Consider the following 57671-nt stretch of genomic DNA (forward strand, 5'->3'; position numbering starts at 1 on the left):
AGAAGCCGCTTCCCCCTTTTGCCCGGTACGAAAAGAAGGAGTATGTAGCTCCCGAAGCAGAGTTAAACGCTTTAGCCGAAGCGCTGCTGAACGGCTCCGAGCTTATGAATCGTTATGAATCTTACAGGTTTCATTCGGAAAATGTCAGGGATTTGTTTGTCTGTACCCATGGAAGTCATGATGTGTGCTGCGGCAGGTTCGGTTACCCCATGTATAAAATGCTTGAAGATCATTATGCGGTGAAATCGTCCGGAAAGCTCAGAGTCTGGCGTGCCAGTCATTTTGGCGGTCACCGCTTTGCTCCTACGATTGCCGATTTGCCCGAAGGACGCTATTGGGCCCAAGTGGAGCCGGAAGATCTTGACACGCTCGTTCTTCGTCAAGGGCCGTTTTCCGATATCTCCCGAAAATACCGGGGATGGGGAGGTGTCGGAAAATATGAACAAATGGTCGAGCGTGAAATCTTCCTTCGTGAAGGATGGGGTTGGCTTGACTACAACAAGAAAGGCACGGTGTTGAGGGAAGAAGGACATTCCGCGGTGGTGAGAATAGATTATTCTTCCGCGGATGGAACGGTTTCAGGAGCATATGAAGGAACCGTTGTTTCCGCAGGTACGATCAAAATGGGCGGTTGCGGAAGCGCATTGAAAGATGTTCAGCAATATCAAGTCTCCCGGCTGACCAAGCTTTAATCCGGTTTAAAACATCATGACATAAGGCAGGAATTTCATAAAATGAAGAACAGCTCTGTAGTTTTCAAATGTTTAATTGTTATTTTGTTGGGTTTTATCGCTGCCTGCGGGGTCAAGCAAGACCAGGCAGCGGAGAATCAGGGAGTGGCGGCTCCGGATCAAGTGAAGGCGGCACAGGAAGAAAGAACGATAAAGCACAAGATGGGGGAAACGAAAGTACCTGCCGATCCCAAGAACATTGGCGCCCTTCAGCCGTTTATCATGGATCATTTGTTGGCGCTGGGAGTCAAGCCCGGTTCCGGCGTGATGTTCGACCAGAAGTGGCCTGCGTTTCTTGCAGATGATTTAAAGGAAACGAAAGTAATCGGCAATGATGCGAACCCGAATCTGGAAGCGATTCTGGCCGCCGGTCCGGATTTAATCATAGGGCAGCCCTTTCAGGAGAAAGCCTATGACGGGTTATCGAAAATCGCTCCTACCATCATTTTGGACACGAATGCAAAGGATTGGCGCAGTACCTTTCTAGAGGTAGGCGAAATCACGGGTAAAACCAAAGAGGCCCGGTCCGTGCTGGAAGCTTTCGATAAAAAAGCCTCCGAAGCCAGGAAGACGCTTCAAGAGTCCATTGGTAATGAAACGGTCATGTTTCTGCGGGTCACCGATAAAGAGCTTCGTTATTACGGAATCAAAAATTATAAAATTTTGTACCAGGATTTGGGGCTTCAGCCTCCGAAGGAATTTGTGACGGACGAATCCAAAACATTCCAGGCGATTTCGATGGAAAAGCTGCCGGAGATTAATCCGGATCATATCCTGCTGCTCGTACAAAGTGAAGAAAAGCTGAATGAATTAAAGGGAAGCTCCCTGTGGCAAAACATGACTGCCGTGAAGAAAAACCAGGTGCACTCTGTCGATTATGATCTTTGGCTGCAGGGCTGGGGGCCCATCGCTTATAGCAAGCTGATTGATGAGACGCTTCAGTTTTTGGCGCGCAAATAACAGAGGCCTCCATGAAGATGCCTATGAAAAAGAAGAGGGGCAGACCATGAAGCAAACCTTATACTCGGAACATTTGAATATTGCTTATGCGGATCGGATGATTGTTGAGGATTTAAACTTGCACTTTCCAGAAGGGAAAATCACCGCGCTCGTAGGTGCCAACGGTTCGGGAAAGTCAACCATTCTGAAGGCGATGGCAAGAATTATGAAGCCTGAAGGGGGACAGGTATATCTCGACGGCAAATCGATCTACAGGCAGTCGACCAAAGAAGTCGCCAAACAGGTGGCCATTCTTCCGCAAAATCCAGCCGCTCCTGATGGATTGACGGTCAGCGAGCTTGTCTCTTACGGCCGGTTTCCGCATCAAAAAGGCTTTGGCACGCTGACGAAGGAAGACAAAGAAATCATTCAGTGGGCGATTCAGGTAACAGGGATGACGGAATTTTATGATCGCCCGGTAGATCAGCTTTCCGGCGGTCAGCGGCAGCGGGCGTGGATTGCCATGGCTCTGGCCCAAGGAACTCAAATTCTTTTTCTCGATGAGCCTACGACATTTCTGGATATGGCCCATCAGTTGGAAGTACATCAGCTGTTAATGAAGCTCAATCAGGAAGAACAGCGAACGATTATTATGGTAGTCCATGATTTGAATCATGCCTCCCGATATGCCCACCATGTGGTGGCCATTAAACAGGGGAAAGTGGTCAGTGAAGGAAGTCCGGACAAGGTCATGACCAGAGAAGTGCTCAAAGAGGTTTTTGGGATCGAAGCGGACATTATATCTGATCCGAGAAGCGGGGTTCCTCTATGCCTGCCCTTTGCGCTGGCTTAGGAAGGGACCTGCCGTGCGTCGCCCGTATTCGTATTGAAGTTATGAATTTATAGTGAGGATGTTTTAACGTGTCAATAACAGAAGCAACAGAGCCTATTGCGGATTCTTCAACACCAAAGCTTCGTTCGCGTCCCGCAGCCGCCGCCATCGTTTTGATCGGAGGTCTTGCCGCTCTTGTTCTCGGCATCGCGGCATCCATTTCATTCGGTGCGGCGGATATCGGATTGATGACCGTATGGGAAGCTGTATTCCGGTTTAATCCGGATCTTACGGCTCATCAAATCATCCAGGAACTGCGATTGCCGCGGGTGCTTGGAGGTGCCGTAGTCGGGGCCAGCTTTGCCGTCGCCGGAGCTTTGATGCAGGGCATGACCCGCAATCCGCTGGCCGATTCCGGTTTGCTGGGACTGAATGCCGGAGCCGGCTTCGTCATGGCGTTGTGCTATGCCTTATTTCCCGGCCTTCCTTTTATTTATCTAATGCTGTGTTCGTTTCTGGGTGCCGGACTCGGGGCAGGGCTCGTGTATGGCATCGGCTCTTCCGCGACAGCCGGGCTTACACCGGTTCGCCTTGTCCTTGCCGGAGCGGCGGTCACCGCCTTGTTGTCGGCGCTTAGCGAAGGGATTGCGATCCATTTTAATGTTGCCCAGAATCTGGCTATCTGGTATGCGGGGGGGCTGGAAGGCACCCGATGGATTCAATTGCAAATCATTTTTCCGTGGATTCTTGGCGCATTGCTCGCCGCCATGCTGCTGTCTCGTTCCATCACGCTGTTAAGCCTGGGCGAAGAGATTGCGGCGGGACTTGGCCAGCGCACGGAAGTAATCAAGCTTGCGGGACTGGTCATCGTCCTTATACTCGCCGGTGCGGCGGTTTCGGTCGCCGGTACGATCGGTTTCGTCGGTTTGATGATTCCCCATGTAACCCGGTTTCTGGTTGGCGTCGATTACCGTTGGATCATTCCCTGCTCGGCTGTTCTCGGAAGTCTTCTGATGGTTTTTGCCGATCTGGCGGCGAGAATGGTTAACCCTCCGTTCGAGACGCCGTTAGGGGCGCTCATCGCTTTGCTGGGGGTTCCTTTCTTTCTCTATCTGGCGCGTAAAGAAAGGAGGGGGCTGTAATGGGAGCAATGCCGGAATCCGTTTTGGAAAACAGAAGAAAAAAAGGCGGGTTTACCGTCATGGCCGTTCTCGGCATACTGATTATCGCTGCTTTCATCATCAGCATGAACACCGGATATATACGTTTGTCGCCGCTTGATGTGATAAAGACGTTGTTTGGATGGGGGACCGGCAAGCAGGAATTGATTCTGTTTGAATTCCGCTTGCCGCGCATTGTCATTTCCGTTCTTGTTGGTGCCGGCTTAGCCGTGTCCGGCTGTATTCTGCAGGGCATCACCCACAATGCGCTGGCTGATCCCGGCATTCTTGGCATTAACGCAGGCGCCGGTTTAACAGTCATGCTGTTTATTTTTTTATTTCCGACATCGGCAGCCGCCCCGGTACTTTGGCTTCCGGTAACGGCATTGGTTGGTGCGGGGCTAACCGCCGCATTGATCTGCATACTCGCCTACAAACGGCATAAGGGATTTGTGCCGACAAGGCTGCTGCTTACCGGGATTGCAGTGGCCACAGGCATCAAAGCGGCAATGATCGTACTGACGCTGCGGTTTGATCCGGATCAGTATCAGTTTGTGGCCACCTGGCTCGCAGGCAGTATATGGGGCTCGAGCTGGAAGTTTGTGCTCGCGCTTTTACCATGGATTGTGGTGCTTCTTCCGTTTGTATTTTTCAAAGCCCGCGTGTTGAACGTGCTGAATCTTGGGGATCAGACAGCTGTTGGGCTTGGCACGCCGATTGGGAAGGAAAGGCTTATGCTGCTGGGTGCAGCGGTAGGTTTGGCCGGATCGTGTGTAGCGGTAAGCGGAGGCATCGGTTTCATCGGGCTGATCGCTCCGCATTTGGCGCGAAGGCTTGTCGGGCCGAAGCATCAAATGCTTTTGCCGACATCGGCTTTGGCCGGGGCTTTGCTCCTTATCGTGGCGGATACCTTGGGCCGTTGGATTGTGCAGCCGTCAGAGGTTCCGGCCGGTCTCGTCGTTGCTGTGATCGGAGCGCCATATTTTCTTTATCTGCTGGCGCATGCGAAATCTTGAATCAGTTTGAATGTTGGAGGGAAATCTGTGTTTTTAATAAAAAATAGATTGTTGTATGTAACCTTGATGATCTGGCTAGTCATTGCTCTTGCTGCCTACGGAGGCCAAGCGGGATCCGGGGCGTCGAATGCTCCGGCGGAGCAGACCGGCGATTCTTCCCCTGTGACCGACAAAAGCACGAAGATATTTAAAGCGGCGAATGGGGACGTTGAAATTCCGGTTCATCCGCAGCGCATCGTTGCGATCACGTTCTTGGGAGATCTGCTCGCGCTCGGGGTCAAACCGGTCGGCGCCGGTTCGATCGCGTTGAACAATTCCGTTCTTTTGGAAAAGGAGCTTGAAGGTGTAGCCGATGTCGGGGATGTCTCCGTGGAAAAGGTACTGGAGCTTAATCCGGATTTAATTATTGTACCGACGTATCTTCCGTCTGAAACGGTCGAGCAGCTGAAGAAAATTGCTCCTACCGTAGCGATTCCTTCCGTTGGCCTGGAGGGCGGAGATCCGCTGGAAGAATTGAAGACCTTCGGCGTGATGCTCGGTAAAGAAAAGGAAGCGGAAGCCTTCATTGCCCGGTATAAGCAAAAGGCTGAGGAAGCAAAGGCAAAATTAAACGGCATCATCGGTCCGGACGAAACGGTGGGAAGCTATTCCATTTGGGCGAAAAATCTTTGGGTATGGCCTAAAACGCGTGATGCGGGCTACAATCTGTTCGAGATGTTACAATACAAACCGCAAGACAAAATAGCCAAGGAAATTTTCCCGGATGGCAAAGGGAAGGACATTTCCTTGGAGGTGCTGCCCGAATTTGCCGCCGACCATATGTTTATTACGGTATACGAACCGGACGGAGGGGCCGAACGGGCGAAGGAAGTAGCGAATGGCGCCATTTGGCAAGGCCTGCCCGCCGTGAAAAATAACCATGTTTACTATTTGGATTATAAAAAATTCTGGATGATCGACGGGCTTAATTTGGAGAAGCAATTAGACATTCTGGTCGATCTCATCGTGAAGCAAAATCAAAAATAACCGGTCCCCCGGATATTCAAGTCTTGATGAAAAACCCGTCCTCACCGGACGGGTTTCGTTCGTTACATATCCATATCAGGCGTGCCACCGCTGCCTTTCTTTTTCTGTTCCGGTTTATCGCTAACGACACATTCCGTTGTCAGGAACATGGCGGCAACGGAAGCTGCATTTTGCAAGGCGGAGCGGGTTACTTTAGCAGGGTCCACAATTCCCTTCTCAATCATATGTACCCACTCGCCGTTGGCCGCGTTATAACCTATGCCCGCAGGCTCCCGTTGAATCCTTTCCACCACGACGGAACCGTCGATCCCGGCATTGGAAGCGATCGTTCGAATCGGGGCCTCCAGCGCATGACGCACGATGTTGATGCCCGTCGCTTCGTCGCCGCCGTTGGTTTTTATGTTTTCCACAGCCGAAATCACATTGATCAGTGCGACGCCCCCGCCTGCGACGATTCCTTCCTCGACTGCGGCACGTGTGGAGTTCAATGCGTCTTCGATACGTAATTTTTTCTCCTTCATTTCGGTTTCTGTCGCTGCGCCTACTTTAATCACAGCAACACCGCCGGCCAATTTGGCCAGCCGCTCCTGCAGCTTCTCGCGGTCGAATTCGGAGGTCGTTTCTTCGATTTGTTTTTTAATTTGTTGTACGCGCGAATCGATATCCTGCTTTTGTCCATAACCGTCGACAATCGTCGTGTTCTCTTTGGTTACTTGCACTTGACGAGCGCGTCCGAAATGTTCGAGCCCCGCATTCTTCAGGTCAAGACCAAGTTCTTCTGTAATGACTTGTCCACCCGTTAGCACTGCAATATCCTGCAGCATCGCCTTCCTGCGGTCGCCAAAACCAGGCGCCTTCACCGCTACGCAAGTAAACTTGCCGCGCAATTTATTAATGACAAGCGTGGCCAACGCTTCCCCTTCCACATCTTCGGCAATGATCAGGAGAGGCTTGCCCTGCTGAACCACTTTTTCAAGCGCGGGCAGCAAATCTTTGACATTGGATACCTTTTTGTCCGTAATCAAGATATAGGGCTCATCCAATACCGCTTCCATTTTATCCGTATTTGTAATCATGTAAGGGGAGATATAGCCGCGATCGAACTGCATCCCGTCAACCGTTTCCAGTTCGGTCGTAAAGCCTTTTGATTCTTCAACGGTGATGACCCCGTCTTTGCCGACTTTCTCCATCGCTTCCGCGATCAGTTGTCCGATTTCTTCATCCGCGGCGGAGATGGCAGCCACCTGTGCGATTTCATTTTTGTGATCCACCGGTTTTGCGATTTTCTTAATCTCATCAACCGCAACGCGAACGGCTTTCTCTATCCCTTTTCGGATGAGCATCGGGTTTGCGCCGGAGGTCACATTCTTAAGACCTTCACGAATCATTGCTTGGGCGAGTACAGTAGCGGTGGTAGTACCGTCGCCGGCTACGTCATTGGTCTTGGTTGCCACTTCCTTCACCAATTTGGCGCCCATATTTTCAAACGGATCTTCCAGTTCGATTTCTTTTGCAATGGTTACTCCATCATTGGTAATCAGTGGAGAGCCGAATGACTTTTGCAAGACCACATTGCGTCCCTTAGGACCAAGAGTCACTTTCACGGCATTAGCCAGCGTGTCCACACCACGAAGCATAGCGCGGCGAGAATCTTCGTTGAACAGGATTTGTTTAGCCATGGGTTACCAGCTCCTTTTGACCTGAAGGTTCCAAAATCGCCAAAATATCCGACTCTCTAAGGACTAAATAGTTTTTTTGCTCAACTTTTATCTCGGTGCCCGCATATTTGCTGTAAAGAACGAGGTCACCTTCATGCACATCCAAGGGTATGACGTTACCCTTTTCTATTCGTCCTCGACCCACCGCAACAATTTTGCCTTGCACCGGTTTTTCCTTCGCCTTTTCGGGAAGTACGATGCCGCCGGCTGTCACTTCTTCCTGCTTCTGTGGTTCGATCACCACTCGGTCACCTAACGGTTTCAACATCGAGTACCAACCTCCCAACTGAATGTATTAGCACTCGTAAAGTAGGAGTGCTAATGCTGATAATTAATATACATCATTTGTATCGTCGATCAAAGGCGGTTTTCCCGTATGAAAGCTTATAAAAATGAATTCAGTTCGTGATTTTTTATCATTTCTCTTGATTTTGAAGGAATACTTGTATTTTTTACCGTGGACGCACAGAAAAAAAGAGAAAAATTAAGCAAAGAAAAGAAAGAAAAAGAAAAGCCGGGATTTTTTTGTTCAGGTTGCCCAAAATTAGCAAAATGTACCTTTGAAAAAAAGCAAAAAGAAAAAATATACTCAAATTAGCACTCGTCTCATTAGACCGCTAACAAAAAATGATATGAAGAAGACAATCATATTTGAAGCTTTTTATTGATCGTGGGAACATGACGGTAAAGAATTTCACCTATGATCATGTCTTCTTTTTTTGTGGGGTGAACCGGTATGAAAACATGATGAAGTGCGACTCTCATTGCCAGACAGGGGGTTGACATACAGGGCCTGTTATTGATTCATTTGATAGGAGGTATTTGCCGTATGAATGCATTACTGCTTGCCGGAGGTCTCGGAACCAGGTTGAAGCCGCTCACGGAAACATTGCCCAAACCGATGGCTTTAATCGCCAATCGTCCGTGGCTGGAGCATGTGATTGTTCATTTGAAAAAACAGGGTATTCAAAATTTCGTTATCGCGGTCAAGCATCATCCGGAGAAAATACAGAATCATTTTGGCAATGGAGAGAAATGGGGGATCACGATCCAATATGCGATGGAAGATTCCCTCAAAGGCACTGCCGGAGCCATCAAAAACGCGGAGCGTTATCTTGACGATCGGTTTATCGTGGTCAACGCGGATATCGTTCATGAAATCGACCTTAATCCCTTATTGGAATTTCACCGGAAGCACGGGGGAAATGTCACTATCGGCTTGACGGAGGTGGACGATCCCACCCAATATGGCGTCGTGCAGCAGGACGGGGCTGGACGCATCCTTCGGTTTGTCGAAAAGCCCCGTTTGGAAGAAGCGCCGTCACGTCGGATCAATGCGGGAATTTATGTGATGGAAAAAAAGGTGCTGAGCTTCATTCCCCCGGATCGGGAAGTTTCCATCGAGCGTGAAACCTTCCCTCTGCTGATTACCAGGAATGCAGGTGTTTACGGAAAAGTGATTTCGGGATACTGGATGGATATGGGAACCAAAGACAGGTACCGCCGAATTCATTGGGATGTGTTAAATCGCGTGAACAACCTTCCGATCCCCGGCAAAGAAAGCGGAAAAGGAATCTGGCTGGGCAAAAACTGCGATATTGGCCCCGGTGTACTGCTCATTCCGCCGGTTCTTATCGGAGATAACGTGGTTATCGGGGAACGCTCCATTATCGGGCCGTTCAGCGTAATCGGAAACGATTGTGTGATCGGCCGTAACGTGCGCTGTTCCGAAACCATTATGTGGGACCGCTGCAAAATAAACGACGCAACCCATTTAAGCAACTGCATTTTCGGTTACGATCTTGAGATGGGCTCGAAGCATATTTTGCATGAAGCGGTCATGAATCGAATGGGGGTGCTGCAAGCATGACTCGAGTGGCTTATGTCAGTACGTACGTGCCTCAAAAATGCGGGCTGGCCACCTATACGTTTCATTTAAGGCAGGCGGTCAATAACGCCAAGGGTTGGAAAGGGAAGGACCCCGTCGTTGTGCTCACGGAAAACCCGGCCGACCGGTCCGGTGATCCCGTTTTGTGGCCGCTTCAGCGCAATCAAGTTGAAGATTACGCCAAAATGGTGAGGAAAATAAATGGCTCCGATATCGACGTTGTTTCCCTGCAGCATGAATTCGGGATCTTTGGCGGTGAAGCGGGAGCTCACATCTTAACCTTTATCCAAAATCTAAAAAAACCTCTCATCACAACCTTTCATACGGTTTTCAAGAAACCCGAGCCACCCTACGCCTCGATCCAGAGGGAAATCGCGGAAAAAAGCGCAAAGATCATCGTGATGAACCGGAAGGCAATTGCCTATTTGCAAGAAGCGTACGGAATCCCGAAAGAAAAAATTTGCTTTATCCCCCACGGTACACCAGAGCCGAGTTCGGAAAAAAGGCAGCATGTCCGGGAGCAGCTTGGCTGGCAGAACCGAAAAGTGCTCATGACGTTCGGGCTGCTGAGCCGTGGCAAAGGCATCGAACTGATCCTGAAGGCATTGCCGGAAATCGCACGCAGGATTCCCAATGTTTTATATGTGATTGCCGGACAAACGCATCCGGAAATCAGGAAGCGGGAAGGAGAGTCCTATCGGAACGAGCTGCAGGAACAAATTCGAACCAGCGGTATGCAGCAGCATGTTGCAATGATTGACAAGTACATGGACGAGGACGAACTGATCAAGCATATTTCAGCATGCGATATCTATGTGACCCCTTACCCGGGGATGCAACAGATTACAAGCGGCACATTGGCATACGCTGTCGGGTTGGGGCGGCCGGTATTATCCACGCCCTACGCTTATGCGCAGGATTTGCTTTCCGACTATCCGGAACTGCTTTTGCCTTATGAAAATGAACAGGCATGGATCGATAAAACGGTCTCGCTGTTGACCAACGATCCTTTATTGAAGAGCTGGAACAAACGAATGGAGCGTATCGGGGAAACAATGCATTGGCCGGTAATCGGAAGGCAGCACGCAAGCTTGTTCGCCGAGGTGAGGGAACGTGAATCCGTCATCAGTTAGTTTTCGGCATATGTTTCGGCTGACTGATGATACCGGAATCGTAGAGCACGCTCTTGGCCGCATTCCCCGCCGCCAGGAGGGCTACAGCACGGACGACCAGGCCCGGGCGCTCTGGGCGTGCCTGGAGTGGCTTGATTATGTTCCCGAGAAGGAAGCTGACGGTTTACATTCGCTCATCGATACGTATCTCTCCTTTTTGCTTTGGACACAAAACGAAAACGGACATTTTCACAACAACATCGCTTTTGATCGGACGAGAGAAGCCGAAACGCCCTCGGATGATTGCCTGGGACGCTGTTTGTGGGCCAGTGCGCTCGCTTTTATAAAGCTGCAGGATCGGGAACGCGCGCTTGCGGCAAAAGAAATCCTTGAAAAGGCGATGAACCAGGTGGCCAATTTGCAATACCTGCGGGGATCTGCTTACGCGATGGCGGCGATAAGTCTCTTGATTCGCCATAACTATCCGCGCGACTTGGATGCTGTATTGGCGGCACTGGCGGCGAAATTGCTTCATGCTTACCGGACCCATGCCAGGCCGCAATGGTTATGGTACGAACCGGCATTATCCTACAGCAACGGGATTATCCCCTGGGGATTGTTTTGCGCGTATGAGGCTATGAAAAACAATGAGCTTCTTGACGTTGCTGTAGAAAGCCTGGATTTTCTAATCCGGTTATCGCTGAATGAGAAGGGGCATATTCGTCCGGTAGGGAATAGGGGATGGTGTACGCCAGAGTACAGAGCACTGTGGGATCAACAGCCGATCGATGTCATGAAGCTCGCTTTGGCCGCTTCCAAAGCCTACGAAATGACAGGAAAAGCCCGTTATGCAGAGATCGTAGGTAAATGCAGGGGCTGGTTTTACGGCGAGAACGATGCGGGGGTTCCGATGTGCAACGCGCTGGAAGGGAGCGGATACGATGGATTGGGGGAAAAGGGTCCGAATCTGAACCAGGGAGCGGAATCTACACTATCTTATTTATTGACAGAGGCTGTTTATCTGAAACTTAACGCGAACAAAAGAGGTGCAGAGAACTATGCGGCTTATCGATGCTAAACGTAACCTGCTGCCAACCCAGGTTTTTCGGGAATATGATATTCGCGGAAAAGCCTACGCGGAAATCGATCTTTCTTTCTGCTACTTGCTTGGCAAAGCGTTTGGGGAAAAGGTTAGGGCTACGGGAACCGACAAGGTGATTGTCGGCCGTGACAACCGTAAATCGTCTCCGGAATTTCATCGTGCGCTAATTTCCGGTTTGCACCAAGCGTCCTGTCACGTCGTGGATATAGGGGAAGTCACGACACCGATGTTTTACTATGCGCTTGAATTTCTAAAAACGCCCTGCGGTGTAATGATTACTGCAAGCCATAATCCCGGTGACGAGAACGGATTTAAGATTGCGATGGACTATTCGACCATTTATGGAAACGCGATTCTAGAGCTGCGGCAAGGGATGCGCCGGCTTTCGGAAGAGGAGGACATACCGCAAAAATACAGATGGAACATGCGTCTGCTGAAGCGCGAAGACGTGGAAGAGCCGTACTTGACCATGCTGGCCGAAAAAATAAAACTTGGCCCGAGAAAATTAAAAGTAGTGGTGGACTGCGGCAATGGCACGCCGTCTCCTTTTGTTCCGAAAGCGTTGAAAAACTGGGGCTGCGAAGTAATAGAGCTTTATTGCAAGTCCGACCCGGATTTCCCGAACCATCACCCGGATCCTGTGGATCCGGACAATTTGAAAGATCTGATCGACAAGGTGAGAGCGTCGAAGGCTGATATTGGTATTGCCTTCGACGGAGACGGCGACAGGCTCGGCGTCGTGGATGAGCAGGGGAACGTGTTATGGGGCGATCAATTAATGATTCTGTTCTGGCGCGAAATTCTTCCCCGATATCCCGGCTGTGACGCTTTAATTGAGGTGAAATGCTCAAAGGCGCTGGTGGAAGAAGTCGAGAGACTCGGCGGCAAGCCGGTGTATCACCGCACCGGGCATTCGCATATCAAAGCTACGATGCGCAGGCTGAATACGCCGTTCAGCGGCGAAATGTCTGGTCATCTATTTTTCCGTGACGAATACTACGGATTTGACGACGCCCTGTATGCGGCCGGTCGGCTCCTACGGATATTGACCCATACGGATAAGCGTCTTTCGGATTGTTTTAAGGATGTACCCCGTTATTATGCAACACCTGAAACGAGAGTTCCGTGCAGCGACGACGCCAAGCTTCGCATTTTGAACAAAGTGAAGCATTACTTTCATGGAAGTCATGAGATGATCGAGGTGGACGGAATTCGTGTTTTGTTCCCTGGAGGATGGGGGCTTGTCCGCTGCTCCAACACGCAGCCGATTTTAGTATTGCGTGCGGAAGCGGAAACGGAGGAAGGGTTGAATGAAATCAAGTCGGAACTGGAAAAGGCCTTGAAAACTGCATCCGGAAGCCTGCAAGTCAACTGGTAATTGGCAGCGCCCGGTTAAGGAGTGGAACATGGATTTGGACTGCTTGGAAGGGGGTTACATGCAATGAAAGTATCCCGATATATCGGCAACCCGATCATTGAGCCCAAAGATATTCGTCCATACCTTAAAGATTATGAAGTCATAGGCGTTTTTAATGCCGGTGTCATGCGTTACGGAGATGAGATCCTGCTGCTTCTGCGCGTAGCGGAAAGGCCGGTACACCGCGATCCGAACGTTGGATTGAGTCCGTACTACGACGTCGCCAACGGCAGAATGGGGATCAATCAACTGGAAAAGGGAGTCCCGGGATATGATTTTTCAGATGCTAGGGGCATCGCTACACCGGAAGGCTCATTGCTCACGTCCCTTTCCTATTTGAGAATAGCGAGGAGCAAGGACGGCGTTCATTTTGAGATTGATGACCGTCCCGCTTTATTTCCGGAAAACCAATATGAGATTTACGGAATTGAGGATTGTCGGATCACTCAGATTAACGATACGTATTTTATCAATTATTCGGCCGTGTCCAACCTGGGAATTACAACCTGCCTGGCTTCCACGAAAGATTTTGCATATATTCAACGCGAGGGCGTGATTTTCCAACCGGACAGCAAAAATATCGTCATCTTTCCGCAAAAAATTAACGGCAAATATTATGCCCTTCATCGGCCTTCCAGCTCCAGCTTTGGCAAACCAAGCATGTGGTTGGCGGAATCTCCCGACCTGCTTTGCTGGGGGAATCATCGTTTCTTGATGGGCTGCCGGCCGGGCCTGTGGGATGAAGCACGAATAGGGGGAAGCTGCGTTCCTATTAAACTCGAACAGGGGTGGCTGGAAATTTATCATGGCGCCGATCGCAATAATAGATATTGCCTGGGGGCCGTGCTGCTGGATTCGGAACAGCCCTGGCGCGTCATCGCCCGCAGTACGCAGCCTTTTTTGGAGCCGGAAACGGACTATGAAAAAGAAGGTTTTTTTGGCAATGTCGTTTTCAGCTGCGGGGCGCTTTATGAAGACGGCAAGGTAAAAATTTATTATGGCGCAGCGGATACCTCTATGTGTTATGCTGAGGTAGAAATGAGTGAAATTCTGGAGCAATTGGAACAGGTTTGACCGGCAACCCGGCGATGAAGGAGCGAATGGAGACTGTTTCACAAGAAAGACATCAACTTTTGGGACAGTCTCTTTAGCATCTTTCTAAACGTATTCAGTCCGAACAGGTCACACGTCGTTTGAGGATGACTCTTTTTTCAGCGGGCTGTTACCTTTATGATGATGTGGTTATAATAGTTATATATCTTGAATACGTTTTAAAATGAAGCGGCGGTTTTATAATGGGGAGTGAGTGTTATGAATAAGAAGAATGTGAAATTAAGAGTAGCCTGGATCATCCCCAATATATGCTTATATTTGCTTTGTATTGCGGTCGGCGTCTTTGTGATGGCGAATGCCAGTGGATTAAGTGAGATCGATAGATTAGGTACTTGGGTGGTTTTGTTGCTTGCGCTTTTATCGGTCGCCCTCATTGGCACGCTCAGAATCGTATTTTGGATTAAAAAAGGTAAGATGTGATCCTGTGGGAATATTTGTAATATATTAGCATAAATAGTAGTAAAAGCGTTTCTTTGATTGACGAATGTTTAACTATTAGGTATTATTATAGTACGCTTAATTTCCGAGTCATCGGAAAGCGGGGGAACCAATTTTCTGGGGCGAATCATGATGTAGGGAACCATCTTTCCCGAGCCCGGCAGCTAACCTCGTCAGCAGTTAGATGGGTCAAATTCATTTTTTATTCGAATGATGGTTTACATTGACCCGTATTGCGGGTCTTTTTGTTTTGTTAGACCCGCCATATAGCTGCTGATCGTCAAAGGCATCTGCGGTCATGCTGCTTATTGCGGGTTTTTTGATGCGGCGAATTTTAAAGGAGGAGTGGAGCAGGAGAGGACTCTTCTTTAAAAGGAGATGCTGTAAAGCTATGATTATGAAAACAAGAGATGGGAAAGTCGTTGAAATTTTATATAAGGATGAACAGGGATTTTGTTATTGTGATGATGGGATGACCCGGCCTAAAAGCGAATTAACCGTACCTACCAAAGAAGAGGTTTTGGATAAACGTAAAAGCAATAAACTAAAGACAGAGGAAAGGAACATGCCATGATTCAGAGAATTACTGCCGCTCATTTACAGCAGCTATCCAAAGAACAGCAAGAAAAACTGCGCGAACAATGGCATCCGGAAGAAGGGGAATATATCTTTTACAGCGGACAAGAAGAGATGATCTACTACATGGGCGGTTTTCATAAAGAGAAAGCGCTCCCGTTATTGACGATTGGTCAAATGCTGGCGTATTTGCATCAATATGACAGCTATATTCGCATTGATAAGATTTACGAAGAATGGCTGATCAAGACTTCAAGCCTTGAAGTGAAGGGTCGCGAGCTGTGCGATGCGCTGTGGAATGCCATGATATTGATCTTATAATGAACCAAGATCCCCCATTTCCAGGGGGATATTTTTATTAACTCCATTGACACTCTCTATGTCAGCAGGTCATAATCAATTTTGAACCGGTACAAATATGTATTGGATGGATGAAGTGAATACAATAAAGAAAGAGGTGTTTACGATCGAAACAAACCCGCGTGAAATATATGGCAGCCTGGTTTCAACGGGGGAATATGTATGCGTCAGCATTGTCGGCGAACGCATCTTTTCCGTCACGCCCACAGAGAAACAAAAGCGTGCCGATAACGAAAGGGAAGTCTGGATTTGTCCCGGTTTGATCGATCTGCAAATTAACGGTTTTGCTGGCTATGATCTGAATAGGGCTGATGCGGACCTGGAGGAACGTGTGGAAGCGATTCGGCAAATGACACGGGAAGTGCTGCGAACGGGTACGACTTCTTTTTGTCCGACGATTATTACGGCCGGATTCGAACAGATTCATTCCAGTTTAACGGCGATTCGTCTGGCCTGCAGCCGGGATCCGATCGTAGACAGCTGCGTGCTGGGCGTCCATTTGGAAGGACCTTACTTGTCTGATCAGGACGGTCCGCGAGGCGCTCACCCCCGCGAACATATTAAGGATCCCGACTGGGAAGAGTTTACCGCTTGGCAGGAAGCCTCGGGCGGGCGCATCCGTATGGTGACATTGGCGCCGGAACGCACGGGAGCTGTCGAGATGATTCGCAGGCTTGTTCAAGAAGGCATCCTCGTATGCATAGGCCATACGGCCGCGTCTCACGATGAAATTATTGCGGCTGCCGATGCCGGTGCGAGAATGTCCACTCATCTGGGGAACGGAGCGCATGCACAGCTTCCCCGGCATCCGAACTATATTTGGTCACAGCTTTCCGACGACCGTTTGACTCCGGGCATCATTTCCGACGGACATCATCTGCATCCTTCTGTCATGAAGGTGATGGCGCGGGCAAAGAATAATCAAATAGTTCTTGTCAGCGATGCGGTGCATTTGGCCCATATGAAGCCGGGCATTTACAAGACGCACGTTGGCGGGGAAGTGGAGCTGCTTCCTTCCGGGCGGCTGCAGATGGTTGCCGATCCGCTGCTCTTGGCCGGAGCGGCCGTATCCCTTGCAGACTGTGTGCAAACCTATATGCGGCTTACTTCAGCGAGTCTCCATGAAGCCATAAGGTTGGCTACGATCATGCCTGCCCGCTTAATCGGAGAGCCGCTGCTTGGACAGGTGCGGCCGAATGGAATGGCGGATTTGTTGACCTTTACTCTGAATCCAGAGGACGGCAGGATCGATATGCTTGCCGTTACAAAACGTGGACAAACGGTATATTCAGCTGCGCAGGAAAATTTGTGAATAAAGAAATCTACCATTGACGATAAAAAATGAAAGCGCTATAATTTGATTTGAAACGGTTCAAAAATTTCGTCCCAAAATGGTCGAAAATGATGTTAAATGGTTGCAGTTGCAAGCCATTTAACAAATTTAAATCCATTTGCAAGCGCTTGCATAATTGTAGAAGGTGATTGGTTTTATGGCAATCGTCTAATATCCCACTAGAAACGCAAAGGTCACAACATTAACACGACAAATTATGTTATATATATGTTATTAATTTTATGTTAATCAAATTTATATTGATTAATTCCGTTTTTTGATGTTAATATAAATAACATAAATTGCTTGAGAGCAGCGTATTATTTTTTTTAGTCCTTATTTGAACCGGTTCAAAAAATGAGCCGAATCAATAGTATTCACTATCAGAAGGGGGAAGTGATCATCCGCTGCACCCACGTCAGGAAGTGTAGGTAGTCGCAAGTTAGAAAGCGTGAGGTAAACTTCTGCTGGTTTTCGGTTTTGGCATGACATGTTCGATGGCGAAACGTAAATAACTTAGGGGAGTGATTGCAAAATGGCATCTAAAAAAGCAGTCTCAAGCGGTCTTGCAGGTGTGTTGGTATTATCGGCAATGTTGTCTGGCTGTTCGGGCGGCGGCGAACCGGCCCCCGCAGGCGGAAATGCACAGGGCGGTGGGGGCCAGCCGGCAGATCAAGCGGTGAGTCTTTCCATCTGGACAGGATGGCCGGAGCTTGATCCGTATTTCAAAAAAATGGCTGAGGAATACAAAAAAACAAAGCCGAACGTATCCATTGAGGTCTCTTCTTTCCCGCTGCGCGATTACGAAAAGAAGGTGGCTGCGGCGCTTCCGTCCAAAAGCGCAGCGGATATCCTCCCCTTAAATCCAAACCTGGCGCTCCGCTACATTGAGGGAGGCTTGATTCAAACCACCCCCGAGGATCTCGTGAAGTACGTGAATTCCGGGATTCACGAGAAGTTGATCGTCGATACGACCAGCGTGAACGGTAAACCATACGGTGTGCCTTCTTTCATGGGGGCCGGAGCGATTTATTACAACAAAGACATGCTGAAGGAGGCCGGGCTGACAGAGCCGCCTAACGTCGATAATCTGCTGGAATATGCCCAAAAACTGGCCAAACGCGATGCTTCCGGCAATCTGGAGCGGGCGGGAATGAGCTTGCGGTTAAGCGGCGGCGGCAGCGGCGTCGGGGAGAAATTCTGGAACCTTCTGGCCCAGCGCGGCGGCAGTATCGTCAAGGAAGTGTCACCGGGAAAATATACGGCGAATTATAACACCGAAGAGGGTTACCAAACGTTGAAGCTGTATGTGGACATGGTGCACAAGTTCAAAACGGACGATCCGAAGCTCAAGCACGACACGGAAGCGTTCCAGACGAACCTGGCTGCATTCTATATTCGTGAATCCAATGTCATTATGGACACGAAGAAAAAAGCTCCCGATCTAAATTATGATGCCGCTCCGCTCAAAGCCAACGTCATCAGTCTGATCAACTATTATGTCTCTAGTACGGATAAAGCGAAAGCCGAGGCGGCATGGGATTTCATCCGTTTCCTGACCAAGCCGGAGAATCACAAGCAAATCATCACGATGAGCGGCTGGCTGCCGGCCCGCAATGATCTGGATCTCAATGACGTGTATAAGGAATATCCGCAGTATAAAGCGTTCTTTGTGAAGCAGGACCTGCAAATGTATCCGCCACTGCCCGAATTCGATGAAATTCTGACGAAATTCGCCGACCGTCTGGCAACCAAAGGGTTTACGGATCCATCCTTTGTTGATAATCCGGATAAAATGAAAGCTTTCCTGAATGATGCGGCAAAGGAAACGAACGATATTTTGAAAAAAGCAGGCCGATTGGCGGAATAAAAGGAAGTTTATGATCGAAATCATTAACAACCTACAATTTTAGCAGTACTAACTAAACCGCAGCCGGGTCCGATGGTCACGGTCGGGCCCGGTTTGCCAGTTGGGGTGGGAGTATGCCGGACAAAATCAGATTCGCTATCGTGGGTGCCGGTGTGATTGCAAAGTATCACGCAGAATCCATCCGTCAGCATCCGGATGCAGAGTTGGCGGCGGTCGCCGACAACAGCACCGAGAAGGCAGGACGGTTGACGGAAGGACTTACGGACGCTCGCTTGTTTAAGGATTATCGGGAAATGCTGAAGATGGAGGACATTGATGTGGTCTGTGTTTGCACGCCGAGCGGTTCTCACAGCGATGTGACGATAGCCGCCGCCCAAGCGGGAAAGCACGTGCTTTGTGAAAAGCCTCTGGATATCAACGGCGACCGGATGACCGCGATGATCGATGCTTGCCGCAAAGCGGGAGTGAAGCTCGGATGCGTATTTCAAAGACGCTTGATGCCGGCCATGCTACATGCCCGTCAGGCGCTGCAGGACGGCAAAATCGGCAGGCCCGTTCTCGGCAATGCTTATCTCAAGTACTACCGCAGTCCGGAGTATTACAAGAGCGGCGGCTGGCGCGGAACCTGGAGGCTCGACGGCGGCGGGGCTCTTATGAATCAGGGGGTTCACGGCGTAGATTTGATTCAGTATATCATGGGTGAGGTCGAGTCGGTATTCGCTTACACGGCCACGCTGGCTAGGGAGATTGAAGTGGAAGATACGGCCGTTGCGGCATTGAAATATAAGAGCGGAGCGTTCGGCATCATTCAGGCCGCGACCTCCGTCTATCCGGGTCAGGAGACCCGGTTTGAGATTCACGGAGATCAAGGGACGATCGAATTCGGTGATGAAGGCATCAAGCAATGGACGTTCATGGGGCATGACGAACCGGCCCCGGTGTTGGAAGATACGCTCGGCCTGGCCTCAAGCAGCAATCCGCAGCAGATTTCCAGTGCCGGTCACTACTTTTACGTGGACGATATGATTCAGGCGATCCGCGGCAATCGTGAGCCTCACGTGAACGGCGAGGAGGCCAGAAAGTCGGTTGATCTGATTCTGGCCATATACGAATCGGCAAGGTCGGGTAAAGAAGTCAAGGTGTAGACGCCAAGGAGGAGACGGATGTGGTAAAATTGGCAATAGATGGGGGAAGTCCGGTGAGAACGAAGCCATTCCCGGAATGGCCGATTTATGACCAGTTGGAAGAAAAGCTGCTGCTTGAGGTTCTGCATTCGGGAAAGTGGGGTGGAGCAACCCGCAGCAAGCTTCCCGAAGCGGAGAGGCTGTTTGCCGAGCTTCATGATGCGAAGTATGCGGTGACGGTCGTGAATGGGACGGTGGCCATCGCTATAGCCCTTCAAGCGGCCGGAGTAAGAGCCGGTGACGAGGTCATTGTACCTCCTTACACGTTCTTTGCTACCGCAGCGGCTCCGCTCCTGTTCGGAGCGATTCCGGTATTCGCCGATGTGGAGGAACAAACGCTTTTGATCGATCCGGATCAAGTGGAGGCGCTGATTACCCCGAGGACAAAGGCGATTGTACCGGTGCATATCGGGGGAGCGCCGGCGAACATGACCAGGCTGAAGGCGATTGCCGAGAAGCACGGCTTGCGCATCATCGAGGACTCGGCGCAAGCGGCAGGGGCCCGCTGGAACGGAACGGGTGTAGGCGCTATCGGCGATTTGGGCACATTCAGCTTCCAGTCGTCCAAAAATATCAATTCCGGCGAAGGCGGCATGATTCTGACCAACAACGAAGCCTTGGCGGATCAAGCCTGGTCGCTGGTCAACGCGGGCCGCATCCGTGACGGTGCTTGGTACCAGCATGAAGTGATCGGTTGGAATTTACGCATGACCGAATTTCAGGCGGCCCTGCTTATCGGTCAGCTCAGCAGACTGGAACAGCAAATGGCCGTCCGTGAGAAGAATGCCCGCCTCCTGAATGAACTGCTTCAAGATGTGGATGGCGTAAGTCCGTTGGCAACGGACCCGCAGGTTACCCGGCACGCTTATCATCTGTATATTTTCAAATTGCATAAGGATCTGGCCGACAAGCTGAATAAAAGCGATGTATGCCGTATGCTGAACGCGGAAGGCATTCCCGTTCATGAAGGCTATGTGGCTTTAAACCAAAACCGCGCGATTTCGGAAGAGATTCGCAAGAGGACAGGGCAAGCCCGCAGGGATTCTTGTCCGGTAGCCGAACGCGCATGTGAAAAAGAAGCCCTGTGGCTTCCGCAAAATGTTTTATTAGGGGACGAACAAGACATGCACGATATTGCTCAAGCCATTCGCAAGGTCGTGCAATCGGTTTAGTTCCTGCAGGAAGGAGAGTACCCTACCCAATGATATGGGATCGTGTGGGCGTGTTAACCGACGAAGTATCCCCGCATGTGGAGGAAGCTCTGGATTGGATTGTGGAGCATCAGCTAAAGCATGTGGAAATTCGCATGGTTAACAGAAGGAATGTCATGAATTTATCCGACGAAGAGTTGGCAAACCTGCGCCGGGAAGTAGAGAAGCGGGGATTGTTTGTCTCCGCCATAGCCTCACCTGTATTTAAATGCGCTTTAGACCCGGCGCGTCCGGTTTCAGCCGGAGACACGTTTGGTCAGCCGGAGGAAGCGGTCGAAGCGCATTACCATAAATTGCACAGGGCAATTCAAATTGCCAAACAACTCGGGACGAGAAGAATCCGCATTTTTTCGTTCTGGCGGGAACAGGATCCGATGAAGTATGAAGCCGACATCGTCGCGCATCTCAAGGCGGCGGCAGCGATCGCGGAGCGGGAGGATGTCACCTTGCTATTGGAAAACGAGCCTTCCTGCAACGGAGGATACGCGGAGGAAGTAGGGCGTTTCGTCCGCGGCGTGGCATCCGAAGCCGTCAAAGTGCTTTGGGATCCTGGGAATGAGGCCTATGGGGGAAAGCCTGCATTCCCTGACGGATATGAACAGATTAGAGATGTGCTGGGTCATGTACACTTGAAAGACGCCCGGGTAGAGCCCGACGGAACGCCGCGCTGCGTGCCGATCGGAGACGGCCGTGTTCCGTTTGCGGCTCACATTTCCGCTTTGGAGAGAGATGGTTACCGGGGGCTGTACACCATTGAGACGCATTACATTCCCGAGGGCGGGACGGCTGCGGAAGGAACCCGGTTGACACTGTCAGGCTTGCGCAGGGCGCTCTCACAAGGGGAGGTGCAGCTATGAACGTGACGATCGCCGATATTGCCAAAGCTACGGGCCTCGCGAAAAGCACGATTTCCGGAGTGTTGAACCAAAAAAGCGGTTTTTCCGAGAAGACCCGCCAGAAGGTGCTGAAGGCAGCGGAACAGCTTGGGTATGTGCCTAACGAAATCGCCAGAGGCTTATCTTCAAGATCGACCGGTTCCATTGGATTGATCATCAAGGATATCACAAACCCTTTTTACAACCACATTACCAAAGGGGTACAGGAAATTGCCGGTGAGCATGGGTACACCGTATTTCTATGCAGCAGCGGCGAGGATCATCAAGCCGAGATTGATCACATTCAGGCCATGGTCCGCAAAAGGGTAGACGGTTTGATCATTGCTCCGCTCCTGGAGGAAGTCACATTCGACCATTTTTTTGAATTGAAAAAAACGAACGTCCCGTTTGTGCTGCTCGGCAAAATTCCCGGCTTGTCCTGCGATACGTATGAATTCGACGATTATGACGGCGGACGCCAAGTGACGGAGCACCTGTTGTCCATGGGGCATACCCGCATTGGTTTTGTACGCGGCCCCAAAACCTCCAAAGCGGCCAAAATGCGCTATGCCGCATTTGTGGATACGATGAAGGGGCAGGGCATTGAGGTGGATGAAAGGTTTGTGTTTCATGATGCGAACGGAATAACGGACGGAATGGACATAGGCCATCGGATCGCCGAAATGACGGATCGGCCTTCCGCGATCATCTGTTTTGATGACGTGATTGCCATCGGTGCCGTTAAAGCGCTGCTGGAGGCCGGACTCCAGGTGCCGGAGGATGTCTCCGTCGTCGGGTTTGACGACATCGAACTGACTACGTTTCCGCTGACAACCGTGTCGATTCCGACTTATGAAGCGGGGAAAGCATTGGCCTGGACGCTGTTCGACCGTATTTTCGGGCGGCGCGTTTCAGGGTTTCAGCATATCATGTTCGAGCAAAAGCTCATCGTTCGATCATCGGTCAGACGGTTACATCATCTTAAAGAAACGGAAGGTTGATCTATGGAGTCCACAACAATTCATCAACTGACAGTATTGCGTCATACGACGCGCGAAGCGATGGGTAAGGCTGTAGCGCTCGATGTTGCGGGCAAAATGAAAGAACTTCTTGGGCAAAAAGAGGTCATTTCCATGGTGTTTGCTTCGGCTCCGTCCCAAAATGAATTTCTTGATGCACTTCGAGACGAGGAGGGCATCTTCTGGGACCGGGTCATCTGCTTCCATCTGGATGAATACGTCGGGTTACCAGCCGATGCGCCGCAAAGCTTCTCCTTATATCTCAGGGAGAGGCTGTTCAATCATCGCCATCCCAAGCAATTTCATGCCATTAACGGCTTGAACGATCCGCAGGAAGAATGTAAAAGATATTCGGAATTGCTGGCTTCCCATTCCATCGATATTGCCTGCATTGGAATCGGAGAGAATGGCCATATCGCATTCAATGATCCCCATGTAGCGGATTTTCAGGACCCCTTGAAAGTGAAAGCCGTCCAGCTGGATGAATCCAGCAGGCAGCAGCAGGTAAACGATGGATGCTTTGACGCATTGGACCATGTTCCTGTTCAAGCCATTACGTTAACCATTCCGACGATTTTATCGGCGTCCGCTATCTTTTGTACCGTGCCGGGCGACAGGAAGAGCAGGGCCGTGCATGAGACGTTGTATGGTCCAATCGATGTGCAGTGTCCCGCTTCGGTGCTGCGCAGGGCCGAATCCTGCCGCATTTATTTGGACGAAGACAGCGCTTCGTTATTGTAGGCCGAATCGATGGTGAACGGAAAGGGAAGGAGGGGCTAGGGAAATGGAAGCATCTGTGAAAAAAAGGTTTCGGCTGAAGCCGGGTCACTGGTTTTGTATTCTGGCATTGGCGCCGATCATCGCCCTGTATACGTATCTTAGATTCATACCGATCGCCAAAACGATGTACATCAGCTTGTTTGAATGGGACCTGATATCGGTCAAAAAGCCTTTTGTTGGTTTGGAGAACTTTATCACGCTGTTTCAAAGTGAACCTTTTATTATTGCTATCCAAAATACGTCGATCATTGCCTTTGGCATTCTCATCTTTAGCGTGCCTACCGCGCTAATCATCGCCTCTATGCTTCATAAAGGCATCCGCTTTAAAGCATGGTACGAGGCGCTTTATTTTCTGCCTGTCATTACGCCGATGGTACCGGTGGCCGTAACCTGGAAGTGGATCCTTGATTCGCAGCACGGTTTGTTCAATTATTTTTTATCCTTTTTTGGGGTGGCGCCGAAGGCTTGGCTGTTTGACCCGGTACTCGCGATCGTATCGGTGATTATGCTGACCGTATGGAAAACGGTGGGATATAATATGATCATTTTTCTTGTGGGTATGACGGGGATATCGAAGGAATTTTACGAAGCCGCTGCCATTGACGGGGCGACGGGAGCCAAAGCATTCCGGTACATTACTCTTCCGATGCTCAAACCGATCACGGTATTCGTGTCGATCATCACGCTGATTCACGGCTACAATGTGTTCAGCCAAATCTATATTCTGGCTTCCGACATTCAGGGTTCCCCGGGATATGTTGTGCGTGTGCTTGTGTATGACATGATCGAAAACGGATTCCGTTATTACAAGATGGGGTACGCCTCGGCCGAAGCCGTTGTGCTTTTCCTGATCGTGCTTGCGCTGACGATGGTACAGCTTTGGTTGGCTAAGGATAATACCACGTCTGGAAAGGGGTTGAACCGATGAAACGGAGAAATCAGATCATGACGGCCTTGCGGATGCTCCTATTGACTCTGGGAGCGATCCTGATGGTCATCCCTTTCCTGTGGATGGTATCGACGGCGTTTAAAACGCCTCCGGAGCTGAATATCTATCCTCCGTCATTTATTCCGCAGCAGTTTAATTTCGACAACTTTGTTGCGGTGTTTGAAACGGCGCCCTTTCACCTTTACTTTTTTAACAGCCTTAGAATGGCGGTATTCTCGGCGCTTGCCATTGTGTTCACCTCTGTGATTGCCGGGTACATTTTCGCCAAATTCCGGTATTATGGTCTGGCTTTTATTTTTTCATTATTGCTTGCAACAGCGATCGTCCCTTTTGAAATCTACATGATTCCGCTTTACTTGCAGATGCAAAGTCTGGATTTGCTGAATAAATTCAGCGGATTGGTCCTGCCGTATTTGGTCATGAGCTTCGGTATCTTCTTTATGCGTCAGAACGTCATTCAGCAAATTCCGGATGAAATTCTGGAGTCGGCCCGGGTGGACGGAGCGTCGGAGTGGCGCATCTTTTTTCAATTGGTCGTCCCACTGCTGGTGGCGCCGATGAGCGCCTTGGGGATTTTCGCGTTTATCGAGGCGTGGAACGCTTTTGTTTGGCCGCTTCTTGTCGTCGGCGACAAGTCTTTGTTTACGATGGAGCTGGGTCTGGCGATGTTCCAGTCGTCCTTCTCGATCGATATGACGGTAATGTCCGCCGGATCGGTGATTTCGGTGATTCCGATATTGATTGTGTTTATCTTCCTCCGTCGTCACATTATTCAAAGCATCAGTATGACAGGCAGCAAGTAAATACTGCAGCATATTCCAGAGTTGATCGGGGTGGGCCATGAATCATTTATTGTCGTTTTACCGGGAGCATGCGGAGAAGGTTCTATTGCCCTTTTGGTTTCGGGCTATCGACCTTGAGCGCGGCGGAATTTACACTTGCTTCAATAATGAAGGTACGGAGCTTGTCAGTACCGACAAGTATACGTGGTCCCAGGGGCGGATGATTTGGATTCTTGCCCATATGGCGTCCATGATCCAAAAAAATCTCCTCTCGGGAGATGCGGACTTTTGCTTGCGGAACGCCCGCAAAACGATGGATTTTCTGCGCGATCATGTATTCCTGGATAATGGGAACTGTGCTTATGTGCTGACGGCAGACGGCGGGAAAAAGGAAGCGATTCCGGGGTTGGGGTACGATATCAGCTTTTATGCGGATTGCTTTGTCGTACTCGGCTTCGCCAAATTTGCCCAAGCGGCCGGAGATTCGGCGGCGCTTCAGGACAGCTTGCGTTTGTACCGGCGGATCATGGAGCGGGTAGCGGAGGGGGATTTGCGAAGCGAGCCGTACCCGGTGCCCGAAGGGTATGAAGCCCATTCCGTTCCGATGATTCTGCTCAATGTCTCCCAGGAGCTTGCCGATGCGCTAGATGCGTTCTCGCATCCGGAGGTACAGGCCGTGCGGAACGAGGCGATTTCCTTCGTGGATACGATCATGGACCGGTTTTATGATCTCGACGGCGGCATCATCCGTGAAATGCTTCCGGCCGATCGGAACGAAGCGGATACGCTGCTCAGCAGGCATGTGACGCCGGGACATTCGCTGGAGTGCATGTGGTTTGTGATGACGGAAGCGGTGAAGGCCGGCAGCAGGCAGCGGGTGGAGCAAGCGGCTGCAGTGGTCGAACGGGCGTTCGATTTGGGCTGGGATCCGCAACACGGAGGACTGTTTCGTTACGTCGACCGCGAGGGAGGGGAGGTACGCGGCCGCAGAAGCGGCGGGCGCTATGAGGCATTGGTAAGCGACACGTGGGACATGAAAATATGGTGGCCCCACTCCGAGGCGCTGTATGCTTTGCTTCTCGGCTATCGACTGACGGGCAGAATCGATCTATATGCGAAGTATGAGCAGATGCACGATTATGTGTTTCGTACGTTCCCCCATCCGGATCAAGCGGTCGGCGAATGGATTCAAATCCGGGATCGGAGCGGTCAGCCGGTACAGAAGACCGTGGCCCTTCCGGTCAAAGATCCCTATCATATTTTGCGAAACGTATTGTTGATCATTGAGCTGCTTGCTTCGGAATAAAGGGTTTGCAGTTGAGGGGGAAGAGACCATGACAAACCATAACGCGGTTTTCTCCGAGAAACCGGACGGGTTGGCGCCATCTTATGATCTTCAGCTTGGCTGCTCCAAGGTCGACATCACCCCGCAAAGCCCGCTGCCGCTTGCGGGCTTTGCGCATAGACAAGGAGATTTTGAACGCGTCGAACGTCCTTTGTATGCAAGAATCTTGTTTTTTCAACAAGGCGGGACTGGAAGCGCGCTGGTGATATCAGCCGATTTGCTGTGGTGGGGGGCGGAACGCGTAGACAGCCTGAGGAACAAGCTGAATGAACGCTTTGGACTGAGTGAAGCGCAGATCGTGCTGCATGCCACGCATAATCATTCAGGTCCGCAAACCAGCGGCTTGTTCACGCCTTCGCTTGGCCGCCCGGACCCAGAATATATCGCTTTTTTGGAAGAACGTATCTTGGACGGCGCAGAACAAGCGGCACGGGCTTTCGAGCCTGTGACGGCGGAGCGGGGAATCGGGAGCTGCCGTCTTGGCATTTACCGCCGGAAAAGGGTAGACGGGAGTATACGGATGGCGCCGAACCCGGAAGGGCCTGCAGATCCTGAAGTAACCGTTATTCGTTATGCGTTATCCAACGGCAAAACCAAGGCCCTTCTGGTTCATTATGCCTGTCATCCTACCACATCGGGTGACAATACGGTATCGTCCGAATTTCCGGGGCTGGCCATGGGGCTGATTGAAGAGCAGCTCGGTTGTGGAGCGGTCTCGGCGTATGTGCAGGGCTGCTGCGCCGACGTTCGGCCGGCCCTTGTACGGGACGGCGAATTTTATCGCGGCGGCGATGAGGATGTGCGCAGCATCGGGCAGGCACTGGCTAGCGAGGTGTTGGCCGTTTTGACAAGGCCGATGAAGCCGCTTGCGCCGCGGATGCTGCATTCACGAACGGTGCGCGTTCAGCTCCCCTTGCAAGAACCACCTTCTCCGGATGAGCTCAGGAAGTGGGCCCGCCTGGAACCGTCACAGAAGGAACTGGAGCTTGGCGGGGGAAAAGCCGGCGAAAAAGCCGGGGACGCGGTTGGAACAGATCGTCCTGATGCCCATGCGAATCCCATCAAGCAGCTCGCGCCGGACGAAGATATTCTGGAGCAGTGGAGCAGACTGCTGCTTTCCAATCATCACTACCGGCAGCGCACCGTCGAGTTAGAGCTTTCGTATCTCGAATTGGCTGAGGGGTTCGCGCTGCTTGCGACCAATGCGGAAATGGCTGGAGACTACGGCCGCTTCGTCAAGATCGGCTTCGGAGGCAGGGTGCTCCCCGTGTGCTACTCCAACGGCATGATCGGGTATATCCCTACAGCCGGCCAGCTGGCCGAGGGGGGGTATGAAGCGGTCGATTATATTTATTATTTTGGCCTGCCCGCTCCGCTTGCTCCGGAAGCGGAGGAAATCATACGCAGCGGAATCCGAACCTTGGTTACCGCTTAGGAGGGCTTTGGACGAGACGCTCACGCTGACCGGGCCCGCATAGCCAGACCCAAACAAGCGCCTTCCGGCATCGTCATGTACGATCGGAAGGCGCTTCGCTTGTCGCGATGCTTATTCAATCCACTGCACAATATCCTCCAGGTTTTGTCTCGTTTTTGGACGATGCGGGTCTTGGGCCCGGTATCCGAATGCTACCATGACCTAAATGTCCAGATTCCCGTTTTCCAACAGTCCCTCCTCGTCAAGAATCTTGTGTACCTCGTCAAAATCGAATCCTTCGATGGGGCAGGAATCAATTCCGATCGGAGCCGCAGCGGTCATCATATTGCCAAGGGCGATATCCGTTTGCTTGCAGGCCCAATCGAACAAGGTACGCTCATTGTCCAGCAAATGTAGATCGGATTCCTGGAATTTTCGATATACGGTAGGGATGCGTTCCAATCCTTCCGGGGGCATCTGTTTTACATTTTTGTACAGGTTGAGCACATAGTCGGAATCGTATCTTACGTTTCTCCGGGCCAGAATAATCACAAAATGACTGGCTGTCGGAAGCTGTCCTTGTGTTCCCCAGGATACCTTTTTCAGCTTTTCTCTCAATCCATCGTTCTGGACGATCAGGAACTTCCAGGGCTCAAAGCCGACGGAGCTTGGAGACAATCTTCGGGTTTCGAGAATAAACCGTTTCGAGAATAAACCGGAAATCCTCGTCGGAAATTTTTTTCGTCGGGTCGAACTGTTTGGTAGCATGTCTGAAATAGAAGGCGTCCAGTATTTCCTGTTTTTTGATCGCTGTCTGGTTCAAGGGTCATACTCCCTTTCCCGTATTTTTCCATGATCTCTTCATCATACCACATATCACTTATTTTAAGTAATCGCCCGAAGCTGCCGGTGCGGTTTCGAGGGGAGAGCGGCATATTATCCACAATCTTATCCACATCATCAACAATCATTTTGCTTATATGACGCATGTATTCCTGCAGCAGTGTCAACATATCCACAGTTCAAGTTATCCACATATGACGGCGCCGCAAGAACAACCATGTTTATAAAATCCACCGGGGGTTAATTAAAAGGTTGCGGAGGATTCATTTTTTCCAACGGATTTTTTTAGCTGTGAAAAATAGTATTGACAAAAGAAAAATTAACTTGCTAATATGTATTTCAGAAATCATTTTCTGATAGCGGTTACAAAATGACATCTATAATTTATGGCTGAGTATATTTTTTTAACCATTTCAGAAATCGTTTTCTGAAACCGTTTACTGATGATTGTTTCATCAAAATGGGAGGTGCTTGCTTACCAGTTTTGGTTTACAAACGAGGCCTGAAGATTTGAGACTTCAAGTTCAGTCAGAGGAAGCCAATAAGGTTTACAAATACTGAGGGGAGTTAGGAATATGTTAAAAAAATCCAAACCATTCATGATGTGCATGGCTTTGACTGCGGCCGTTTCGCTGCTCGCTGCAGGCTGCTCTTCTTCGTCTTCTTCTTCCAACGGTTCCACCGCGCCTTCGGGAGAGGCCAAGCCGGTAAATTTGCGTCTCGGTCATGTTTTTGCCGCCAACAGCGTCACGGATCAAGCCTCCCAAAAATTTGCCGAATTGGTGGGCCAAAAAACAAACGGCGCCGTGAAAATCAGCATTTTCCCGGCAAGCCAAATCGGGGGGGATGAAGCACTTGGGCAGAATCTGTCCCGTGGTACCCTGGATATGGCCTTTTTGAATCAAGGATCGCTGGCAGGGATGGATCCGCTGCTTGACTTCAGCTACTTGCCTTACATTGCGGAGAACAACGAACAGGCGGATCAGCTCTTCTATGGCAGCGGCATTATCCCGGCGACGATTAAAGAAACGCTGAAAAAACACAATATTCATGCTCTGGGCTTTTACGAGCTGGAGTTTAGAGGATTGACGAACTCGAAGCATACAGTCAAAACACCTGCGGAAATGAAGGGACTTAAGCTGAGAGTTCCGGGTTCCCGCGCGATCAAAGGATTCTTCGAAGCGGTCGAATCCCAAGCCGTATCCATTCCTATGCCGGAGTTGTACACCTCACTGCAGCAAGGCGTTGTTGACGGGCAGGATAACGGCCTAATTATTACGTATGACAATAAGCTTCACGAGACGAACAAATACGTCACCCGTCTGAATCATGTTTATGCGTCCGGTACGATCAGCATCAGCCAAAAAATGTGGGACAGCCTGACACCGGAACAGCAGAAGGCATTTGAAGAAGCCGCTAAGGAAACGCAGCAGTGGCAAATTACGGAGAACCGCAAGCTGATCGATTCCTACGTACAAAAAATGAAGAATGAAAACATCGAGGTCGTCGATTTGTCGCCGGAGGAAATCGCGGCTTTTAAAGAAATCGGCCGTTCCTTATGGGATAAATTTGCCGACGTCTATGGCGCTGATCGGATATCGAAGCTGAGAGAAGAAATTGCAGCATTGAAATAAAACATCCGGGTCAGCGAATCTATGTGCCCGGATGCAGATACATTTTATGATACGGCGGTGGTTAACTGTGTTGGAGCGTATTGAAAATACAATGGCACGGATCGAAAAAGCGGTCGTCATCATTGCCTTTGTCGTCATGCTGATTTCAATCTTTCTGCAGGTATGCTTTCGAGCCTTCGGCTGGCCTTTGTTGGGAACGGTCGACATCGGTTTACTCAGTATTTGTGTATTGACCTTTATCGGATTCGGATTGGCCGTTTATACGAAAGACCATATAACGATCGAAGTGACCGATTTGCTGCGAAGTCCGAGACTACGCAAGGTGATTCATTTTTTATCCGAGATTCTCATGCTGACCTTCAGTGTTGCGCTCATTTCGATTGTGTATCCGTTCTTTACCTATATCGCCGAGTCCGGTGAGAAAACCATCGAGCTGGGGATTCCGATTATGCTGCCGATTGGTGCACTGGTGATCGGTGCAGGCCTTGCCATCTTCCATGGGGTGATCCAATTGCTTTTGATGATCCGTGAGATGCGTCCTACAGCAGAAATGAGGTGACTACTTCATGACCCTGGTTATCGTTAGTGTCTTCATTTTATTGATTCTTGCCGTACCGATCGGTGCAGCCTTTGCATTATCGGCTTTTCTCGGAGCGAAGATGAACGGGCTGCCACTCGATACCTTTGCATCGCTGCCGTACCAGACGATCAACTCCTTTCTTCTTCTGTCCATACCGTTCTTTATCTTGACCGGACAAATCATGAATCAAGGCAAGCTGATCGGCCGGCTGATAGAGATTGCCGAAATGTTCCTGTTCTGGCTGAAGGGCATGCTCGGATATGTGACGATTCTGGCCAGTGCATTTATTGGCGCGATCACGGGTTCTTCGGTAGCTACCGTGGCTGCCATCAGCAGCATCATCGGCAATCGGATGGTCGATAAAGGATACAAACGTGGCTATGTAGCGGCTCTGATGGGATCCTGCGGGCTGCTTGGCGTTTTGATTCCGCCTTCTATTCCTTTGATCGTGTACGGTGCGGCCGTGGGCGCTTCGATTTCCGATTTGTTCCTTGCGACACTGCTTCCGGGCATCCTGATGGTCTTTGCCTTTTCCATCGTGCATTTTCTGCTTCTTAAGAGGGTGCTGAACCATCCGGAAGGGGAGCAGGGGAGCGGAGAAACTCCGGTCTTCAAGCAGAGCAAGAGGATCGCCTTTGTCCAGTCGATTCCCGTACTGCTGATGCCCGTGATCGTGCTCGGCGGAATATACGGAGGGATCTTTACGCCGACAGAAGCGGCTGCGGTGGCTTGTGTGTACGGCCTGGTGTTGGCGCTGGCGGGCAAAACGATGAAAATGCGCGAGCTGTCCGGAGTGTTTTATAAAGCGGCACTGACGTCCATCTCCATCTTATGCATCATTGCCTTTACGTCTGTGTTTAACAATTTCATGATTCTGGAGCAGGTTCCTCAGATGCTTACGGGTGCGATTCAGAACATCACGGACAACAAGATCATGTTTTTGATCATAGTCAATTTGATTTTGTTTTTGGTCGGCATGTTCATGGAAACGAACGCTGCCGTGCTGCTGATGGCCCCGCTTCTTTATCCGGCGGCTATGCAGTTCGGTATGGATCCGATCCACTTCGGTATCATGCTGGTGACCAACATCGAGCTTGGACTGATTACCCCTCCTATGGCGGCTAACTTGTTCGTGGCGGCAAAAACAAACAACAGCTCGCTGGTGGAGATGATGCCTTACGTCGCTTGTTTTTTTGCAGCGGCAGTCATCATCCTCGGGATGATCACCTTTATGCCGGGATTAAGCCTTTGGTCCAAATAACTCATCCAAGACCATCGACAATGAAAGGAGTTTATGAACAGATATGCAGCTACCCAAAACGTCTCAATCGGCGGTCGTACGCGAATTCGGCAAGGAAATCGGAATTGAGGAGGTTCCGGTGCCGCAGCAGCTGGAACCCCGGTCGCTGCTCGTGCAAATCGACTGTTGCTCGATCTGCGGTACGGACGTGCATCTGTGGGAAGGCACGCTTTCCCTGAAAGTGGATTTGCCTGTTATTCTTGGCCACGAAATGGTGGGCAGGATCGTGGCAATGGGCCCGAACGCCGACCAGGATTCCGTCGGGCAGTCCCTCCAGATTGGAGACCGGATCATCTGGTCTCATACCAGTTGCGGTTCGTGTTACTACTGCACCGTAGAAAGACAGCCGACGCTTTGTCATCATCGCCGTGCTTATATGTACGAAACAATGGAAAAGCCTCCTTATCTGATGGGAGGGTTCTCACAATACGGATATGTCGTACCGGAATCGGGACGGATAAAAGTGCCGGATTCTGTCGAGGACAAATTGGCAAGTCTGAGCAGCTGCGCTTTCCGCTCGGTTATTAACGCGTTCGATCAGGTCGGCACGATCCGTCCGACGGACACGGTGCTCGTACAAGGTACGGGACCGTTAGGCTTATTGGCCATCGGGGTGGCCAAAGTATCGGGCGCCAAAAAAATTATAGCCATCGGCGCCCCGGACAGCCGTTTGAAGCTGGCCGAGGAGTTCGGCGCCGACTGCGTGATCTCCGTAGATCAGCATGATCCCGCAGCACGAAAGGCTATTGTCATGGAGGAAACGGGAGGCCGCGGGCCTGCAAAGGCATTCGAATTTTCCGGTCATCCCGGCGCTTTCGCGGAAGGGCTGGAGATGGTGGCCAAGGGTGCGCGCTATATGGTCGTCGGCCAGCTCGGCGAAGGGAAGGTGACGATCCAGCCGTCGATGATTACAAAGAAAAACTTGAAGGTGTTCGGTTCGTTTTCCGGGGATATCAGCCATTATTGGAAGGCGCTGCAGTTCATCGCCAAACATCAGCGGGATCTGCCGTTCAGCAAGCTGATTTCCAACGAATATTCGCTCAAAGACGTTAACGTCGCATTGAAACGAATGCAGTCGTTCCAGGAGATCAAGCCCGTGCTTTATCCCTGGAAATAATTTATACGAAAAGACGAGGTGACGAGGATGGACGATCAGAAACGAGGCGAGCTGCCTCTTGCAGGATTACGGGTGGTCGATGCCTCGACGATATTGGCGGGGCCTATGCTGGCCACCTACCTAGGAGATTTTGGAGCGGAGGTCATCAAGGTTGAGCATCCGTCGGGTGATCCGCTGCGAAACGCCGGCCGGCAGAAGGAAGGCAAGTCGCTAGAATGGAAGCTCGTTTCACGCAACAAAAAGCCGATCACCTTGAACTTGGGTAAACCCGAAGGTCAGGAATTGTTTATGAAGCTGGCGGAAACGGCGGATATTGTCATTACCAATTTTCGGCCGCAAACCTTGAAAAAATGGGGGATCACCTACGAGACGCTGAGTGCCCGCAATCCCGGCCTGATACTTGTACAGGTATCCGGCTTCGGTGTGGAGGGTCCTTACAGCGACAGACCGGGATTCGGCACCCTGGCTGAAGCGCTCAGCGGATTTGCCGAAATCAACGGATATCCCGACCGCGGTCCGCTGCTGCCCAACCTGGCTCTCGCCGATCAGGCGACGGCACTGCTTGGAGCGTATGCCACGATGGTGGCGGTATACGAGCGCGATCATTCCGGGAATGGCAAAGGGCAGTTTATCGATCTGCCGATTTATGAGGCGCTTATGGGCATGCTTGGCAATCAGGTGATGGAATACGACCAGCTCGGTATTCTCCAGAAGCGAATGGGCAACCGTACCCAATGGACGGTCCCGCGGAATTTGTACCAGACCTCCGACGGCAAATGGGTGGCCATTTCGGGCAGCTCTCAGCCTATTGTCGAACGCATCCTGAAAGCGGTGGAGAGAGAAGATCTGATTACCGATCCGCGATTCAAAGACAATCAAGCCCGGCTGCAGCATGCGGAAGAAATCGATGGTGTCATCGCGGAATGGATGTCACGCCACACGCAATCGGAAGTGCTGGCGCGTTTCCACGAGTGCGATGCAACCATCGCGCCGACCTATACGATCGAAGACATTTTCAAGGATCCGCATTTCCGGGCGAGGGGCAACATTGTTGAGGTGCCCGACGGAGATTTCGGAAAGGTCAAAATGCTGAATACAGCACCGAAATTTTCCCGTACCCCGGGGCGAATCCGGCACAGCGGGCTGGAAAAAGGGGCCTGCAATGACGAAGTGTTCGGCAAGCTCGGGTTAAGCAAAGCTGCGCTGGATGAACTAAAGAAAAACGAAATCATATAACTTACCAACCGGGAGGATGACTATGGAACAGTATCAGCTTTATATTGGCGGGCAGTGGGTGGAGGCACAATCGGGAGAGCGCTCCGAATCCATCAATCCTTATACGAACGAAGCCTGGGCGAGCGTCCCCGTCGGTGCGGAAGCGGATATCGATCTGGCCGTACAGGCGGCGCGCAGGGCGTTTGACGAAGGTCCATGGTCGAAAATGTCGAACAGTGAAAGAGGACGTCTTCTCATCCGTCTGGCGCATTTGATCGAAAACAACATCGAACGTTTGGCGCAAATCGAAACCCGGGACAACGGCAAGCTGATCCGGGAGACTACAGCGCATCTGAAATCGCTGGTCGATTATTACATCTATTTCGGCGGCATGGCCGATAAAATTCACGGGGATGTCATTCCGCTCAACAAAACATCGGTGCTGAACTATACACTGCGTGAACCGATCGGCGTCGTCGGGGCGATTACGCCGTGGAATTCGCCGCTCCTGCTCACAACATGGAAAGCGGCGCCTGCATTGGCTGCCGGGAACGTCATGGTGATCAAGCCTTCCTCCACGACACCGTGCTCGATTCTGGAATTCGCCAAGCTGGTCGAGGAAGCGGGGTTTCCGCCAGGCGTATTCAACGTCGTTACCGGACCGGGTAGCCGCATCGGCAATTACCTCGTACAGCATCCGGGTGTGGACAAAATTTCGTTTACCGGCGGAACCGATACCGGACGTTCGCTGGCTTCGCTCGCGGGCAAGCACATTAAACGGATCACACTCGAGCTGGGCGGCAAATCGCCGAACATTGTGTTTGAGGACGCGAACCTTGATAATGCGGTCATGGGCGTCATGGCGGGAATATACGCCGCCTGCGGCCAAACGTGCAGCGCCGGGTCCAGACTGCTGCTTCAGCGTTCGATCTACGATGAGTTTCTGAACAAGCTGGCGGAACGCTCACGTCAAATCAAGCTCGGCGATCCGAGTGATTGGCATACGGAGGTCGGTCCGCTGGCCAACCGTTCGCAGTTGGAAAAAGTGGCTTACTATGTGGACATTGCCAAGCAGGAGGGGGCCGAGGTGCTGCTGGGCGGTAAACGTCCGGAAGCGGCGGAGCTGCAGCAGGGGCTGTTCTATGAACCGACAATTCTTACGAATGTCACCAACGACATGCGTGTGGCGCGTGAAGAGATTTTCGGGCCGGTCTTGTCGGTCATTCCGTTCGAAACCGAGGACGAAGCGATTCGCATCGCTAACGATTCCGATTTCGGTCTGGTCGCCGGCGTATGGACGAACCACATCTCCCGCGGACACCGGATGGCGCACGCGATCCGCAGCGGTACGGTATGGGTCAACACCTTCCGCAATGCCAACTATGCTTCTCCTTTCGGCGGTTACAAGGCGAGCGGCTACGGACGCGAGAACGGTCTTGAGGTGTTGAAGGACTACACGCAGGTCAAAAGCGTATGGGTGGAAACGGAAGAGAAAATGAGAGATCCGTTCGTCGTTGGTTAGAATATGAAGGATAGGGGTGGATACCTTTGTTATATAGAACGATGATGTTTACGCCGGGTAACCGGCCCGACAGGCTGATCAAATCGTTGGATAGCCCGGCGGATGCCCTGATTTGGGACGTCGAGGATGCGGTCCACCCGAATGAGAAGGAGGCGGCCCGTACGGTGATCCGGGATGTGCTGGACTCTATGGACGATGCTCCCTCCAAGCCGATTTTCATCCGGGTCAATCAAGCAGGTACCCCGTGGTTTGAAGACGATGCCCGTCTGGCGGGACATCCGCTGGTTCGCGGCTTGCTCCTGCCCAAGACGGAGAGCGCCGCACAAGTGGAGCAGGCCTGGAAGCTGATGGGCCGCAAGGGCGAGCTCATCGTCCTGATCGAAACAGCTGTTGGCGTTCGCGACCTGGAGAACATTCTGGAGTCGCCGCTGATCACCGGTGTCGCTTTAGGCGCCGTCGATTTGGCTGTCGATCTGAATTTGACACTGACGGATTCCGGGTTGGAGCTGCTCTACTTCAAGTCCCGTATCGTAACGCTGGCCAGAGCTGCAGGTATTCAAGGCATTTATGATTCGGTATTTCCCGATTTTAACAACTTGGACAGCCTCCGCATACGAGCCGCGCTGACGAAAACAACCGGATTTACCGGACAAATGTGCATCCATCCCGTGCAGATCCCGATCATTACTGAAGTCTATACCCCCTCAGCGCAGGAAATCGATTGGGCTAAGCGGGTCATCCATGCGCTGAAGAATGAAGCGAAGGGACTGGGCGTCTTTACGATTGACGGCAAAATGGTGGATCGCCCGGTGATCGAAAGGGCAAAACAAGTCCATGAGGCGGCCGTTCGCTGGAAATTGGCCTGAAAGCACCCGGTTTATTGACATGCGGTTAGTTTCATTCTATACAATAGAGGTATAACTTTTTTCGTGAATGGGAGCAATGTGGATGAAGGTAACCATCGATGATGTAGCGCAGAAGGCGGGGGTATCCAAAGCGACGGTTTCGCGCGTACTGAACAAAAACTATCAATACATTTCGGATGATACGAAAGAACGCGTGCTGAGAGCGGTCGAACAGCTGGATTACCGGCCGAACGCGCTGGCCAAAGGCTTGAAGTCGTTAAAGACGAACGTAATAGGTCTCGTGCTCTCCAATCTGCGAAATCCGTTCTGGTCACAGGTATTGGAAGGTATCGAGGACGTGTGCAAACATTACGGATATAACCTGATGATCGCCAATTCCCGCGACAGCCTGGAATCGGAGGAGGATCACATCAGGGGCTTCGGCTTACGTCAGGTAGACGGCATCATTGTGAACCCTGCAACAGGTATGAATCCATTATTCGAGACCCTGTCCGAAAAACAATTCCCTCTGGTATTTCTCAACCGTAAAGTGGAAGGCGTAGCGGCCGATACCGTCGTGGTAGACAACATCAAAGGCTCCAGGATGGCCGTAGAGCATCTGCTGCGGCTCGGGAAGCGGAAAATTGCCATTTTCCTGTATCCGCCCAACGGAATCAGTCCTCGTCTCGAACGGATTGAGGGGTATCGATTAGCGATGGAAGAAAACGGTTTGCCGGTCCATCCGGACTGGATCAAAATCGTGCGGAACAAGCAGGAGTGTCAAGTCGAAATCGGCAAGCTATTGGAAACGGGGCTGCCGGATGCGATCTTTTCCACCAACAGCATTCTTACCCTGGAGATTATGGATGCGCTGAAGGAGTTGGGGCTTTCGGTACCCAAAGACATCGCCGTATTGGGCTACGACGAGACAGCCTGGGCCAAGCATCTCGATCCGCCCTTGACGACCATCGAGCAGCCCGCTTACGAAATGGGGAGGGTGTCCGCCGAGCGGCTGATCCGGAGAATGGATAACAAAACGGATGCAGCTTTGGAAACGATTCTGTTGGAGCCGGCGCTCATTGTCCGCCGTTCCTGCGGGGAAACCTAAAGGACCAGCGATCCGCATAGGAAAAAATAATTCAACCGTCCGCCCGCGGCATGCTTGAGAGAGCAGCCGCGGGTGGACGGTTTTTGGACTGCCGGACAGCTGGACTGGACCGGCAGCCTTCAAAGAGCGGGAAGACGGACGGAGAACGTGCAGCCTTTACCGGGTCTGCTATCGACGCTGATCGTGCCGTCATGGGCTTCCACAATCGATTTGGAGATCGAGAGTCCAAGTCCCGCACCCCCATGCTTGCGCGTTCGGGACGCATCGCTGCGGTAGAATCGCTCAAAGATATGGGGAATATGCTCTTCGGCAATGCCGATACCGTTATCGCGGATCATCAGGTCCGCTTGATTCCTGCGGGACGACAAGCTTACCTTAATCACTCCGTGTTCCGGGTCGGTATGCTGAACGGCGTTATGGAACAGGTTGAGGATGACCTGTTTGATTTTATCCGAATCGTAAATCCCCCGGATGCCTGCCGTCAGGTCGAAATCAACGGTCCGGCTTCCCGCCAGCATCCGCAGGTGCGGCTCCATTTCCCGGATGAGTTCGTCCAGCCTTGTTTCCTTCAATTGAAGCTCCGGGGAACGGTCGAGCTTGGCCAGCATCAGCAAATCCTCTACGAGCTTCTTGATGCGTTTGGATTCGCCATGCATGCTTTTCAAGGCGGGATACAGCTGTTCCGGCCTGTCGGCCGCCCCGCGAAGCAGCACCTCCAAAAAGCCGTGAATCGACGTCAAAGGCGTTCGCAGTTCATGGGAGGCGTCGGCAATGAACCGCCGCATCTGTTCTTTGGCTTCCCGTTCGGCCTCAAAGGAGGTCTCAAGCCGTTCCAGCATGCCGTTAAAAGAGTCAGCCAGACGGTCGATCTCCAGCTGCCCTTGCGGACCGGGGAACCTTTCGGCTAAATTTCCGGCATCCGTCCGTTCGACCGCCTTTACCATCATATCGAGTGGATTCAGCGTACGGCGAAGCACAGGCAGATAGAACGCCAAGCCACCCGCCAATGCTAGAACGGACAGCGCCACGAACGTCAGCAGCTGGCGCATGACCACATCCTGCAGAGGCGCTGTGGCTGTCCCCATTTGAAACATGCCGCCGATCTGCAAGCCGACCGGCCGGAACACGATGAGCTGTTCTTTCCCTTCCTCGTCCCGGACAACGCGATAGTGGACCCGTCCCCGATGATCGGACGGCTGAATGGAGCGGTACTCCTCGTCCGACAGACGCGGCGAAACGGAACCATTATCCCTGGTCAGATCGATGAAGGTTCCGTCGTGCCCGATATAGGCGACAGACATATCCGGGAGGAACAGAACCGGGCCCCGAGGCCGGCCTGTATCGGACTGCGAGCCGGGCGCACGGTCGCCGGAAGACCGTTCCGGAAGCGGATTCGGCCGGGTCAATATATCTCTTGGCAGCGTCCTTAGCTGCGTTACCATCGTTTCCGCCTGATTCCGGTATAGAAAATCCTTCATTAATACATATTGCAGCGCGCCGATCAGCAGGAGAAGGGCGGCCAAAATGAACAGCGACCGTGTCAGAAGCTGAAAACGGAGCGAACGGGGAGCCATCACCCGTTTAACCGGATCAAGAACTTTCCTTATCATGGCAAATCCATCCGGTACCCGGCGCCCCTGAGCGTCCGGATCAACCGATGCTCCTTGTCGGCCAATTTGTCCCGCAAAGAACGGATGTAAACCTCGACAATATTTTCTTCCCCTCCGAAGTCATATCCCCAGACCTTATCCAAAATTTTCGTCTTGCTTAGCACGATGCCATGATTGATGACCAAAAATTTAAGCAGCTCGTATTCCGTCGGGGAGAGCCCCAGCGCCTGCTCCTGATAGACGATTTCTTTTCTGCGGTCGTCAATGCGGAAAGGGCCGATCGTTACCTCGCCGAACAGATTCGGAAACTGATTGCGAATCCGGGCGCCGATGCGGGCAAGCAGCTCTTCGAAGCTGAACGGCTTGACCACGTAGTCGTCCGCTCCGAGTGTCAGTCCCTTTACCCGGTCATCGACTTCGTCTTTGGCAGTTAACATGATCACGGCAATATTGTTCCCGTTCTTCTTGAGCAGCCGACACACCTCAAATCCGTCCATGCCCGGCATCATCACGTCCAGCACGACGACATGCGGCTCGAATTCTTGTGCCAGATTGACGGCGCTCATGCCGTCAGGCGCGGTTTTGACTTCGAAGCCTTCGTTTGTCAGTCCCAGCTCCAGAAATTGCAGTATGTGGGGTTCGTCATCGACCAGCATAATTTTAATGCCTTTTAAGCTTTTCATCCCTATGCCTCCCACGTCAGTCCATGGTATAAATTATCCGCCACGAAGCTGAATGTACGCTGAATGCGGCCTGAACCGCGGCTGAATCATTGCAGGAGGCTTGAAAGCATGCCGAGAAGCGATGCCGTACTCGCATTAAAGGAGGGCCTTGCCATGACAAAACCAACGGTTCTGTACGAAGCGGACTTGGATCAAAGAAGCTCTCCTTCTATGGTAACGTTTTGGCTGTATGAAGTAAATTCAACCGGATAAACAAACGATTAAAAGCAGGCTTTCGAGTGATTATCGGAAGCCTGCTTTGGTTTCATCCATATTCGTCGAGGGGTCATTTATAAGCCGAGGTAGGCTGCTTTGACATGCTCGTTTTCCTGCAATTGTTTGCCTGTTCCGCTGATGGCCACCTTGCCATGCTCGATGACGTATCCCTTGTCGGCAATCGACAAGGCGTGATGAACATGCTGCTCTACGAGGACAATGGTGATGTTCTTTTTCATTTTTTGGATCGTTTCGAATATTTCATCCACGAGAATCGGTGCGATTCCAAGTGACGGCTCATCCAGCAGCAGCAAGGAGGGCTTGGATGCGAGGCCCCGGCCGATGGCCAGCATCTGCTGTTCTCCGCCGGACAGGTTCCCGGCCATATTGCCTGCTCTTTCTTTTAAGCGGGGGAAGGTATCAAGGATATGGGCGATGGATTCCTCGCGAAATTTCGCCGCCCGCTTGTTATAGCTGCCCATTCGCAGGTTCTCCAGGACGGTCATTTGCGGGAATACCTTACGGCCCTCCGGGACATAGGCGATTCCGAGCTCGGCCATTTTGTGAGCGGGAAGATGGCCTATTTCCTGATCTTTGAAACGGACCGATCCTGTGTGAGCGGTCAAACCTACAATCGACTTCAGTATCGTTGTTTTACCGGCTCCGTTGGTGCCGATGATGGATACGACCTCTCCGGGACTGACATCAAAAGAAACATTCCAGACCGCTTGCACCGCCCCATAGAAAGATTCCAGATTAGTGACTTTTAACATATCCATCCCCCAAGTACGCTTTAATCACCGTCTCATCGTTCATAACCGCCTTTGGGTCCCCGTTGGCAATCATGACGCCGTTCTGGAGCACGACAATGTGATCCGAAACCGCCATCACGGCTTTCATAATATGCTCGATAATCACAATGGTTGTTCCATTCGTACGGATTTGATGAATCAGCCTGATCGCCTCGTCCACCTCGGATGGCGTGAGCCCGCCCATCGGCTCGTCCATGAGAAGCAGCTTGGGTCTTGTCGCGATTGCGCGCGCCACCTCAAGCCGTTTCAAATTTCCGATCGAAAGCTGTCCAGCCGGAATATGCTGAAGAGATTCCAAATGCGTGAAGGACAACATCTCCTTTGCTTTTTCTTGAGCTTCTTTTATATTTTTGCTTTTAGCCAAGGAGGCGACCATCAGATTATCGAAAACGGTTAATTTGGCCAGCGGTTTTACGATTTGGAAGGTGCGTGCGATCCCTATGGCATTCAACTCATGCGGCTTCTTTCCGGTAATGTCCTGACCGTCGTAATAAATTTTTCCTTCGGAAGGAGGGAAGACGCCTGCAATCATGTTAAAACAGGTCGTTTTGCCGGCTCCGTTAGGTCCGATGAGCGCGAGTATCTGCCCTTCTTTCACATGAAAGCTGATGTTCTCATTAGCGGTGACTCCTCCGAACCGTTTAGTAATGCGGTCGATTTTCAGTAAGCTCATGCGGTTCTCCCCTCCTTTTTTTCATGCGTGTCATCCATTTCTTTATCCCGTCAACCATGCCGCCCGGAAGGTAAACGATAACGGCCATAATCATCAGACCGTAAATGACCAGATAAAGGGAAGGGTAGGTTTGCAGCGCAGGAATTCCCTTTAAGTATTCCTGCAGGCCGATAAGCAGCGTGGACCCGATTATGGGCCCGGCGATGGTTCCGATACCGCCGATAACGGTGACAAAAATCATTTCCGCTGAAAGATGAACGGTAAAGGCCATCTCGGGATCGATAAACTTGTTGAACAATCCGTAATAGGAGCCTCCCAAGCCTGTGATCGCTGCAGAAAGAAATAAGGATAGGCTCTTATATCGTGCGGCATGAATCCCCATGGACTCCGCGGCATCTTCATTCTCGCGGATCGCGATGAGCGAATAACCGGTTTTTGTTTTCATCAGATAAGAAATGAACAGACAAACCAGAACCGTTAACGCCAAGCCGAGAAAAAAATACTCTTGTTTATCCGAAACGCTTATGCCAAGAAAGGTGCCGCCGGACTCCAGCATGATCCCTTCGCCGCCATTGGTCACGCTTTTCCAGTTTCGGGCGATAATCAGCAAAATTTCGGCCATCGCCAAGGTTCCTAAACCGAGATAAGGTCCCCGCAGCCGGAATATCAGTTTGCCCAGAGGGAGGGAGAACAGTCCTGCCAGCAGGGCGGAGAGCGCCATGCTCAGAAACATATCCATGTTGAGCTCGTTCATGAAAATCATGGAGGCGTAAGCCCCGATGCCAAGAAACATGGCGTGACCGAAGGAAATTTGTCCGGTGAAGCCGCCGAGCAGGTTCCAGGCTTGCCCCAAGATGATCCAAACGAGAATATAGGAGCAAACGGTGTAGAAGTAAGCGTTTTGTGCGCCGATGAAGGGGACGATCAAGCCTATGGCCAGGGCTGAGACGAGGGCAATGACAGCCGTTTTGGTTTTCATGTTTTATTTCGCCCTCCCAAACAATCCCTGCGGTCTGAACAGGAGAACCAACAGAAAGATGACTAACCCGAACATATCGCGGAAGCCCGTTCCGCCCGGAATGTAAGCCGCACCGAAGCTTTCCGTAACGCCAAGAATCAAACCTCCGAGCGCGGCTCCCGGAATGGAACCCATGCCGCCCAATACGACGATGACGAATGCTTTAACGACAAAAAGTGTTCCGATGGAAGCATAGATGGGATAATTGGCCGCCAATATATTTCCGGCAATCCCGGCAAAGGCCGCACCGAGACCGAAGGTTAAACCGGAGATGACCGACACGTTGACGCCGACAATCGTAGCCGCCATAGGCTCTTGTGATGCGGCACGGATGGCAAATCCGGTATCTGTTTTCGTTAAGAACTTGTGCAGACTATAGATCAAGAGTGCGGTGACGACAAAACCGGCCGTAAGGGTGGCATTGAGCGACAAGCTTCCGAAATGCCATACTTTGTTTTCCCAATACAGGTTTTCACCGTTAAGACGCAGGAATTTAGGTCCGATAAAAGCGGGAAGCGCCATCACATTGGCAAATAAAATTCCCGTGCCTGCCGTAAGCAGAAGCGTATTTTCCTCGCGAGCTTTTTTGGCTTTTTCAACAAACCATCGATAAAGAAAATACCCGATAGCAAAACAAACGGGTACAGAGAACAACATGCTGATAAAAGGATCCATGCCGAATTTGGAAAACAGGAAATAACTGATAAACATACCGATCATCACGAATTCGCCGTGGGCCATATTGATGACGTGCATAACCCCGAATATCAGGGTCAACCCGAGGGCGATAATGGCGTAAATACCCCCGATCAGCAATCCATCCAGGAGGGTCTGGAGCATAGGTGTACTTCCTTTCTGTAAATAAAGTCGGGCAAGAGGGGACGGGGGATCCCATCCCCTCCGCCACGATACGCATCGTAAAGAATGCCTCTCTGATTCCTGCCGGGCTCTTTACCAGCCTTTGAAATCTTTCATTTGATCCTGTGCGTACTCATCCGGATACACGGTGATCATTTTTCCGCCGATCCATTGGGAAATATCGGTCATGCCCTTGTTCTGATTTTTGTAACCGTCAAAATCTTCGAACTTCACACGTCCAAACACCGTTTCCAGATCGGTGGCTTCCAGCGCTTCTTTTACTCCTTCACGATCCAGGGTTTTGGCGCGCTTCAAGGCGTCGGCGATGACATAAATCGCTGCATAGCCCTCTACCTCGTGCTCGCCGGGCTCATGCTGGAACTTGGCGGTGAAGTTTTTATGGAACTCCTGGAATTTCGGATCCTTTTTGTTTCCGTGCCATGGGCCTGCGGTCAATACCGTTTCGGCGAGCTCGCCGGACTGCTGCGCAAAGCCGATGATCGAGTGGCCCGCGCCGGTACCGACAAACATCTTTGGAGACAGGCGGGATTCTTTGGCTGCCTTCATGATTTGAGTGGCGTCGTTGTCATCCCCGGCGGTGACGATAACCACCTCGGGGTTAGCCGCTTTGATTTTTTCCATTAATGGCTTGAAGTCCAGCTCTCCGGCTTTATACTTTTCCAGCGTGAATGGAATGCCTGCGGAGTCGGTATATTTTTTGATGCCGTATTCATACACCGCTTCACCGAACGCATTATCTACATTGATATAGGCGATGGATTTCGGCGGATTGGTTTGAAAGTAGTCGCGCAGAGCGGAGGTGTACATTCCGGCTGTCGGGCTTAAACGAAATACGTAATCATAATCGCTCATCGTGGCTTTATCGGAGCTGCCGTGATCGATCAGGTAAGGGATTTTATTTTCATTGGCCACTTGGGCTTCGACCAGGGTGACCCCGGATGAGCGTCCGCCGGTCAGCAGCAAAATGTCCTTATTGGCCACCAGCTTCTCCGTCGCGGTTTTACCCACCTGGGGCTTTTCTTGAGAATCTTCAATGATAATTTCGAGCTTTTTCCCGTTGATCCCCCCGGCCGCGTTAATTTCTTCAACGGCAAGGGAGTAGGCTTGCTTGAATTTTTCTCCGAATACGGCCGAACCGCCTGTCATCGGCAGCACGGCGCCGATTTTCAGGGTACCTTCACTGGAGGGGGCGGGCGTTCCGGCGTTCGAAGGTGCATTCGTCTCCGCAGCTCCGCATCCGCTGAGAAGCGAGCCTGCCAGAAAGACGGCGGACAAAACACCCCAATAGGCTTTTCGTGAATTTTTCATGGCTTACTCTCCTTTGAATGAATTAAAGCTGAATGACAATCAATTTTTCTTCGGTCATTTCCGAAATGGCATAACGGATTCCTTCTTTGCCGATTCCCGAGTCCTTGACGCCGCCGTAAGGCATATGGTCGGCACGGAAGGTAGGAATTTCATTGATCATGACCTGACCGACGTGCAGCCCTTGTGCGGCACGGAAGGCGGCATCCAGATTCGTGGTGAAAATCCCGGCATTCAGGCCGTAACGGGATTGATTCGTTAGACGAACCGCTTCTTCCACCGAGCCGACGCGATTGATGATGACAACGGGGCCAAACACTTCCTGGCAAACGACCTTCTCTGACTCGTTGACATCGGTCAAGATGGTAGGGGGAATGACTTGTCCGTTGGCTTCACCCCCGGCCAGGAAAGTCGCACCGGATTGCCGGGCTTCGTCGAGCCAGGCCGTAATACGCTGCAGGCTGCGTTGATTCACCACGGCGGAGACATCGGTTTGTTCATCGGAAGGAGCTCCGACGATTAATGTTTTGGCGGCTTCGACAAAGCGTTCCACAAAAGCATCGTAAATCGCTTCGTGCACATAAATCCGCTGGGTATGAATACAAACCTGTCCCGCGTAGGTGAAGGCACCGGTTAAAGCTTTAGGAACGGCTTTATCGAGATCGGCCTGCTCGTCGATGATGAGCGCCGAATTTGATCCTAATTCTAGGGTGATCTTCTTTAAGCCCGATTGGGAACGAATGAGCTTTCCTACTTCGGGAGATCCCGTAAAGGAAATTTTCTTCACTCGTTCATCCGCCAAGAGAACAGGCCCCAGCGTCGGTCCATCCCCTGCAACGACATTCAACGCACCGTCGGGAAGTCCGGCGTCCCGCAGCAGTTCAGCGAGCTTGAAGCTGGTCAGCGGCGTTTGTTCCGCCGGCTTAAGCACGATCGTGTTACCGCTTGCAATCGCAGGAGCGACTTTGTGGGCTACCAGGTTCAGGGGAAAATTGAACGGTGTGATAGCTCCAATCACTCCAATAGGTTCCCGGACGGTAAAAGCGATTTTTCCTTCCCCGCCTTTGGCCGCATCCATCGGGATGGATTCTCCGTACATCCGCTTGGCTTCCTCGGCGGCGAACAAGAACGTTTGAATCGACCTGGTTACTTCCATGCGGGCGGTTTTAATCGGTTTCGCCGCTTCCAGGGAAATCGTTCGGGTGAAATCCTCCGCCCGCTCTTCCAGCAATTGTGCGGCTCTGTATAAAATGCTTGACCTTTCATGAGAGGAAAGGGTTTTCATAAGTGCGTAAGCCTGTTCGGCTTCTGCAATGGCTTCCTCCATTTCCTCCGGTGTAGAGAGCGGGATTTCGGCAATGGTGGATAGATCATAGGGATTCTTTAATTCATAATGAAAAAAGCTCGATTTCCATCGTCCCCCTATAAAATTGGCTTTTCTTATTACAGCTGCCCCATTCAACGGATGTCCCTCCTTTTTCTCGCCTTCGTACGGCTCAAGTTATAAATAAGCAAAGTCCATGCCAAAGCTTTTTGTATCAAATAAAGGCTAGCGCATGTTTGGAGAGCGGCTGATAACCGAAAGCCCACACCTCAAGTGTGGGCTTTCGCACAGCAACTATTTAAAAATCGAGCGATTTCGCACAGTATCCGGGCGCTAGAATACCTCGCCAAAGTATTTCTTCACTCTCCGCTGTAATGAAAATCGGCTGATCCCCAAGAGCTGGGCCGATTTACTTAAGTTCCACCGTGTTTGATGCAGAGCCTGCTCGATATATTGCTTCTCCAATCTCTCCAATTCCCGTTCCAGATGAAAAGCTTCCGGGAAAGGGCGGACGGTTTCGCGGACGGAGGCCTTTTCGCAGTCATTTTCCGCCGCTTTGAGATCCAACTGATGCAAGGCCTCGATGACGATTTCCTCCGGCAGTTGGGAAGGGGTGATCATGGTGTCATGGTTGAGGATGACCAATCGTTCAATGCAATTTTTCAATTCCCGCACGTTCCCCGGCCATGGATATTGGCGGAACAAGTCCAGTACGGCGGGGGAAAAGCCGGGGATATTTTTGTTGAGCTTGGCGGACAGCGATTTCAAAAAATGGTCGGAGAGCAGCACCACATCGTCTCCGCGGTCGCGCAAAGGAGGCAAATAAATGGGGACCACATGCAGACGATAATAGAGATCCTTGCGAAAAAGCCCGGTATCGACCATTTCTTTCAGATGACGGTTGGTTGCCGCTACCACGCGAACATCGATCGCCCGATCCTTTGTGCCGCCTACCCGGCGAAGCTTCCGATCCTCCAGGAACCGCAAAAGCTTGACTTGAATGTCCAACGGCAGTTCTCCGATTTCATCGAGAAAGATGGTGCCTCCGCAGGCTAATTCAAGCAAACCGGATTTTGCCTTGTCGGCCCCCGTAAACGCATGCTTCTCAAAACCAAAGAGCTCGCTCTCGAGAAGATTGGAGGGTATTGCGCCGCAGTTCAGAGCGATAAAGGGCATTTGCCGGCGATGGCTGCAGGCATGGATGGCATGGGCAGCCAATTCCTTTCCTGTGCCGGTTTCTCCCATAATCAGAATACTTGTATTGGTCTCGGCCACTTGGCGGATTTGGGCAAGCACGTCCAGCATCGGACGGGACCCGCAGATGATCGGAGGGTGATCGATAGGCTGCTCCCCCTGATGCCGGGGGGAACCAAGCTCCGCCGCCTTTTTCTCCTTTGTCCACACGCTTTCGATGAGGGTCAGCACATCCTCCAGTTCAAACGGTTTATCAATGTAATCAAAGGCTCCCGCTTGAAGGGCCTTGACCGTGGATTGGGCATCTCCGTAGGCCGTCATCATCAGCACGGTCACGTCGGGATTCATTTTTTTAATGTCCTTCAGAATCTCGATCCCGTTTTTCCCCGGCAGCCGAACATCCAAAAATACCAGATCCGGCTGAACCTCAGCGATCCGCTTCAGCCCCGATTCGCCGGTTTCTTCGGTCCAAACCGAAAATCCCTCATCCTCCAAACCCATTTGCAAGGACAAGCGGATAACCGCTTCATCATCAATAATGACCACTCGCTTCATCAACATGCTTCCTCCTCTTCTTCGGTATTGTAAAGGAAAATACGGTGCCTTGTTCCTCATCTCCAACATCTTTGGCGTCAATATGTCCGCCGTGCTCCGTCACGAGCCGGTGTACGACAGACAACCCTAATCCGGTTCCCTTCGGATCGGTCGTAAAAAAGGGATTAAATATTTTATCCGCATGTTCGGGAGGGATTCCGATGCCATTATCCGAGATGTCGATGCGGAGTTCTTCGGAGTTTTCCGTCATGTGAATGACAATTTTGCCTTCTGCAGACGGGACCACTTTAATCGCGTTCAGCAGTAAATTCAGATAAATCTGTTTCAAATGATCCGGATCGTAAAAGGCGAAAAGAGGGGGATGCGTCTGTCGTACTTCAATGCGGATCTGTTTGTCCCGGATGGGCTGAGCGAGAAGGGCCAGTACTTCATCCAGTACTTGGCGGATGTCAACCCGGAGCAGCCTGGCAAGCTGCGGCTTGGCGAAATGAACCAGCTGAATGGTTAGCCGATTCAGCCTTTCAATTTCCGACTGAATTCCGGTGAGCAGCATATCGTTTTGCTCATTTCCGGCAATCCGCCTTTGCAGCACCTGCACGCTCGTTTTCATTCCCGTCAGCGGATTGCGGATTTCATGGGCCATACCTGCTGCAAGCTCACCCAGCGCGGCTAATCTTTCCAGGCGGGTCAGCCGGACTTCCATCTGTTTTCTCTCTTCCATTTGCCGGACCATTTGATGAAAGGCGTCGACAAGGATTCCGACTTCATCCTTCCTTTGCAGCATTTCCTCGTTTTCCTTTTCAAGGTGGAAGGGCTGCCCGTCCCGAACCTGATCAAACCATCCGGCCAGACGTTTCAATGGCTTGGCAATGTGGTGCGCCAGCAGGATGGTTGCCTGAATGACGAATATACTGGCAATGACGATGGTGATCAGCGTATACTTCTGGATATTGGTTAAGGCTGGGGAAAACGGATTTATCGTTACCAGGATGCCTATGCGCCAATTCCATGGTTCATAGGTATCAAACAGCAAATACGACTGATGAAACCAGGTATTGTCAAGGATGACCCGGCCATGAGGCTGATCCGTTCCGGACAGATGCAGCCGGAGCTCCGTCCATGGATCGGACGGCGCCAATAACATGACCTCTCCTTCGACAATGACCATCTCGTTCTTCCACAGCTTTTGGGTAAACTCGATACTATCCTTCTTTCCTTCTGTCAATGAAACGGCCCGGGCGAGGACTTTCTGATGGATGTGCTCCAGCTGCAGCAGCGCTTGATTAAGGCTTAACGCCGCTTTTTCTTCCATGCTCTGGCTATAGTTTTTATAAGCGGACCAATAGGAAATTCCCCCGACGAAGAGAACGGGGAAAATGACCAGCAGGAGAAAGGGAAGCATAATTTTGGTTTCAATGGAGGGTGAGAATGGGATCTTCTTCATTTTTCCTGTTCCTTTTTCTTCTATAGAATGTGCTGACCGTTACCAGACAGAGAAGAGAGACCAGGACGCCGGGTAAAGCCGGATTCGTCCATTCGCCTTCGAGACGGAAGAAGAGGATTTCCATGATATAGATCGAGGTGCCGCCGACAAATCCCGCCCATGCCCCTTCCTTGGTCGCCCCCTTCCAGAACAGTCCGCCATACAGGGGGACGAAGAACGTCGCGGCAAAAAATCCCCATATATAGCTGCTGTAATCGAGCAAAGTTCCGGGAGGAATAAAAGCCATCAGCAAAGAGACGGTTGCTCCAATGGTAACAAGCCATCGGCTCACGCGAATCAGCTTCTCTTCAGTGGCTGGGCGTTTCACGGCATAACGATAAATATCCCAGCTGAAGCTCCCCGCCAGAACCAGAAGCTGGGAGTTGGCCGTAGAAACGGCGGCAGCCATAATGGCCGTCAAAATCAGTCCGGCCCAATAGGGGGCGAATAGGCGTTCCACTGCCATGGGCATGATTTCGTCTAACGATACGGCCGCAAGCTCCGGGGATAAGGCCCGGATTCCCAGGCTGGTGAAGATCAGAACGGCATACGTCGCAACCAGCAGGATGAGGGAGATGCCGATCATTTTGACTGCAGTGGAACGATCCTTCGCCGCGAGCACCCGGTTCATATATTGGGGATAGGTGGATTTGCCCAATGCCCAGCTCATAAACATAAACATGCCTAAATAAAAAAGCGAGGACCGGTCTGCGGCCATTGGGGATGGGATGCCCTGCGGCAATGAAATGGAAGCGGATACAAACTTTTGTGCAGTGTGCAGGCTTCCGCCAAGCTCCTGATAAACGAGGATGGCTCCGGTGAAAGAACCTATTAGAATTAACAAAAAATTGACCATATCTGTCCTGGCAACGGATTCAAAGCCGCCAAAGGTCGTGTAGATCAGGAATAAATAAACCAGTAACACAGCCAGCGCGTAAGGAATTTCCAGCATATGGCCGACAACGAGGCCAAAACCCCGAATCTGCAGCATGATATAAAACAGGTGGGAAAAAACGACCGCCATTCCGCCTACTGCCTGCAATCTTCTGCAGCCATAACGGACATAGAAATATTCCGGGAGCGTACGAAGGGATTTCCGGAGGGATTGATGGGCCAACCGGTTGGTCAAAGGAATAAAAAGCAGCGCCCCTGCGAACCAGCCCAGAACGCCGAACACGGACGGATACAGACCGAAGCGGTAGACGCTGCCCGTAATGAATAGCATGGAAGTGGCGCTAATCCATGATGCGCAGAACGTACAAACGCCCAGAAATACGCCCATATTCCCATGGCCTATAAAATAATCCTTGCTGCTTTTCACCCGATCAAATCCGTATTTTCCAAACCACAGCAGCACGATACTGTAGAATAAAAAATAGAGCAGGTACAACAGGCTATGTTCCATCCAAGCTCCTCCTTAATGGACTGCATACAAGAGACGATTCAACCATTCATGCGATGAATAATTTTACCAGTTAAATATATACCAAAATATGAACAAGATCTATTGGAAACGCATTAAATGGATAATTTTATACCATAAATGTTAAATAGATTGCATATCAAAAGATTGAAAATTGCTATAAAATGAACTATTAGCAAGTGCTGGAGGGAGGATTATATGAGAATCAGATGTATTCAATGGACAACTTTATTTGTTTGCATCATGCTGATGGCAAGTACATTGGCGGGTTGTTTCGGAGGTCATGATCAGGATTCCGATAATTCTTTCGGCAAGAACGGCAAACCGTATGCGGGCACAAGTATAACCGCTTACATGGGGGTTAGCCCTGCGGCGGATGTGATCAGGTCGATGCTGCCCGAATTTGAGTCCCAAACCGGGTTGAAGGTCAATTTGCAGATTTTGGCCAATGAACAGCTGAGCCAAAAGCTGTCCGTTCAATTAACGGCAGGCAGTTCCAATCCCGATGTCTTCATGATTCGCCCGTTGGAAGAAGTGAAGCTTTTTCATAAAAACGGTTGGGTACAGCCGTTGGATGAATATGTGAGAAGAAATCCGGATTATGACTTTGATGATTTCTCCAAATCAGCCATAGAATCTACAACGGCCGACGGGAAGCTGATTTCCGTGCCGCTTTCCACCGAACAGCAAATTCTATACTACCGGAAAGACTTGCTGGAACAAGCCGGCATACCCGTTCCCAAAACGTTGGATGAGCTGGAGGAGGCGGTAAAAAAGCTGCATGATCCGGACAATGGCGTCTACGGTTTTGTGGCCAGGGGGCAGAGGAATGCACTTGTCACTCAGCTTTCGTCTTTCTTATATTCGGAAGGCGCCGATTTTCAAAAGGACGGTAAAGCGACAATCAACACGCCGGAAGCCATCAAGGGGATCAGCAGATATGCCAATTTGCTGAAAAATTATGGTCCTCCGGGTGTTTTGAATATGGCCTGGCCGCAAGCGATGGGTGTGTTTGCCCAAGGGAAAGCGGCGTTCTTTACCGACGCGAGCGCGATCTACAGCAGCATGCTTGATCCCGGTACGTCGAAGATTGTGAATAAGGTTGGTTTTGCTATGTTCCCTGCGGGCCAGGCCGGGGCCAAGCCTTTTAATATCACGGCTTGGGGACTGGCGATGAATTCCGCATCGGCGAATAAAGAAGCGGCATGGACATTCATCGAGTGGGCAACCGGTAAAGACCTTGTCTTGAAATCGCAGCAAAGGGGAAACCCCGGAGCGCGGAATTCGGTATGGAATGATCCTCAAGGGGTTTCCGGATTTCCGGAGGAATATATCCCTGTCATAAGCGAATCCATACAAGTCGGGGTGGGCCATGACCGCCCGCAGGTAATCAGTGTAAGCGAGGCGCGCGATATCATAGGCGACATTGTCATTAAGGGCTTGTTAGGCGAGGATATTAAAGACGCAGCAGATAAGGCCAATCAAGCATATCAAGCGATCATCGACAGGGAGAATGCCAAATAATACATCATTGCAGGAGACGTCGTATGAACATAAAAATGAACACCTTCGGCAAAGTGATCACGCTCGTCTTTTCTTTGCTTATCCCGATCATTTTATTATATGGATATTCCCATCAAGTAAGCATGAACGTGGTTCGGGAGACGGTTGAGGACGGAAATCGCAACCGGCTTTCTTTTTTTATGAGCCAAATGGAATTAATGATCGAGCAGTTTACCAAGTATTCGGTGATTGCCAGCCGGGACTACAGTATAAAAGAATATTTGGAGGGACGCAGCACAGGCAAACCGCTCGATCAGGTGCAAAGAAAAATGCGGATTGTGGAAATGCTGAATATGCAGATTGCAACCAGCGGCTGGAACAATCAGATTATTCTCCATTTGTCGGATTCCAAGGAAGTCATATCCACCGACTATTCGGTTGAATACAACCAGGACTATATCGATCAGACGGAATTAAAAAAATGGCTGCACCGGGATACGGTAGTCTTTGGAGCAAAGCAGATGTTCTTTTCCCGAATGAGGGAATCCGATAACCCGAATTTACTTATTGAGGTTAGATTTACAGATGACAATCTAAAAAATATGCTGAATCAGCTGAAGCAGGGCGGGAGGAGCGAGCCTTTTTTCTATCTGGCCGGTAAGGAGCCGATCTTAAACCGTACGGCGGATCATACGCTTGTGAGCAGCGCCGTCGAACAACTAGACCGTTTGAAGCTGGGCAAGAGCGGAAATTTGACGATATCGCTGAATGAACAGCAATATATTGTCAATTATATCCGTTCGGAAAGCCTTGGCTGGTATCTCGTGGATCTGGTCCCGCTGGAAAGTATCTATTCTCCGATTACGGTCAGCCGGAATTTATTTTATACTTCGGTCGGTCTGCTGATGGTGTTAAGCATTTTGATGACGTTATTATTGTACCGGAATGTTCAAAGGCCGATTCAATTGCTGCTGCGCGGCGTACAAAGAATCAAAGACGGGCAGTATTCCGTAAGGCTTCAGAAGCAGCCCAACAATGAATTTGATTTTTTATTTAACAGCTTTAACCAAATGGCCGAACAAATCCAAGAGCTCATAGAAAAGGTATATAAAGAAACGCTCCGCTCGAGGGAAGCGACTTTGAAGCAGTTACAATCGCAAATCAACCCTCATTTTTTATATAATTGTTTGTTTTATATCAAGAACATGGCGAGTTTGGGAGAAAAAGAGGCCGTGGTGGCCATGTCTCTGAATTTAGGAGAATATTACCGTTATACGACCAGGCTCGAAAACCCGATGACCACCATCAGGGAAGAAATGAAGCTGATCCAAAATTATCTGGAGATCCAGACGATGAGAATGCAGCGTTTAGGCTACGAGATCGCGATTCCTGAAGACATGATGGAATTGGAAATTCCGCGCCTGCTGATTCAGCCCATTGTGGAGAATGCCGTCATCCATGGGGTGGAGAATCAGTTGGAATTCGGCATCATTCATATCAAAGGCGAACGTTCCAACGGGACGAATCGGATCATTGTAGATGATAACGGCGGCGGCATGTCGAAGGAGGCCATGATAGAGCTCCAAACCAAAATCAACGTGCCCATGGATGAACAAACAGGCTGCGGACTCTGGAACATTCACCAGCGTTTAATTCACATGTATGAAGGGAAATCCGGGTTGTTTTTTTCACCGTCACCCTTAAACGGACTTCGCGTTGAAGTGATATGGGAAACGGCCGGCGGTTCAAAGAAAGGAGAGGATGGAGATGTTCCAATTACTGATCGTAGATGATGAAGCCAGTGTCGTGGATAGTCTTGCAGATACTCTTCCTTGGCCTGAAGCCGGAATCGGCTCCGTTTATAAAGCGTATTCCGGATTTGAAGCACTGGACATCTTAAAAACCAATCCCATCGATATTATCATGACCGACATCCGGATGCCCGGCATGAGCGGATTGGAGCTTTTGGAGGAGGTCCGCCGCAATTGGAAAAAAATTAAATGCATTTTATTGTCGGGACATGCGGAATTTGAGTATGCCAAGCAGGCGATTCAGCATAATACCTTTGACTACCTGTTGAAGCCGATTAGCGATGAAGCGATTTTATCGAAGGTGAAGCATGCGGTGGATGTATTGCAAAGGGAGCGCGAAGAAAGTCAGTCTTACCAGCGCGTGCTGAAAGCGTTGGAGGAGAACCTTCCGAAGCTGAGGGCCGAGCTGTTAAACGAATTATTGCAGGGTGTGAAGTATTCCAAGCAGCGATTAACGGAGAAGCTGGATTTGCTTAAGATGAGCATTGCTCCCGATTGCCCGTTCGCTTTAATGCTGGTTCGGATGGAAGGGCAGCTTTCGGAGCTGGATTTTTACAGCTTGTCTTTGATGGAATATGCGATCGGCAACATGGCGGAGGAAATATGCGAAGGTTATTTCCATCTATGGCCGGGTAAAGACGTTTACGGCTATTTGGTCTTCGTTGTCACGGTTACCGATGAGAAACAGGCGGAGCTTGCCCAAACGGAGAATAGGCGGGAGACCGTAGAAAATCAGCTGCAGCTTATGGCCTCCCAATTACAGCTTAGCGTGAGCCATTATCTGAAAGGGACCGTTTCCGTCTTGATAAGCAAATGGGGGTCGTTCCCCGATGATATGAATAGGCTTTACCAGGACAGCCTGTTATCCCTCCGCAGGCGGGTAGGAAACCAGAGCGGGCTGTTGATCTACGTATCCGACGAAATGGAGCAGCAGCCTGTCCATTCGCTGCAAAGACTATATGAACCGCCCCTGCTTATCCATTTGCTGGAGTCGGGGAATTGGGATGCGGCACATGAAAAATTAACGGGCATCCTGGACGAGCTTCACATGAAATGGGCGGATTCCGCCGAGCATCTGATCGAAGTTTTTTTCTTCGTCTATGCTTCCTTCAGCTCCTTTGCCCATAAAAACGGCCGGGAGCTGGCGCAAATGATCGGACCTGTGTTGTCCGATGCAGCGGGCTTGACGGCATGCCGTTCGATCGCGGCTTTGGAGAACTGGATGTTTCAATCGTTTCGGCGGCTGCAGCAGTGTATGGAGAATGAAACGAGGAACAACCGAGAGAATGCCGTCCGCAAAATCCAGCAGTTTGTCCAAAAGCATCTGGTGGAGGATGTTTCTTTACAGGCCATCGCCGATCATATGTATATGCATCCTGTGCATGTCTCCCGGATTTATAAGCTGGAGACCGGAGAAAATATAAGCGATTATGTCCTGCGCCTCAAGATGGAAATGGCCGCTTCTTTGCTTGCGGATAACACATTGAAAAACTATGAAATTGCTCTCAAGCTGGGCTATCAGAACCCCAACTATTTTATCAAAGTGTTTAAAAAGTACTATTCCTTAACTCCGCAGGAGTTTCGTTTAAAGATTGAAGAAGGAAAATAACAGCCCTATGGATGCAGCCGCCTCGGAACGAGGTTTGGCTGCATTTTTGTGTCGGTGGCCATCGGCCCAAAACACGTTAATTTTGTATCACGAAAGTTAAATAGTTGTCATTTTATCGTAAGCGTGTACACATTACAATGAACATGAAAGCAAGCTGAAACGATTTTGCACCCTATTGAAGGAGGTCTTTTTCATGAAACCATGGGTAACCAAAGCAATGGCCGTCACTTTGATGGCATCGGTTGCCGCAGGCTGCAGCGGCGGGCCGTCGGCAGGCGAAGCGCCAAAACAGGAGAAGCCGACACAAACGTTAACGTTCTGGATGAAAAAACAATTGTTCGAGGATCAAAATAAATTGATCCTCGAACGGGCTAAACAATTTGGAGCCGAAAATCAGGTCAATGTCAATGTCGAACTCATCGCCTATGAAGATTTTTATCCCAAATGGTCCGCGGCCATCGAATCCAAAACGACTCCGGATGTATCCTTCTTCGGATATCAGGAAGTAGGGCAGTTTTATGCCAAGGGTGTTCTGGAGGATGTAAGCGATTTGGTGAAAAAGGTAGAAAGCGATAATGGCGAAATTCATGAAAGCATGAAGAAAGCGATCAGCTTCCAAGGCAAGCAGTACGCCGTTCCGTTTTGGACGGAATCGCAGGTGCTTTATTACCGCAAAGATCTGCTGAAAAATGCCGGCTTCGATGCGCCTCCGAAAACCTGGGATGAGTTTAGGGCAATGGCGAAGAAGCTTACGGATCCTGGTAAAGGCGTATACGGCGCGGGGCTGGGCTACGGAAAAGGGAACTCCGACGCTGAATTTTTGACAAGAGCGATTATCTGGTCCTATGGCGGCTCGCTGGATACGAAGGACGGCAAGACCGTCATCGTGAACAGTCCTGAAACGATTGCAGCCGCGAAGTTTATCAAAGAGATGTTCACCGTGGATAAGAGTACGCCTCCAAGCTCCATCGGTTGGGATGACAGCGGGAACAACAAGGCGTATTTAAGCGGTCAGGCCGCGATGATTTTCAACGTCGGAAGCGTACTCGGCACGATCAAGAAAGACAACCCTGAGCTTTACGAGAATACCGGCATTGCTCCTATTCCGGCCGGACCTAAGGGAAGCGTCATTCCGGGCATCAGCAACAACCTGGGCATTTTTAAAGATTCCAAAAATAAA

General features: G+C 50.9%; 51 protein-coding genes, 1 pseudogene and 1 riboswitch (2 of these 53 cut by a window edge). Of the genes and pseudogenes, 38 read left to right on the forward strand and 14 right to left on the reverse strand.

The window, feature by feature from the left end; translation table 11 throughout:
* The 6 genes from NR121_RS04585 to NR121_RS04610 all read left to right on the forward strand — a co-directional run.
* Positions 1 to 692, forward strand: partial view of a ferredoxin family protein gene (locus NR121_RS04585; protein ID WP_062410579.1) — the 3' portion only. Its footprint begins 304 nt before the window's first position; the window shows 692 of its 996 coding nt (coding positions 305-996); its start codon lies off the left edge, out of view; it ends in the stop codon at positions 690 to 692.
* 42 nt (positions 693 to 734) lie between these two features.
* Positions 735 to 1691 carry an ABC transporter substrate-binding protein gene (locus NR121_RS04590; RefSeq protein WP_074727417.1) on the forward strand — a complete coding sequence of 319 codons (957 nt, stop codon included), beginning with the start codon at positions 735 to 737 and terminating at the stop codon, positions 1689 to 1691.
* 46 nt (positions 1692 to 1737) lie between these two features.
* On the forward strand, positions 1738 to 2523 hold the full coding sequence (locus tag NR121_RS04595) for an ABC transporter ATP-binding protein (protein WP_054817303.1): 786 nt from the start codon (positions 1738 to 1740) through the stop codon (positions 2521 to 2523).
* Positions 2524 to 2591: 68 nt separating this feature from the next.
* A complete protein-coding gene (locus NR121_RS04600) occupies positions 2592 to 3644 on the forward strand; it encodes a FecCD family ABC transporter permease (RefSeq protein ID WP_256830682.1) in 1053 nt (350 codons plus the stop codon).
* 8 nt (positions 3645 to 3652) lie between these two features.
* Positions 3653 to 4678, forward strand: coding sequence for a FecCD family ABC transporter permease (locus NR121_RS04605; protein ID WP_375162511.1), 1026 nt, complete (start codon positions 3653 to 3655; stop codon positions 4676 to 4678).
* A gap of 27 nt (positions 4679 to 4705) precedes the next feature.
* Positions 4706 to 5704, forward strand: a complete 999-nt coding sequence (locus tag NR121_RS04610) for an ABC transporter substrate-binding protein (RefSeq protein WP_256830686.1) — start codon at positions 4706 to 4708, stop codon at positions 5702 to 5704.
* A 62-nt stretch (positions 5705 to 5766) separates the two neighbouring features.
* Here the strand turns inward: NR121_RS04610 and groL are convergent, their stop codons facing one another.
* Both groL and groES read right to left on the reverse strand, forming a co-directional pair.
* Positions 5767 to 7383 carry a chaperonin GroEL gene (gene groL / locus NR121_RS04615; RefSeq protein WP_256830687.1) on the reverse strand — a complete coding sequence of 539 codons (1617 nt, stop codon included), beginning with the start codon at positions 7381 to 7383 and terminating at the stop codon, positions 5767 to 5769.
* Positions 7376 to 7690: a co-chaperone GroES gene (gene groES, locus NR121_RS04620; protein ID WP_062410585.1), complete on the reverse strand. Its 315-nt coding sequence runs from the start codon at positions 7688 to 7690 to the stop codon at positions 7376 to 7378. The genes groL and groES overlap by 8 nt, the downstream gene beginning before the upstream one ends.
* Positions 7691 to 8251: 561 nt before the next feature.
* On the opposite strand from groES, the gene NR121_RS04625 reads away from it, so the two are divergent.
* The 19 genes from NR121_RS04625 (at position 8252) to NR121_RS04715 (ending at position 28211) form a co-directional block, all read left to right on the forward strand.
* Positions 8252 to 9292 carry a nucleotidyltransferase family protein gene (locus NR121_RS04625; protein WP_054817305.1) on the forward strand — a complete coding sequence of 347 codons (1041 nt, stop codon included), beginning with the start codon at positions 8252 to 8254 and terminating at the stop codon, positions 9290 to 9292.
* Positions 9289 to 10443 carry a glycosyltransferase family 4 protein gene (locus NR121_RS04630; protein WP_256830695.1) on the forward strand — a complete coding sequence of 385 codons (1155 nt, stop codon included), beginning with the start codon at positions 9289 to 9291 and terminating at the stop codon, positions 10441 to 10443. Before NR121_RS04625 ends, NR121_RS04630 begins: the two co-directional genes overlap by 4 nt.
* A complete protein-coding gene (locus tag NR121_RS04635; RefSeq protein ID WP_145862568.1) occupies positions 10424 to 11500 on the forward strand; it encodes a glycoside hydrolase family protein in 1077 nt (358 codons plus the stop codon). Before NR121_RS04630 ends, NR121_RS04635 begins: the two co-directional genes overlap by 20 nt.
* Positions 11481 to 12902 (forward strand): phosphomannomutase/phosphoglucomutase, encoded by a 1422-nt coding sequence (locus NR121_RS04640; RefSeq protein ID WP_062410588.1) that lies wholly within the window; start codon positions 11481 to 11483, stop codon positions 12900 to 12902. Before NR121_RS04635 ends, NR121_RS04640 begins: the two co-directional genes overlap by 20 nt.
* 63 nt (positions 12903 to 12965) lie before the next feature.
* Entirely contained in the window at positions 12966 to 14015 is a 1050-nt protein-coding gene (locus NR121_RS04645) for a glycoside hydrolase family 130 protein (RefSeq protein WP_062410589.1), read from the forward strand.
* Positions 14016 to 14252: 237 nt separating this feature from the next.
* Entirely contained in the window at positions 14253 to 14474 is a 222-nt protein-coding gene (locus NR121_RS04650; RefSeq protein WP_062410590.1) for a hypothetical protein, read from the forward strand.
* Between the two features lie 83 nt (positions 14475 to 14557).
* Positions 14558 to 14686: riboswitch (cyclic di-AMP (ydaO/yuaA leader) on the forward strand.
* Positions 14687 to 14883: 197 nt separating this feature from the next.
* On the forward strand, positions 14884 to 15066 hold the full coding sequence (locus tag NR121_RS04655) for a hypothetical protein (RefSeq protein WP_062410591.1): 183 nt from the start codon (positions 14884 to 14886) through the stop codon (positions 15064 to 15066).
* Positions 15063 to 15389 carry a hypothetical protein gene (locus tag NR121_RS04660; protein WP_054817310.1) on the forward strand — a complete coding sequence of 109 codons (327 nt, stop codon included), beginning with the start codon at positions 15063 to 15065 and terminating at the stop codon, positions 15387 to 15389. Before NR121_RS04655 ends, NR121_RS04660 begins: the two co-directional genes overlap by 4 nt.
* Positions 15390 to 15504: 115 nt before the next feature.
* Complete coding sequence (locus tag NR121_RS04665) at positions 15505 to 16740, forward strand: N-acetylglucosamine-6-phosphate deacetylase (RefSeq protein ID WP_160327405.1); 1236 nt, start codon at positions 15505 to 15507, stop codon at positions 16738 to 16740.
* A gap of 556 nt (positions 16741 to 17296) precedes the next feature.
* Complete coding sequence (locus NR121_RS04670; protein WP_062410592.1) at positions 17297 to 18631, forward strand: extracellular solute-binding protein; 1335 nt, start codon at positions 17297 to 17299, stop codon at positions 18629 to 18631.
* A 113-nt stretch (positions 18632 to 18744) separates the two neighbouring features.
* Complete coding sequence (locus tag NR121_RS04675; protein WP_062410593.1) at positions 18745 to 19776, forward strand: Gfo/Idh/MocA family protein; 1032 nt, start codon at positions 18745 to 18747, stop codon at positions 19774 to 19776.
* 20 nt (positions 19777 to 19796) lie between these two features.
* The gene (locus NR121_RS04680) at positions 19797 to 20987 is read left to right on the forward strand and encodes a DegT/DnrJ/EryC1/StrS family aminotransferase (RefSeq protein ID WP_074727410.1); all 1191 of its coding nucleotides are present in this window, start codon (positions 19797 to 19799) and stop codon (positions 20985 to 20987) included.
* Between the two features lie 29 nt (positions 20988 to 21016).
* Complete coding sequence (locus NR121_RS04685) at positions 21017 to 21883, forward strand: sugar phosphate isomerase/epimerase family protein (protein ID WP_062410595.1); 867 nt, start codon at positions 21017 to 21019, stop codon at positions 21881 to 21883.
* Positions 21880 to 22902 carry a LacI family DNA-binding transcriptional regulator gene (locus tag NR121_RS04690; RefSeq protein WP_062410596.1) on the forward strand — a complete coding sequence of 341 codons (1023 nt, stop codon included), beginning with the start codon at positions 21880 to 21882 and terminating at the stop codon, positions 22900 to 22902. Before NR121_RS04685 ends, NR121_RS04690 begins: the two co-directional genes overlap by 4 nt.
* 3 nt (positions 22903 to 22905) lie before the next feature.
* Complete coding sequence (locus NR121_RS04695; RefSeq protein ID WP_062410597.1) at positions 22906 to 23661, forward strand: glucosamine-6-phosphate deaminase; 756 nt, start codon at positions 22906 to 22908, stop codon at positions 23659 to 23661.
* Between the two features lie 43 nt (positions 23662 to 23704).
* Positions 23705 to 24628: a carbohydrate ABC transporter permease gene (locus tag NR121_RS04700; protein ID WP_062410598.1), complete on the forward strand. Its 924-nt coding sequence runs from the start codon at positions 23705 to 23707 to the stop codon at positions 24626 to 24628.
* Positions 24625 to 25452: a carbohydrate ABC transporter permease gene (locus tag NR121_RS04705; protein ID WP_062410599.1), complete on the forward strand. Its 828-nt coding sequence runs from the start codon at positions 24625 to 24627 to the stop codon at positions 25450 to 25452. The genes NR121_RS04700 and NR121_RS04705 overlap by 4 nt, the downstream gene beginning before the upstream one ends.
* A gap of 37 nt (positions 25453 to 25489) precedes the next feature.
* Positions 25490 to 26737, forward strand: a complete 1248-nt coding sequence (locus NR121_RS04710; protein ID WP_062410600.1) for an AGE family epimerase/isomerase — start codon at positions 25490 to 25492, stop codon at positions 26735 to 26737.
* Positions 26738 to 26765: 28 nt separating this feature from the next.
* Positions 26766 to 28211 (forward strand): hypothetical protein, encoded by a 1446-nt coding sequence (locus NR121_RS04715; protein WP_062410601.1) that lies wholly within the window; start codon positions 26766 to 26768, stop codon positions 28209 to 28211.
* A 111-nt stretch (positions 28212 to 28322) separates the two neighbouring features.
* Here the strand turns inward: NR121_RS04715 and NR121_RS04720 are convergent.
* A pseudogene (locus NR121_RS04720) lies at positions 28323 to 29013 on the reverse strand (NAD(P)H-dependent oxidoreductase).
* A 595-nt stretch (positions 29014 to 29608) separates the two neighbouring features.
* Between NR121_RS04720 and NR121_RS04725 the strand changes: the two are divergent.
* From NR121_RS04725 to NR121_RS04760, 8 genes are all read left to right on the forward strand, one after another.
* Complete coding sequence (locus tag NR121_RS04725; protein WP_137670745.1) at positions 29609 to 30667, forward strand: TRAP transporter substrate-binding protein; 1059 nt, start codon at positions 29609 to 29611, stop codon at positions 30665 to 30667.
* A gap of 70 nt (positions 30668 to 30737) precedes the next feature.
* On the forward strand, positions 30738 to 31226 hold the full coding sequence (locus tag NR121_RS04730; RefSeq protein ID WP_160327406.1) for a TRAP transporter small permease: 489 nt from the start codon (positions 30738 to 30740) through the stop codon (positions 31224 to 31226).
* Positions 31227 to 31233: 7 nt separating this feature from the next.
* On the forward strand, positions 31234 to 32508 hold the full coding sequence (locus NR121_RS04735; protein WP_054817329.1) for a TRAP transporter large permease: 1275 nt from the start codon (positions 31234 to 31236) through the stop codon (positions 32506 to 32508).
* Between the two features lie 43 nt (positions 32509 to 32551).
* Positions 32552 to 33664, forward strand: coding sequence for a zinc-binding dehydrogenase (locus NR121_RS04740; protein WP_062410604.1), 1113 nt, complete (start codon positions 32552 to 32554; stop codon positions 33662 to 33664).
* A 27-nt stretch (positions 33665 to 33691) separates the two neighbouring features.
* Positions 33692 to 34900 (forward strand): CaiB/BaiF CoA transferase family protein, encoded by a 1209-nt coding sequence (locus NR121_RS04745; RefSeq protein WP_062410605.1) that lies wholly within the window; start codon positions 33692 to 33694, stop codon positions 34898 to 34900.
* 22 nt (positions 34901 to 34922) lie between these two features.
* Positions 34923 to 36401 carry an aldehyde dehydrogenase gene (locus NR121_RS04750; RefSeq protein ID WP_054817331.1) on the forward strand — a complete coding sequence of 493 codons (1479 nt, stop codon included), beginning with the start codon at positions 34923 to 34925 and terminating at the stop codon, positions 36399 to 36401.
* Positions 36402 to 36427: 26 nt separating this feature from the next.
* Positions 36428 to 37267 (forward strand): HpcH/HpaI aldolase/citrate lyase family protein, encoded by an 840-nt coding sequence (locus NR121_RS04755; RefSeq protein ID WP_062410606.1) that lies wholly within the window; start codon positions 36428 to 36430, stop codon positions 37265 to 37267.
* An 82-nt stretch (positions 37268 to 37349) separates the two neighbouring features.
* A complete protein-coding gene (locus tag NR121_RS04760; protein WP_054817333.1) occupies positions 37350 to 38354 on the forward strand; it encodes a LacI family DNA-binding transcriptional regulator in 1005 nt (334 codons plus the stop codon).
* Positions 38355 to 38473: 119 nt separating this feature from the next.
* On the opposite strand, the gene NR121_RS04765 is transcribed toward NR121_RS04760, so the two are convergent.
* Together NR121_RS04765 and NR121_RS04770 are read right to left on the reverse strand one after the other, a co-directional pair.
* Positions 38474 to 39964, reverse strand: a complete 1491-nt coding sequence (locus tag NR121_RS04765; RefSeq protein ID WP_054817334.1) for a sensor histidine kinase — start codon at positions 39962 to 39964, stop codon at positions 38474 to 38476.
* Entirely contained in the window at positions 39961 to 40647 is a 687-nt protein-coding gene (locus NR121_RS04770) for a response regulator transcription factor (protein ID WP_054817335.1), read from the reverse strand. The genes NR121_RS04765 and NR121_RS04770 overlap by 4 nt, the downstream gene beginning before the upstream one ends.
* A gap of 108 nt (positions 40648 to 40755) precedes the next feature.
* On the opposite strand from NR121_RS04770, the gene NR121_RS04775 reads away from it, so the two are divergent.
* Positions 40756 to 40899, forward strand: coding sequence for a hypothetical protein (locus tag NR121_RS04775; RefSeq protein WP_160327407.1), 144 nt, complete (start codon positions 40756 to 40758; stop codon positions 40897 to 40899).
* A gap of 77 nt (positions 40900 to 40976) precedes the next feature.
* Here the strand turns inward: NR121_RS04775 and NR121_RS04780 are convergent, their stop codons facing one another.
* The 9 genes from NR121_RS04780 to NR121_RS04820 all read right to left on the reverse strand — a co-directional run bounded on the left by NR121_RS04780 (position 40977) and on the right by NR121_RS04820 (position 51550).
* Complete coding sequence (locus NR121_RS04780) at positions 40977 to 41675, reverse strand: ABC transporter ATP-binding protein (RefSeq protein ID WP_175471946.1); 699 nt, start codon at positions 41673 to 41675, stop codon at positions 40977 to 40979.
* A complete protein-coding gene (locus NR121_RS04785) occupies positions 41659 to 42387 on the reverse strand; it encodes an ABC transporter ATP-binding protein (protein WP_062410607.1) in 729 nt (242 codons plus the stop codon). Before NR121_RS04785 ends, NR121_RS04780 begins: the two co-directional genes overlap by 17 nt.
* Entirely contained in the window at positions 42356 to 43366 is a 1011-nt protein-coding gene (locus NR121_RS04790; RefSeq protein WP_062410608.1) for a branched-chain amino acid ABC transporter permease, read from the reverse strand. The genes NR121_RS04785 and NR121_RS04790 overlap by 32 nt, the downstream gene beginning before the upstream one ends.
* A 3-nt stretch (positions 43367 to 43369) precedes the next feature.
* Complete coding sequence (locus tag NR121_RS04795) at positions 43370 to 44245, reverse strand: branched-chain amino acid ABC transporter permease (RefSeq protein WP_062410609.1); 876 nt, start codon at positions 44243 to 44245, stop codon at positions 43370 to 43372.
* 111 nt (positions 44246 to 44356) lie between these two features.
* Positions 44357 to 45592 carry an ABC transporter substrate-binding protein gene (locus NR121_RS04800; protein WP_062410610.1) on the reverse strand — a complete coding sequence of 412 codons (1236 nt, stop codon included), beginning with the start codon at positions 45590 to 45592 and terminating at the stop codon, positions 44357 to 44359.
* Positions 45593 to 45614: 22 nt separating this feature from the next.
* On the reverse strand, positions 45615 to 47051 hold the full coding sequence (locus NR121_RS04805; RefSeq protein ID WP_054817344.1) for an aldehyde dehydrogenase family protein: 1437 nt from the start codon (positions 47049 to 47051) through the stop codon (positions 45615 to 45617).
* Positions 47052 to 47246: 195 nt separating this feature from the next.
* Positions 47247 to 48662: a sigma-54-dependent transcriptional regulator gene (locus NR121_RS04810; RefSeq protein ID WP_054817345.1), complete on the reverse strand. Its 1416-nt coding sequence runs from the start codon at positions 48660 to 48662 to the stop codon at positions 47247 to 47249.
* Positions 48640 to 50106 carry a two-component system sensor histidine kinase NtrB gene (locus tag NR121_RS04815; protein ID WP_074727399.1) on the reverse strand — a complete coding sequence of 489 codons (1467 nt, stop codon included), beginning with the start codon at positions 50104 to 50106 and terminating at the stop codon, positions 48640 to 48642. Before NR121_RS04815 ends, NR121_RS04810 begins: the two co-directional genes overlap by 23 nt.
* A complete protein-coding gene (locus NR121_RS04820) occupies positions 50075 to 51550 on the reverse strand; it encodes a sodium:solute symporter family protein (RefSeq protein WP_256830732.1) in 1476 nt (491 codons plus the stop codon). The genes NR121_RS04815 and NR121_RS04820 overlap by 32 nt, the downstream gene beginning before the upstream one ends.
* Before the next feature lie 216 nt (positions 51551 to 51766).
* Here NR121_RS04820 and NR121_RS04825 point away from each other — a divergent pair, with 216 nt between their 5' ends.
* The 4 genes from NR121_RS04825 to NR121_RS04840 form a co-directional block, all read left to right on the forward strand.
* A complete protein-coding gene (locus NR121_RS04825) occupies positions 51767 to 53092 on the forward strand; it encodes an ABC transporter substrate-binding protein (RefSeq protein WP_256830734.1) in 1326 nt (441 codons plus the stop codon).
* Between the two features lie 23 nt (positions 53093 to 53115).
* Positions 53116 to 54864: a sensor histidine kinase gene (locus NR121_RS04830; RefSeq protein WP_256830736.1), complete on the forward strand. Its 1749-nt coding sequence runs from the start codon at positions 53116 to 53118 to the stop codon at positions 54862 to 54864.
* Positions 54839 to 56491: a response regulator transcription factor gene (locus NR121_RS04835; RefSeq protein WP_074727396.1), complete on the forward strand. Its 1653-nt coding sequence runs from the start codon at positions 54839 to 54841 to the stop codon at positions 56489 to 56491. The genes NR121_RS04830 and NR121_RS04835 overlap by 26 nt, the downstream gene beginning before the upstream one ends.
* Positions 56492 to 56684: 193 nt before the next feature.
* Positions 56685 to 57671, forward strand: partial view of an ABC transporter substrate-binding protein gene (locus tag NR121_RS04840; protein ID WP_062410617.1) — the 5' portion only. It continues 333 nt past the right edge of the window; only the first 987 of its 1320 coding nucleotides appear in the window; the start codon lies at positions 56685 to 56687; the stop codon falls past the right edge of the window.

This window comes from Paenibacillus sp. Pae15, from assembly GCF_024519685.1.
Taxonomy (GTDB): domain Bacteria; phylum Bacillota; class Bacilli; order Paenibacillales; family NBRC-103111; genus Paenibacillus_G; species Paenibacillus_G naphthalenovorans.

Coding starts and splice junctions, on each gene's coding strand:
- NR121_RS04590 (WP_074727417.1), top strand. CDS start 735: ATGAAGAACAGCTCTGTAGTTTTCAAATGTTTAATTGTTATTTTGTTG.
- NR121_RS04595 (WP_054817303.1), top strand. CDS start 1,738: ATGAAGCAAACCTTATACTCGGAACATTTGAATATTGCTTATGCGGAT.
- NR121_RS04605 (WP_375162511.1), top strand. CDS start 3,653: ATGCCGGAATCCGTTTTGGAAAACAGAAGAAAAAAAGGCGGGTTTACC.
- groL (WP_256830687.1), bottom strand. CDS start 7,383: ATGGCTAAACAAATCCTGTTCAACGAAGATTCTCGCCGCGCTATGCTT.
- groES (WP_062410585.1), bottom strand. CDS start 7,690: ATGTTGAAACCGTTAGGTGACCGAGTGGTGATCGAACCACAGAAGCAG.
- NR121_RS04625 (WP_054817305.1), top strand. CDS start 8,252: ATGAATGCATTACTGCTTGCCGGAGGTCTCGGAACCAGGTTGAAGCCG.
- NR121_RS04630 (WP_256830695.1), top strand. CDS start 9,289: ATGACTCGAGTGGCTTATGTCAGTACGTACGTGCCTCAAAAATGCGGG.
- NR121_RS04640 (WP_062410588.1), top strand. CDS start 11,481: ATGCGGCTTATCGATGCTAAACGTAACCTGCTGCCAACCCAGGTTTTT.
- NR121_RS04645 (WP_062410589.1), top strand. CDS start 12,966: ATGAAAGTATCCCGATATATCGGCAACCCGATCATTGAGCCCAAAGAT.
- NR121_RS04650 (WP_062410590.1), top strand. CDS start 14,253: ATGAATAAGAAGAATGTGAAATTAAGAGTAGCCTGGATCATCCCCAAT.
- NR121_RS04655 (WP_062410591.1), top strand. CDS start 14,884: ATGATTATGAAAACAAGAGATGGGAAAGTCGTTGAAATTTTATATAAG.
- NR121_RS04660 (WP_054817310.1), top strand. CDS start 15,063: ATGATTCAGAGAATTACTGCCGCTCATTTACAGCAGCTATCCAAAGAA.
- NR121_RS04670 (WP_062410592.1), top strand. CDS start 17,297: ATGGCATCTAAAAAAGCAGTCTCAAGCGGTCTTGCAGGTGTGTTGGTA.
- NR121_RS04675 (WP_062410593.1), top strand. CDS start 18,745: ATGCCGGACAAAATCAGATTCGCTATCGTGGGTGCCGGTGTGATTGCA.
- NR121_RS04685 (WP_062410595.1), top strand. CDS start 21,017: ATGATATGGGATCGTGTGGGCGTGTTAACCGACGAAGTATCCCCGCAT.
- NR121_RS04690 (WP_062410596.1), top strand. CDS start 21,880: ATGAACGTGACGATCGCCGATATTGCCAAAGCTACGGGCCTCGCGAAA.
- NR121_RS04695 (WP_062410597.1), top strand. CDS start 22,906: ATGGAGTCCACAACAATTCATCAACTGACAGTATTGCGTCATACGACG.
- NR121_RS04700 (WP_062410598.1), top strand. CDS start 23,705: ATGGAAGCATCTGTGAAAAAAAGGTTTCGGCTGAAGCCGGGTCACTGG.
- NR121_RS04705 (WP_062410599.1), top strand. CDS start 24,625: ATGAAACGGAGAAATCAGATCATGACGGCCTTGCGGATGCTCCTATTG.
- NR121_RS04710 (WP_062410600.1), top strand. CDS start 25,490: ATGAATCATTTATTGTCGTTTTACCGGGAGCATGCGGAGAAGGTTCTA.
- NR121_RS04715 (WP_062410601.1), top strand. CDS start 26,766: ATGACAAACCATAACGCGGTTTTCTCCGAGAAACCGGACGGGTTGGCG.
- NR121_RS04725 (WP_137670745.1), top strand. CDS start 29,609: ATGTTAAAAAAATCCAAACCATTCATGATGTGCATGGCTTTGACTGCG.
- NR121_RS04735 (WP_054817329.1), top strand. CDS start 31,234: ATGACCCTGGTTATCGTTAGTGTCTTCATTTTATTGATTCTTGCCGTA.
- NR121_RS04740 (WP_062410604.1), top strand. CDS start 32,552: ATGCAGCTACCCAAAACGTCTCAATCGGCGGTCGTACGCGAATTCGGC.
- NR121_RS04745 (WP_062410605.1), top strand. CDS start 33,692: ATGGACGATCAGAAACGAGGCGAGCTGCCTCTTGCAGGATTACGGGTG.
- NR121_RS04750 (WP_054817331.1), top strand. CDS start 34,923: ATGGAACAGTATCAGCTTTATATTGGCGGGCAGTGGGTGGAGGCACAA.
- NR121_RS04760 (WP_054817333.1), top strand. CDS start 37,350: ATGAAGGTAACCATCGATGATGTAGCGCAGAAGGCGGGGGTATCCAAA.
- NR121_RS04765 (WP_054817334.1), bottom strand. CDS start 39,964: ATGATAAGGAAAGTTCTTGATCCGGTTAAACGGGTGATGGCTCCCCGT.
- NR121_RS04770 (WP_054817335.1), bottom strand. CDS start 40,647: ATGAAAAGCTTAAAAGGCATTAAAATTATGCTGGTCGATGACGAACCC.
- NR121_RS04775 (WP_160327407.1), top strand. CDS start 40,756: ATGCCGAGAAGCGATGCCGTACTCGCATTAAAGGAGGGCCTTGCCATG.
- NR121_RS04780 (WP_175471946.1), bottom strand. CDS start 41,675: ATGTTAAAAGTCACTAATCTGGAATCTTTCTATGGGGCGGTGCAAGCG.
- NR121_RS04785 (WP_062410607.1), bottom strand. CDS start 42,387: ATGAGCTTACTGAAAATCGACCGCATTACTAAACGGTTCGGAGGAGTC.
- NR121_RS04790 (WP_062410608.1), bottom strand. CDS start 43,366: ATGAAAACCAAAACGGCTGTCATTGCCCTCGTCTCAGCCCTGGCCATA.
- NR121_RS04795 (WP_062410609.1), bottom strand. CDS start 44,245: ATGCTCCAGACCCTCCTGGATGGATTGCTGATCGGGGGTATTTACGCC.
- NR121_RS04800 (WP_062410610.1), bottom strand. CDS start 45,592: ATGAAAAATTCACGAAAAGCCTATTGGGGTGTTTTGTCCGCCGTCTTT.
- NR121_RS04810 (WP_054817345.1), bottom strand. CDS start 48,662: ATGAAGCGAGTGGTCATTATTGATGATGAAGCGGTTATCCGCTTGTCC.
- NR121_RS04815 (WP_074727399.1), bottom strand. CDS start 50,106: ATGAAGAAGATCCCATTCTCACCCTCCATTGAAACCAAAATTATGCTT.
- NR121_RS04820 (WP_256830732.1), bottom strand. CDS start 51,550: ATGGAACATAGCCTGTTGTACCTGCTCTATTTTTTATTCTACAGTATC.
- NR121_RS04825 (WP_256830734.1), top strand. CDS start 51,767: ATGAGAATCAGATGTATTCAATGGACAACTTTATTTGTTTGCATCATG.
- NR121_RS04830 (WP_256830736.1), top strand. CDS start 53,116: ATGAACATAAAAATGAACACCTTCGGCAAAGTGATCACGCTCGTCTTT.
- NR121_RS04835 (WP_074727396.1), top strand. CDS start 54,839: ATGTTCCAATTACTGATCGTAGATGATGAAGCCAGTGTCGTGGATAGT.